The 57671-nt window shown below is 43.5% G+C and carries 50 protein-coding genes and 2 riboswitches (1 of these 52 running past the window's edge); of the genes, 13 read left to right on the top strand and 37 right to left on the bottom strand.

From position 1 onward, the window contains the following. Positions 1-63: 63 nt before the first annotated feature. From MHB56_RS13515 to MHB56_RS13525, 3 genes are all read right to left on the bottom strand, one after another. Positions 64-1383, bottom strand: a complete 1320-nt coding sequence (locus MHB56_RS13515; RefSeq protein WP_076105084.1) for a nucleobase:cation symporter-2 family protein — start codon at positions 1381-1383, stop codon at positions 64-66. After that, the gene (locus MHB56_RS13520; RefSeq protein ID WP_036682464.1) at positions 1377-1991 is read right to left on the bottom strand and encodes a xanthine phosphoribosyltransferase; all 615 of its coding nucleotides are present in this window, start codon (positions 1989-1991) and stop codon (positions 1377-1379) included. The genes MHB56_RS13515 and MHB56_RS13520 overlap by 7 nt, the downstream gene beginning before the upstream one ends. A 168-nt stretch (positions 1992-2159) precedes the next feature. Then, positions 2160-2263: riboswitch (purine riboswitch) on the bottom strand. Between the two features lie 160 nt (positions 2264-2423). Further along, on the bottom strand, positions 2424-3371 hold the full coding sequence (locus MHB56_RS13525; RefSeq protein WP_341143664.1) for a sugar-binding transcriptional regulator: 948 nt from the start codon (positions 3369-3371) through the stop codon (positions 2424-2426). Positions 3372-3567: 196 nt separating this feature from the next. Between MHB56_RS13525 and MHB56_RS13530 the strand changes: the two genes are divergently transcribed. The 4 genes from MHB56_RS13530 to MHB56_RS13545 all read left to right on the top strand — a co-directional run bounded on the left by MHB56_RS13530 (position 3568) and on the right by MHB56_RS13545 (position 7527). Next, on the top strand, positions 3568-4536 hold the full coding sequence (locus MHB56_RS13530) for a Gfo/Idh/MocA family protein (protein WP_339170452.1): 969 nt from the start codon (positions 3568-3570) through the stop codon (positions 4534-4536). Between the two features lie 129 nt (positions 4537-4665). After that, complete coding sequence (locus tag MHB56_RS13535; protein ID WP_081383190.1) at positions 4666-5208, top strand: hypothetical protein; 543 nt, start codon at positions 4666-4668, stop codon at positions 5206-5208. A 209-nt stretch (positions 5209-5417) separates the two neighbouring features. Then, positions 5418-6626 (top strand): MFS transporter, encoded by a 1209-nt coding sequence (locus tag MHB56_RS13540; RefSeq protein ID WP_076105088.1) that lies wholly within the window; start codon positions 5418-5420, stop codon positions 6624-6626. A 58-nt stretch (positions 6627-6684) separates the two neighbouring features. Beyond that, complete coding sequence (locus MHB56_RS13545) at positions 6685-7527, top strand: aldo/keto reductase (RefSeq protein WP_076222381.1); 843 nt, start codon at positions 6685-6687, stop codon at positions 7525-7527. Positions 7528-7531: 4 nt separating this feature from the next. On the opposite strand, the gene MHB56_RS13550 is transcribed toward MHB56_RS13545, so the two are convergent. From MHB56_RS13550 to rlmN, 4 genes are all read right to left on the bottom strand, one after another. Next, the gene (locus MHB56_RS13550) at positions 7532-8461 is read right to left on the bottom strand and encodes an AEC family transporter (RefSeq protein ID WP_076301500.1); all 930 of its coding nucleotides are present in this window, start codon (positions 8459-8461) and stop codon (positions 7532-7534) included. Between the two features lie 156 nt (positions 8462-8617). Further along, complete coding sequence (gene greA, locus MHB56_RS13555; protein ID WP_036682220.1) at positions 8618-9097, bottom strand: transcription elongation factor GreA; 480 nt, start codon at positions 9095-9097, stop codon at positions 8618-8620. A 222-nt stretch (positions 9098-9319) separates the two neighbouring features. Continuing rightward, entirely contained in the window at positions 9320-9607 is a 288-nt protein-coding gene (locus MHB56_RS13560) for a DUF6509 family protein (RefSeq protein WP_036682221.1), read from the bottom strand. A 79-nt stretch (positions 9608-9686) separates the two neighbouring features. Continuing rightward, positions 9687-10757: a 23S rRNA (adenine(2503)-C(2))-methyltransferase RlmN gene (gene rlmN, locus MHB56_RS13565; protein WP_076181880.1), complete on the bottom strand. Its 1071-nt coding sequence runs from the start codon at positions 10755-10757 to the stop codon at positions 9687-9689. 155 nt (positions 10758-10912) lie between these two features. Between rlmN and MHB56_RS13570 the strand changes: the two genes are divergently transcribed. Next, the gene (locus tag MHB56_RS13570; protein WP_076181878.1) at positions 10913-11971 is read left to right on the top strand and encodes an endonuclease/exonuclease/phosphatase family protein; all 1059 of its coding nucleotides are present in this window, start codon (positions 10913-10915) and stop codon (positions 11969-11971) included. A 16-nt stretch (positions 11972-11987) separates the two neighbouring features. Here the strand turns inward: MHB56_RS13570 and MHB56_RS13575 are convergent, their stop codons facing one another. The 4 genes from MHB56_RS13575 to MHB56_RS13590 form a co-directional block, all read right to left on the bottom strand. After that, on the bottom strand, positions 11988-13241 hold the full coding sequence (locus tag MHB56_RS13575) for a polysaccharide deacetylase family protein (RefSeq protein ID WP_076181876.1): 1254 nt from the start codon (positions 13239-13241) through the stop codon (positions 11988-11990). Between the two features lie 5 nt (positions 13242-13246). Next, positions 13247-13969 (bottom strand): hypothetical protein, encoded by a 723-nt coding sequence (locus tag MHB56_RS13580; protein ID WP_076181874.1) that lies wholly within the window; start codon positions 13967-13969, stop codon positions 13247-13249. Positions 13970-14144: 175 nt separating this feature from the next. Further along, entirely contained in the window at positions 14145-14810 is a 666-nt protein-coding gene (locus MHB56_RS13585; RefSeq protein WP_341143665.1) for a glycosyltransferase, read from the bottom strand. 134 nt (positions 14811-14944) lie between these two features. After that, entirely contained in the window at positions 14945-15301 is a 357-nt protein-coding gene (locus tag MHB56_RS13590) for a nucleotide excision repair endonuclease (protein WP_036682230.1), read from the bottom strand. A gap of 255 nt (positions 15302-15556) precedes the next feature. Here MHB56_RS13590 and MHB56_RS13595 point away from each other — a divergent pair, with 255 nt between their 5' ends. Beyond that, entirely contained in the window at positions 15557-17047 is a 1491-nt protein-coding gene (locus tag MHB56_RS13595; RefSeq protein WP_341143666.1) for a peptide MFS transporter, read from the top strand. A 67-nt stretch (positions 17048-17114) separates the two neighbouring features. Here MHB56_RS13595 and MHB56_RS13600 read toward each other — a convergent pair whose 3' ends face one another. Both MHB56_RS13600 and MHB56_RS13605 read right to left on the bottom strand, forming a co-directional pair. After that, positions 17115-18530, bottom strand: a complete 1416-nt coding sequence (locus tag MHB56_RS13600; protein WP_341143667.1) for a hypothetical protein — start codon at positions 18528-18530, stop codon at positions 17115-17117. Between the two features lie 163 nt (positions 18531-18693). Continuing rightward, a complete protein-coding gene (locus MHB56_RS13605; protein WP_038573803.1) occupies positions 18694-19446 on the bottom strand; it encodes an SDR family NAD(P)-dependent oxidoreductase in 753 nt (250 codons plus the stop codon). Positions 19447-19633: 187 nt separating this feature from the next. Between MHB56_RS13605 and MHB56_RS13610 the strand changes: the two genes are divergently transcribed. Then, a complete protein-coding gene (locus tag MHB56_RS13610) occupies positions 19634-20275 on the top strand; it encodes a TetR/AcrR family transcriptional regulator (RefSeq protein ID WP_076124124.1) in 642 nt (213 codons plus the stop codon). 124 nt (positions 20276-20399) lie between these two features. Here the strand turns inward: MHB56_RS13610 and MHB56_RS13615 are convergent, their stop codons facing one another. The 3 genes from MHB56_RS13615 to MHB56_RS13625 form a co-directional block, all read right to left on the bottom strand. Continuing rightward, positions 20400-21521 (bottom strand): nitric oxide synthase oxygenase, encoded by a 1122-nt coding sequence (locus MHB56_RS13615; RefSeq protein WP_076307563.1) that lies wholly within the window; start codon positions 21519-21521, stop codon positions 20400-20402. 139 nt (positions 21522-21660) lie between these two features. Then, positions 21661-21939: a hypothetical protein gene (locus MHB56_RS13620; protein WP_038573810.1), complete on the bottom strand. Its 279-nt coding sequence runs from the start codon at positions 21937-21939 to the stop codon at positions 21661-21663. An 80-nt stretch (positions 21940-22019) separates the two neighbouring features. Next, the gene (locus MHB56_RS13625) at positions 22020-22841 is read right to left on the bottom strand and encodes a methyl-accepting chemotaxis protein (protein WP_036682244.1); all 822 of its coding nucleotides are present in this window, start codon (positions 22839-22841) and stop codon (positions 22020-22022) included. Positions 22842-22949: 108 nt separating this feature from the next. Between MHB56_RS13625 and MHB56_RS13630 the strand changes: the two genes are divergently transcribed. Together MHB56_RS13630 and MHB56_RS13635 are read left to right on the top strand one after the other, a co-directional pair. Beyond that, on the top strand, positions 22950-23798 hold the full coding sequence (locus tag MHB56_RS13630) for a metallophosphoesterase (protein ID WP_340033803.1): 849 nt from the start codon (positions 22950-22952) through the stop codon (positions 23796-23798). A gap of 185 nt (positions 23799-23983) precedes the next feature. Beyond that, positions 23984-25090, top strand: coding sequence for a PdaC/SigV domain-containing protein (locus MHB56_RS13635; protein WP_076301504.1), 1107 nt, complete (start codon positions 23984-23986; stop codon positions 25088-25090). A gap of 63 nt (positions 25091-25153) precedes the next feature. Here MHB56_RS13635 and hmpA read toward each other — a convergent pair whose 3' ends face one another. From hmpA to MHB56_RS13680, 9 genes are all read right to left on the bottom strand, one after another. Further along, positions 25154-26359, bottom strand: a complete 1206-nt coding sequence (hmpA, locus tag MHB56_RS13640) for an NO-inducible flavohemoprotein (RefSeq protein ID WP_076181862.1) — start codon at positions 26357-26359, stop codon at positions 25154-25156. A gap of 208 nt (positions 26360-26567) precedes the next feature. Continuing rightward, complete coding sequence (locus tag MHB56_RS13645) at positions 26568-27404, bottom strand: YitT family protein (protein ID WP_248548919.1); 837 nt, start codon at positions 27402-27404, stop codon at positions 26568-26570. 38 nt (positions 27405-27442) lie between these two features. Next, positions 27443-27964, bottom strand: a complete 522-nt coding sequence (locus MHB56_RS13650) for a VanZ family protein (RefSeq protein WP_076181860.1) — start codon at positions 27962-27964, stop codon at positions 27443-27445. Next, positions 27964-28815: a M15 family metallopeptidase gene (locus tag MHB56_RS13655; protein WP_076124134.1), complete on the bottom strand. Its 852-nt coding sequence runs from the start codon at positions 28813-28815 to the stop codon at positions 27964-27966. Before MHB56_RS13655 ends, MHB56_RS13650 begins: the two co-directional genes overlap by 1 nt. A 108-nt stretch (positions 28816-28923) precedes the next feature. Continuing rightward, positions 28924-29619 (bottom strand): response regulator transcription factor, encoded by a 696-nt coding sequence (locus tag MHB56_RS13660; RefSeq protein ID WP_076124136.1) that lies wholly within the window; start codon positions 29617-29619, stop codon positions 28924-28926. Positions 29620-29731: 112 nt separating this feature from the next. Beyond that, positions 29732-30739, bottom strand: a complete 1008-nt coding sequence (locus tag MHB56_RS13665) for a sigma-70 family RNA polymerase sigma factor (protein ID WP_076124138.1) — start codon at positions 30737-30739, stop codon at positions 29732-29734. A 141-nt stretch (positions 30740-30880) separates the two neighbouring features. Further along, positions 30881-31915, bottom strand: coding sequence for a C40 family peptidase (locus MHB56_RS13670; protein ID WP_339188926.1), 1035 nt, complete (start codon positions 31913-31915; stop codon positions 30881-30883). A 176-nt stretch (positions 31916-32091) separates the two neighbouring features. Further along, positions 32092-32556 carry a RidA family protein gene (locus MHB56_RS13675; protein WP_341143668.1) on the bottom strand — a complete coding sequence of 155 codons (465 nt, stop codon included), beginning with the start codon at positions 32554-32556 and terminating at the stop codon, positions 32092-32094. Between the two features lie 55 nt (positions 32557-32611). After that, positions 32612-33670 carry an LLM class flavin-dependent oxidoreductase gene (locus tag MHB56_RS13680; protein ID WP_076124143.1) on the bottom strand — a complete coding sequence of 353 codons (1059 nt, stop codon included), beginning with the start codon at positions 33668-33670 and terminating at the stop codon, positions 32612-32614. 283 nt (positions 33671-33953) lie between these two features. On the opposite strand from MHB56_RS13680, the gene MHB56_RS13685 reads away from it, so the two are divergent. Next, positions 33954-35618, top strand: coding sequence for a histidine kinase N-terminal 7TM domain-containing diguanylate cyclase (locus tag MHB56_RS13685; RefSeq protein WP_076191593.1), 1665 nt, complete (start codon positions 33954-33956; stop codon positions 35616-35618). Between the two features lie 55 nt (positions 35619-35673). Here MHB56_RS13685 and MHB56_RS13690 read toward each other — a convergent pair whose 3' ends face one another. Next, complete coding sequence (locus MHB56_RS13690; RefSeq protein ID WP_036682263.1) at positions 35674-36015, bottom strand: zinc ribbon domain-containing protein YjdM; 342 nt, start codon at positions 36013-36015, stop codon at positions 35674-35676. A 221-nt stretch (positions 36016-36236) separates the two neighbouring features. On the opposite strand from MHB56_RS13690, the gene MHB56_RS13695 reads away from it, so the two are divergent. After that, the gene (locus MHB56_RS13695) at positions 36237-36575 is read left to right on the top strand and encodes a DUF4234 domain-containing protein (RefSeq protein ID WP_051491231.1); all 339 of its coding nucleotides are present in this window, start codon (positions 36237-36239) and stop codon (positions 36573-36575) included. Then, the gene (locus MHB56_RS13700; protein WP_076124149.1) at positions 36556-36966 is read left to right on the top strand and encodes a DUF2752 domain-containing protein; all 411 of its coding nucleotides are present in this window, start codon (positions 36556-36558) and stop codon (positions 36964-36966) included. The genes MHB56_RS13695 and MHB56_RS13700 overlap by 20 nt, the downstream gene beginning before the upstream one ends. 12 nt (positions 36967-36978) lie before the next feature. Here the strand turns inward: MHB56_RS13700 and MHB56_RS13705 are convergent, their stop codons facing one another. From MHB56_RS13705 to MHB56_RS13750, 10 genes are all read right to left on the bottom strand, one after another. After that, a complete protein-coding gene (locus MHB56_RS13705; RefSeq protein WP_036682266.1) occupies positions 36979-37632 on the bottom strand; it encodes a response regulator transcription factor in 654 nt (217 codons plus the stop codon). Then, a complete protein-coding gene (locus tag MHB56_RS13710) occupies positions 37629-42710 on the bottom strand; it encodes an AAA family ATPase (protein WP_341143669.1) in 5082 nt (1693 codons plus the stop codon). The genes MHB56_RS13705 and MHB56_RS13710 overlap by 4 nt, the downstream gene beginning before the upstream one ends. An 84-nt stretch (positions 42711-42794) precedes the next feature. Further along, positions 42795-43430: a response regulator gene (locus MHB56_RS13715; RefSeq protein ID WP_076124152.1), complete on the bottom strand. Its 636-nt coding sequence runs from the start codon at positions 43428-43430 to the stop codon at positions 42795-42797. 244 nt (positions 43431-43674) lie between these two features. Further along, positions 43675-49488 (bottom strand): NPCBM/NEW2 domain-containing protein, encoded by a 5814-nt coding sequence (locus MHB56_RS13720; protein WP_341143670.1) that lies wholly within the window; start codon positions 49486-49488, stop codon positions 43675-43677. A gap of 258 nt (positions 49489-49746) precedes the next feature. Beyond that, positions 49747-49833, bottom strand: a riboswitch (cyclic di-GMP riboswitch). 157 nt (positions 49834-49990) lie between these two features. Next, positions 49991-50557, bottom strand: a complete 567-nt coding sequence (locus MHB56_RS13725; RefSeq protein WP_076124374.1) for a hypothetical protein — start codon at positions 50555-50557, stop codon at positions 49991-49993. A gap of 116 nt (positions 50558-50673) precedes the next feature. Beyond that, positions 50674-51657, bottom strand: a complete 984-nt coding sequence (locus MHB56_RS13730; RefSeq protein WP_076220768.1) for an EAL domain-containing protein — start codon at positions 51655-51657, stop codon at positions 50674-50676. A 50-nt stretch (positions 51658-51707) separates the two neighbouring features. Beyond that, on the bottom strand, positions 51708-52121 hold the full coding sequence (locus tag MHB56_RS13735) for a Crp/Fnr family transcriptional regulator (protein WP_076301509.1): 414 nt from the start codon (positions 52119-52121) through the stop codon (positions 51708-51710). Between the two features lie 192 nt (positions 52122-52313). Further along, entirely contained in the window at positions 52314-53303 is a 990-nt protein-coding gene (locus MHB56_RS13740) for a sensor domain-containing diguanylate cyclase (RefSeq protein ID WP_341143671.1), read from the bottom strand. Between the two features lie 38 nt (positions 53304-53341). Then, on the bottom strand, positions 53342-54136 hold the full coding sequence (locus MHB56_RS13745) for an alpha/beta fold hydrolase (RefSeq protein WP_076181841.1): 795 nt from the start codon (positions 54134-54136) through the stop codon (positions 53342-53344). 426 nt (positions 54137-54562) lie between these two features. Beyond that, positions 54563-55324 (bottom strand): SDR family oxidoreductase, encoded by a 762-nt coding sequence (locus MHB56_RS13750; protein ID WP_076124164.1) that lies wholly within the window; start codon positions 55322-55324, stop codon positions 54563-54565. A gap of 203 nt (positions 55325-55527) precedes the next feature. Here MHB56_RS13750 and MHB56_RS13755 point away from each other — a divergent pair, with 203 nt between their 5' ends. After that, the gene (locus MHB56_RS13755) at positions 55528-56160 is read left to right on the top strand and encodes a TetR/AcrR family transcriptional regulator (protein ID WP_254847725.1); all 633 of its coding nucleotides are present in this window, start codon (positions 55528-55530) and stop codon (positions 56158-56160) included. A gap of 64 nt (positions 56161-56224) precedes the next feature. Here MHB56_RS13755 and MHB56_RS13760 read toward each other — a convergent pair whose 3' ends face one another. Further along, positions 56225-57671, bottom strand: partial view of a carbohydrate-binding domain-containing protein gene (locus MHB56_RS13760; protein ID WP_341143672.1) — the 3' portion only. It continues 638 nt past the right edge of the window; only the last 1447 of its 2085 coding nucleotides appear in the window; its start codon lies off the right edge, out of view; it ends in the stop codon at positions 56225-56227.

Consider the following 57671-nt stretch of genomic DNA (forward strand, 5'->3'; position numbering starts at 1 on the left):
GAAAAAGACCAAGCTTAGGTTTCAGCACACCAGAGCTTGGTCTTTTAACATGAATTAGACGTATTAAGAAACTTGAGTTTCTTTCGTTAGAATAGGGGCAGCAGGATCTTCTGCCAGAACATTATCCTTTGTCTTGGAGAGGAAGATATTCAGCACAATCGCTGTAAGGGAACCGGATACGATACCGTTTTGCAGCAGCATCCGAGCGAATTCAGGTAATTGATCGAACATCGCAGGTACTGTTGCCGAACCCAATCCAACAGCGATACTACAAGCGGCAATCAGCAGATTACCATCCTTGCGCAGATCTACCTCTGACAGAATCGACATCCCGGAAACAGCAACCGATCCGAACATCACGATCATCGCTCCGCCCAGTACGGCATTGGGAATAACTGTTGTCAGAGCCGCCAATTTAGGCAGTAGTCCAAGCACAACCATAATCCCACCGGCTGCAAAAATAACATTCCGAGTTTTGACCCGAGTCAGCGAGACCAGACCTACATTTTGCGAAAATGCTGTGTACGGAAATGCATTAAAGATCCCGCCCAGCATAATCGCCAAACCTTCCGAACGCAGCCCGTTTACGATCTGCTTTTGTTCCACTTTCTGATCCGTCACTTTACCAATCGCAAAGTAAACACCTGTGGACTCCACCATACTAACAATATTAACAATGATCATAGTGAAAATAGCCGTAAGATTGAACTGAGGCCATCCGAAGTAGAAAGGCTGTGCAACACTTACCCAAGAGGCTTCACCTACTGTAGAGAAACTAACAATGCCCATTCCATAAGCAATAATTGTACCCACTAAAAGACCTATCAAGACAGAGACCGAGCGAAGAAATCCTGTAGTAAAACGGTTAACCGCTAAAATGACCAGCAGCGTGATCAGTGCAAGCAACAAATTTCGGGGATTCCCAAAATCAGCGCTGCCTTCTCCGCCAGCTACGCTATTCATAGCTACAGGAATAAGAGATAACCCAATAATGGTCACGACTGAGCCCGTTACTATCGTTGGGAAAAACCTCAGTAGCTTCCCATAAAGGGGGGCCGCCAGTACCACGAATAAACCAGATAAAATAATTGCTCCGTACACCGTCGCCAAATTGTTGGCACTGCCGATAGCGATAATCGGCCCTACTGCCGTAAAGGTACATCCAAGAATAACCGGCAGCCTGCTGCCAAAATACTTAGTGCCCATAATCTGCAGCAAAGTAGCTAACCCGCAAGTAAACAAATCAGCTGCGATAAGATAGGCCATTTGGGTGGCATTCAGGTTCAGCGCGTTCCCTACGATCAGCGGAACAACAACTGCTCCGGCATACATCGCCAGTACATGCTGAAATCCTAACGCAAATACTTTTTTCTTGCTTAACATCTCGCACTCTCCTTGATTGGCTCTTTTGAACTTTCATTATCAATGAAGTGAATTTCACCTGGTGACATAGATGTAATCCGGGCTAAAGCATGGACTTCTATCCCTCTATCCTCGAGTAGACTCCGGCCTTCTTGGAAGCATTTTTCAATCACACAACCAACGCCAAGGAGCTCAGCGCCAGCCTCTTGCACGATATCAACCAGTCCAACAAGAGCAGCACCAGTAGCCAAAAAGTCATCTACAATAAGCACCTTATCACTTGGTCCGATATATTTTTGCGAGACACTAACCATATAATCCTCTTTGCGTGTAAAAGAATGTACCGGCGCGGAATAGACCGCTTCAGATAAGGTCACTGCTTTCTTTTTCTTCGCATATACAAACGGTACGCCTAAGGCGATGGCCGTAGCCATGGCAAATTGAATGCCACTCGCTTCAATAGTGATGATTTTAGTGATAGGCAAATGTCCGAACAACCGCTTGAACTCCTGTCCAATTTGTAAGGCAAGCTCCGTATCCACCTGATGATTCAGAAATGAATCTACCTTTAGTACCGTATCTGATAAAATAAGACCCTCTTGTCTGATGCGCTCTTGAAGTACCTTCATAGTAAACTTGATCTCTCCTTCTGAATTAAAAACAAAAAAAGGACAAATCCCTTGAGTCGTTTCTCTCAAGTGAATTTGTCCTTCTGGGTTTTTGTCCCTTAGTGGTGTAACACTGCATAGTGTCCGCATCGCTCGGTCCAGTCCTTCCATAGTCAGGAAGCGGAACCCTAGATGCGCTATTTCACTCATAGTCGGATAATTACAGTGGTTATCCGGTAGAAACTTATGGGCCATATTCCCAAGATTATATGAGTTGACAAGCAAATATAAGGATAATGTATAATGTGAAACTTATATTTTTATAAATGTTCAATATGAATACCTTGTATATCTTACACGCTCTGTCTGGTGCTTACAAGCAAAATTTTAAGCAATTTGCATGCCATTTTCAGGTTATTTTCACGAAATTCAATTGTTTACATTTAGTAGTTGCTACTCCAATATCTTCTGCGCTGTTTCTTGGGTCGTTACAAGTACATTCATATAACCCCCATTTAGTGCCCCAAGGATCCCCGTTACCTTCTCAAGTGACTCCGCTACACCAATCGAATACCGTGCTTGCTTAATTTTCTCCAGCTCAATGGTCAGTGTTCGATCCGATATTCCGGTATGCACGGGAATCCCGTTGCCATCATAGAATCGTGAACAGATATCACCAGCGACCTTTCCATTCTCCAGCTCAGCAATCACTGCATCACCATAAAAACCGCGCCACGCCTCTTCCCCTTTCGTTGCCGGCGATCCGATGCCGAACACAGCGATATCCAGATGGTCCCACGCCTTGGCAATGGTCTGATAATACTGCGAATTCATCAGTTGATCTCTAGTTTCCTTTTGCTCCGTGATCGCTGGAACATCAATCATTAACGAGCGCGCACCCCATTTTAGAGCAGCTTGATAACAGATGTTATTTACATGGTACCCGCTCTCCATCTTTCCTGATGGGCCGCCGACCGTAGGTACACAGGTTACAAATGGTCTCTGGGCTTGTGTTAGGCTTTCTACAACGCTAGCTAAGCTGCTTCCCCAAGAAAACCCAATCGTATCTTTCGGGAGAAGCACTTGCTCGAGCCATCTCGCACAGGCTTGTCCTATAGCTTTGCGTTTAATCGTGCTGGACTGTGCAGGATCTACCTCCACAACAATGGCTTCCCGTAGCCCGAACCGCTCCTTCAACTCCTGCTCCAATGTAAAATGATCGCCAGTATCGTAATTAATAGTTATTGTAACGATCCCTTCTTCACGTACCCTCTTTAGCATCCTGCTGATAGTGGTACGATATATACCAAGTTGGCTGGAGATTTCACTCTGCGTTAAATTCTGTTCATAATACATTTGTGCTATTTTAATAAGCAGCTTCTTATCTTCTTTTCGATCCATGTTACAACGCCCCCGCGTATTCAACAGTTTGACGGATTTAGACCCCCCCGCTATACTGTAGACGATTGTTTTGCACATTTATTATTATATTGCACAAATGTGCTTAATATCAAAACTTTTATGAAGATGAATGGTTCAGATGGAATCAAGGTATCTCTAAATAAAAACAAAAAATCAAACAAGTGAGGTGCTGGAAATGAACCCTTTAAAGTGGGCAATTGTCGGTCCAGGAAGTATAGCTGCCGAATTTGCGGCTGCGCTGAATGAAACGGGAGGAACGTTGTATGCGGTTGGGTCGCGAAGCTTGGAGAAAGCACAACAATTCGCTAATCAATATGGAGCCACGAAAGCTTATGGCAATTACAGTGAAATGCTGCAAGATCCTGCAATTGATGTAGTGTACATCTCTACGCCACATAGCAATCATTATGAATACATCATTGAAAGCTTACAGAATAACAAACATGTTCTCTGCGAAAAAGCAATCACGGTGAACAGCAAACAACTTCAAGAAGTCACCCGACTTGCCGCTGAAAAGGATCTGGTTGTGGCCGAAGCTATGACCATCTACCATATGCCACTGTATAAGAAACTGCGGCAGCTCATTGATGACGGCATCATCGGGCGCCTCAAAATGGTGCAGGTCTCCTTTGGCAGCCATAAAGAATATGATGTGAACAACCGTTTCTTCAGCAAAGATCTGGCGGGCGGAGCGCTGCTGGATATTGGGACATATGCGCTGTCCTTCACAAGATTCTTCCTGTCCAAACAGCCCCATGAGATTCTTACTACGGTAAAACAATTCGAGACAGGAGTGGACGAGCAATCCGGTATTATTCTTAACAATGCGGCAGATGAAATGGCGGTAATCTCCCTTACAATGCGCTCCAAAATGCCTAAACGGGGGGTGGTTGCAGGAGAGCTCGGATTTATTACCGTAGACAATTTCCCGCGGGCCAGCAAAGCCACCATTCAATATTTGGATGGCACAGTAGAGACGATTGAAGCTGGAGATACAGCCAAAGCTTTGCAATACGAGATTGAAGATATGCAGCGGTATATTGCAGATAAAAGCCATAAAGAGACCCTCAACCTCTCCTTGGATGTCATGGACATTATGAGCAATGTCCGGGAGCAATGGGGGATCAAATATAGCTTTGAATAAATAAACCGTTTAGTAGGCAGCTAACTTAGGCAAATGATTGTTTTTCGAGGTAGATCGCCCGTATTCATCACTTATTCCCCCCATCTGCATTAATGTTAATGAAGTCAAAGTATGGGAGAGTGAATATGGGTGGCCTATAAAAGAGACCGGATCGTTGTCATTATTCAAAAAGGAAAACGGCGCATAATTACAAGGACCCCACTCCACGGAGTGGACAGATTAGTCTTTGTCATCAATAATCAATATACGAACGCCCCCAACACTACACAAATTGCAAGCGGTGCAGGGCGCAGCAGCGCAAGCGGCAATAATGCCGCCATTGCTTCTCCCTATACACGCCAACAACAAAGTGTCGGCGCAGGCGGTGATGCGACTAACCTAGGCAGCGGGGGCTACAAACGCGGCAAAGCTAAGCCCCTCTTATTATATCCGTATCGCAAAGAAGTTGTGGTCGTTATCAATACCCAGACGGTTAAACTGCCTAAACGGAGCCAGAATGCCTCCGCAACTCAGGTAGCAAGCGGAGGCGGAACGTTCAGCACCGGTGGAACAAACTCCGCTATTGAAAGCCCAGGAACAAGACAGCAGCAGGCGGTTGGTGGAGGATCGGGTGGGCACGCCACTAACAAAGGCACAACTAAACGGCGCCACCTCAAACAACGGTCTCGTTAACCCTATTGGGACTATATAACAAGCATAGCAAAAAGCATGGGCAAACCTGACGAGATCAGGGTGCCCATGCTTTTTGCGGTTTGGCGAGTTGCGCTATAGGTACTTTTTAGTACCTATAGCACTTTAAAGTACGTACTATACTTAATGGACAGATCTCTTCATAATAGCACTTACCGGCCGGTGATTAACACAGCGTAGGAGTGAAAGAAATGTCCTTAGATAAAAAAAGAAGCACCTTGGCGCTCTTAGCTCTAGCCATTAGTGCCTTTGCGATTGGTACCACTGAGTTTATCAGTGTGGGGCTGCTGCCTCTAATCGCCACGGATCTGCATATACCGGTAACCACAGCCGGGTTGACCGTTACTTTATACGCTTTAGGAGTAACTTTTGGCGCACCCATCTTAACGTCGCTAACCACGTCGATATCGCGCAAAACCTTACTGCTAAGCATTATGATCGTCTTTATTATCGGCAATAGTCTTGCGGCGGCTGCGGACGGAATTACATTGCTGTTAATCGCGAGAGTAATTTCCGCTCTGGCCCATGGCTTGTTCATGTCGATTGCTTCGACTATTGCCGCCGATCTCGTGCCTGAGGATCGTAAGGCCAGTGCCATTGCCATCATGTTCACTGGACTTACAGTAGCTACTGTTACGGGCGTTCCACTAGGTACGTTCCTTGGCCAACAACTCGGCTGGCGTGCTGCATTTGTTGCTATTATTGCTATCGGGCTTATAGCACTCATCGGCAATCTGATCCTTGTTCCTTCATCCGGGCTGCGCAAAGGCACCCATACACCCCTTCGTGAGCAAGTTAAGCTGGTCACCAATGGGCGTTTACTGCTTGCCTTCGCAATTACGGCTTTGGGCTATGGGGGCACATTTGTAGTCTTTACTTATTTATCACCCCTTCTGCATGAGATCAGCGGCTTCAAAGAGAATACAGTCGCCGTAATCTTGCTTGTATACGGCATTGCGATTGCCATCGGGAACGTGATTGGAGGTAAAGCCGCCAACCGCAAACCGATGAATGCTCTATTCTATATGTTTGCAGTCCAAGCTGTCGTCTTATTTGTCTTAGCTTTTACCGCACCTTACAAGGTTGCCGCACTGATTACGATCTTCTTTATGGGACTGTTAGCTTTCATGAACGTGCCCGGCTTGCAAGTACATGTCGTTACGCTTGCAGATCGATATGCGCCAAGTGCACGAGATGTAGCTTCTGCATTAAATATTGCTGCTTTTAACGCTGGTATTGCCATTGGTGCGTACCTTGGCGGCATCGTCACAGATCATATGGGACTGATTCATACCACTTGGGTAGGTGCCATCATGGTTCTGTCCGCTGTATTACTAACGGCATGGAGCCGTGCTCTGGAGAAGAAAGATGAGGCTCCTCTCCAGACTAAAGCTGCTTAAAGAGCAGTCCATTAACAACCCAAACAAACTTTTAAATATCTTAGGAGGTTACTTTATTATGGCTCAACATCTACAGGATACAACTACATTACACAACGGTGTAAATATGCCTTGGCTAGGGCTTGGCGTATTTAAAGTGGAAGAAGGCGCAGAACTGATACAAGCGATCAAATCCGCTATTAGACACGGTTACCGCAGCATTGACACTGCCGCAATTTATGAGAATGAAACAGGCGTGGGACAAGCCATCCAAGAGGCTCTGCAAGAGAACAGCTTGTCCAGAGAAGAGCTTTTCGTAACCTCAAAGGTCTGGACCGCAGATATGGGCTACGAAGAAACCATTGCCGCCTACGAGACTAGCTTAGCTAAACTCGGACTTGAATACCTGGATCTGTACCTTATTCACTGGCCTGTAAAAGGAAAATATAAAGAGTCTTGGAGAGCGCTTGAAACGTTGTATAAAGAGGGCCGGGTAAAAGCCATTGGGGTCAGCAACTTCCAGATTCACCATCTTGAAGATGTACTGAAGGATGCTGAGATTAAGCCGATGGTCAATCAAGTTGAATTACATCCTTATTTGAATCAGCAAGAGCTGCTCGACTTCTGCAAAGAGCAAGGAATCCAATTAGAAGCTTGGTCTCCGTTAATGCAAGGTCAATTGTTCGATCAGCCTGTACTGAAACAAATTGCCGTCAAACATGACAAATCCGTCGCTCAGGTTATTGTCCGTTGGGACCTGCAACGGGGGATTATCACCATTCCTAAGTCTACTAAAGAACACCGGATCATCGAAAATGTAGACGTGTTTGATTTCAAATTATCTGACGAGGATATGACTCTAATTAACTCTCTCAACCAAGATCAGCGGGTAGGTCCAGACCCAGATCATTTTGATTTCTAAGGGATTACGCACCTTGCACTAACACTATAAGCACCGGCAACACGAGAAACGAAGCAAGCGTCGTCCACAAAATACATTTGGATACCAGCTCCGGTGAGGCATTAAAACGCTCGGCTAGCACGACGGCGTTGACGGCAACTGGCATAGAAGCCAAAATCAGCAGCACAGAGAACAAGGTTCCGGTAATTTGCAGGATCGATAATCCGAGGTAAGCCACTAGCGGCGCTAAGATTAATCGAATCGACAGCCCAGTCCAAAAAGTAGACTGACCCTTGCGTGCGGATGGCATGTTTCTCACTTTAACCATCTGTGCGCCAAGGATCGCCAGTACCACCGGTGAATATCCTCCAGCTACCAAGGCAACCCCTGTAGCCACCTCTGCCGGCAAATGCAGGCCAAAGATACGGAGAAAAAGGGCCAACAGAGCTGCGTAAATGGCAGGAAGTGAAAAGACCGATTTTACTGCATTTTTTACCGAGAACTGAGATCTTGCTGCAAAATAAACACCTATCGTATTCACGATAATCATCTGTCCGATCACATATACAGAGGCCTTATCGAGACCAAGCTGTCCGAAAGCTAGCAACACCAGCGGAAGTCCATAATTCACGCTATTCGTAAACGTTGAAATCAAGGTCAGACCGGATACTTCGGATGGATCTAGCTTCAATAATTTGCCGACTATATTCGCAATCGCCCATAAGAAGATTAGATTTAGAAGCGAAAAGGTGAGCGTCTTATAAATATCATTCATGGATATCTCGGCAGTAGCCAATGTATTTAAAATAATTGCCGGCGTTAAAAAGTATAGATAAAGCGTCAATAACGGCTTCGTATCCAGATTCTTAAACCGCCCAAGTAGCGCACCCACGATCACAGGAATGGACAAAGGCACGATGACTTGGTATAACGTCGATAACACACTTTGGATCATGAATAGAACTCCTCTGCTGTAGGTTACTTCAAACTATAAGCGCAACAGCACAGAACGTCTAAGATATGAAATCAATATACCTCATAGCCAAAACCTATCAAACCAGCAAAAAAGCTCCCAACCCTTACAAAGGGTTGGGAGCTTTTCGGTATATTGTTACATCATTTTGATCTCAAGCAACTCATATTTAATGATGCCCATCGGTGCATTTACACTAACAATATCGCCGACCTTTTTACCCAGCAATTCCTTGCCTAGCGGGCTTTCATAGGAAATCTTGTTATTAAGAACATCTGCCTCAGCAGCTCCAACAATTCTATATTCGATCTTCTCCGAATATTCGATGTCATTCAGAATAACAATACAACCCATACTAACCTTTGACAGATCCATTTGGCTCTCATCCACGATCTTGGCTTTGGTCAACATTTTCTCCAGAATCATAATACGAGTCTCCATGAACGATTGATCGTCCTTGGCCGAATGGTACTCACTATTTTCCTTCAAGTCTCCATAGCTGATCGCCAATTTAAGCCGTGCGGCCAATTCCTTACGCCCTGCGCCTTTCAATTCCTTCAGCTCTTCCTCTAATTGAGCCAACCCTTCTTTGGTCAAGAACACTTCTTCATTAGACATGTATACAACTCCTATTTTGGATGCTTTATAATATTTTAACCGATATATCCCAAACTTGCGAAAGATCTTACAAGAAGAAACAACATTGTCGTCCTTAAAGGACGACAACCGTTTCTCATAGAAATATAAAAATACTTTAAAGTACAAAACATATAAATGCTTATATTTTAAAAAAATCCCTGCCACAATTGAACATTGGGCAAGGAGGTCAATGCTGCTTAATTATTCTGGCAAATGCTCTTTACAAAAAAGGAGTAACGCTTCTTCCTCGTCCTCTTCCATATCGAAATCGAGCAGTTGACCTGAAGTTGTCTCCTGTAGATCATAACTTACGATGCTGACTTGATCTTCATCCACCTTAATAATCGCTCTAGCGGATACTCCGTTCTCTACATACAGCTCATCATCCTCTGGAACGTCCAGTTGAACGACAAATTCATACCGTTTACCGGTTAGTATACCGAAAGGATCTTTTACATTCTCCACATTGTAGCCCGTAAATGTCAACATAACTCAATCAACCTCTTTTCCTAATACCTGCCACGTCATTGTATCACAAAAAGTAACATATTGTTGTCGAGGTAGTCCGTCAAGCCATGGCTTTGGATTTCTTGATTTGTTTGCTTCGCAGCTGTCCGCAGGCAGCATCAATATCCACACCATGCTCCAGACGAGTGCTTACGCTGACACCCTGCTTCTTCAAGGTATCAAAAAAGGCCCGCACCGTCTCCCGCTCGCTTCTTTGATATTGGCTGTGTTCATCCACCGGGTTATAAGGAATCAAATTCACATTGACGAGCGGGCGTCGATCGCCAATCAGCTCGGCCAGTTCAAGCGCATGCTCTCTGCCGTCGTTTACATCCTTCATCAGAATGTATTCCAGCGTAATTCTCCGCTTGGTTTTCTCCAAATAATAATCTATAGACTCCATTAGCTTCTCTATTGGAATGGCCTTGTTAATCTTCATGATCTGCGTCCGCAATTCATTATTAGGGGCATGCAAAGAAACCGCCAGGTTCACTTGCGTATTCGCATCCGCAAATTCAACGATTTTGTTAGCCAATCCGCTCGTTGATACGGTAATCCCTCTACCCGCAATTGCTAGTCCCTTGTGATCTTTGACAATCGCCAGGAAATCGAGCAGGTTCTTGAAGTTATCGAATGGCTCGCCAATGCCCATCACTACGACGTGACTGACCTTTTGATCCAGGTTCGCCGTATCCAGATGCTGCTGGACCTTCATAATCTGCTCCACAATCTCTCCGCTGGAGAGATCCCGGCTCTTCGCCAATAGCCCACTTGCACAGAAGCTGCAGCCGATATTGCAGCCCACTTGCGTGGTTACACATACAGACAAGCCGTATTTCTGTCTCATAAGCACGGTCTCGATCAGGTTGCCATCCTTTAGACGGAACAGGAACTTAATCGTTCCATCCGCAGATTCCTGCTTCACATGTTCTTCCAAGGTATGAATGACAAAATTCTGCTCTAATAATTCTACACAATCTTTATTTACATCGAGCATTTCCGAAAAGTCTGTAATCCGCTTCCGATAAAGCCAATCCCAGACCTGCGTAGCCCGAAACTTTTTATGTCCACGTTCTAACAGCCATGCCGCCAGTTGATCAAAAGTTAATCCATAAATGGATTCTATATTCATTCGTTATCCTCTTTTCAAAACGTTAAAGTTCAGAACATCACTACTCATTGTCTCAAATTTTTTTTATTAAAACAAGGGGAGTTATTGGGTTGTGTCGAAGTTTACACCATTAAAGTCTGTTCTATGAACATGTATCTAAGGAGCGATGGAATCACATGGGTTCAACAAGAATAAAAGCAATCAGCCTCACCCTTCTAGCTGCCGTTCTAATCCTTGGCGGTTTTTTAGTGTATATTACTCTCACTGACTATAAACCACAGGAGATTACTACACTTACTGTAAACAATAATCCGCAGCAAGTAATGAAGCAGGGAGAGTCCTTTTCTGTAACTACCTTTAATATTGGCTACGCCGGGTTGGATAAAGGCCAAGATTTCTTTATGGATGGCGGAACAAAGTCACGCTCAAGCAGTAGGGAACAAACGAAGATAAACCTTGAGGCCGTAGCGTCCCTTATGACAGTTACAGACTCGGACCTGTTCATGCTGCAGGAGGTCGACATCGATTCTTCCCGTAGCAACGGTATAGATGAAGTCTCTTACTTGTCGAATAAGTTCGCTGATTACAGCAATGTTTTCGCGACCAACTACAAGGTACCTTGGGTACCGCTTCCTGTTCTTGATCCGATGGGCTCGGTGAACAGCGGTTTATTAACTTTATCCCGTTTTAACAGCACAAGTAATATTAGATATGATCTCCCGGGCAAAGAAACCTGGCCTCGCCAACAGTTTGATCTCGACCGTGCTTTTGTGGAGAGCAGATTCCCCGTTGATAATGGAAAAGAACTGATTCTAGTCAATCTTCATTTATCAGCCTTTGACCAAGGCGGAACGATTCGCAAACAGCAATTGGAGTATTTATCGGCTTATATCAAGAAGGAGAATGACAAAGGGAACTACCTCATCTTAGGGGGAGATTGGAACCATTCCCTTCCGGGTACAGCTCCTGATGCTTTCGAGACAACGCAGGATTGGCCGCAATGGCTGCAAGAATTCCCTGAACATTTTCAACAGGGCTTTCAGTGGGCTGTAGATGCCAAGGTACCCTCCGTCCGGACGCTCGATGTTGCCTATACAGAAGGTGTGAATTTCCGCGCAGTGATTGATGGCTTTCTAGTCTCACCAAACGTCAGCATAAGCGGCGTACAGGGTCATGAGTTATCCTTCGAACACAGTGATCACAACCCTGTAACAGCCACTTTTATTCTGCAATAACATGGATTCTCTGATTCTATTTAAAAACAACAAATTTCAGGTTTTTCTCTTGGAAATACTTAATGATAGCGGGCAAAGCTTCTACAGTAATCTTCTTTTCGTGAAATAGATAGACTCCGCCGGACGGATCGGCATGATGGACATATTGAAGAATATCCTCTGGGTTCTTGACGTTCCAATCCTCGGGATCACGATTCCACAATAATACCTTCATCTGCTGTTCCGTCACCTTGGCGGTTAACTTGTCATTAATCGCCCCATATGGCGGCCGAAAAATAGTAATCGGTGATTGTGTAATTTGCTCCAGCGCCTGATTAGTCTTCGCCAAGTTAATCCGGTTCTCCTCAACGCCATTAGCAGTCATTTTGCTATGATCCCACGAATGACTCCCAACCGACATCTTATGCTCATTAGCATACCTAACGGCTTCCGCATTATGAGCTACCTTATTCCCAATGAATAAAAAGGTGGCAGCCACCTTATGTTCTACTAGAATATCTACGATCTCTTTCGTATACTTTGACGGTCCATCATCAAATGACAAGGCAACATAACCCTTTGGCAAACTATACAAAAATTCATTCTCGGGTAATTCATACTTTTCGTACGGTAATGTCTGTTCTTGAGGAGGGACTGAAGGTTCTGGTGTAGGCTCGGCTTGCTGGTTATGAACCGATATCGTCTGCGCAAGGGTAACGAACGGTACCGAAAGTAATGGCTCAGAGTCGGCCCCTAATACGGGTTCCTCCAGCGCTTCAGCACTATCTACGAGTTGTCCATCCATTCGCAGAGGTAACACAAATATCAAACAAGCGAACATGAGACACAGCAGTGCAACCAGTCCAATTCGTTTGGTCTTCTTTCTGCTTATCCTATGCCCTGGTTCTGTAGAGGGAAGCATGGTCTGAACTACCCTCTCCTCTTCTGCTTGAGGATAGTCCTGCTGCTTTAATTGAAGAAGTTGGGTTACATAATTTTCAGAACAGGCAAAATACAATGTTTCGCTGTAAGCTCTGTTCATTATAATCAGCGTGCTGTAGTAACTATTCCGAAACGGATCCCACTTCGGATACAGCGACAATCTCATTCTCCCTCCGGAAAAGGGACCTAGCGCCTTCAATTGTTCGTATGTAAATTCATCTATGGTGAGCTTGCTTCTTGCGTACCCAACATTACGGGTTAGACCTACCTCAATCTGATAACCGGCCTGTTCATGCTCAAGCGACAGTAACTCAATCATTAGAATGGTGTCCGGTTCCTTAGATGCCATGAATCCTATGTATCTCCGTTTCCATCGTTTCGATCCGTCAGACTACTGCCACTCCCAAAAGGAACCGTCATCCGATTGGTGAAATCGCTGATCATACCCGAGAGATACGCCTTTTCTTGGCGAATCGTATCGTACTTTTGTTTTAGATGTGCATTCTCAATCTCAACCCGTCCGATTTTCTCTTCCAGATCATTCATCTTTTTGAGTTTCTCTGCATGGGCTTCGTTATGTTTTTGAATCAGATTTACATATTTTTGCTGCTCCAGCTCAATGGTACTCTTCAATTCCTCAATCTCAGCTGTGAGCGTAGTTTGAAGCTCCCGGTAATCCTCCAGCACTTGATCGACCTTCAAATTTCTCTCAATCAACTTATGCTCAAGCTCGCGGACATTCTTTTCTCTTTCCTCAATAACCTTATTGAGGTTCTTCATATCCCGGTTTAAGCGCTCCACATGACTGCTGGAATGGGTTAACCGATCCTGAAGCTCATTAATATTGGTCTCCGCATGTTGTCTGGCCTGAATAATCTGCTCCACGGAGAAGATCAAATCGAGTGATTTTTTATCAAGCTGAGCTTTGCCTGTAGTAACCAATCCAGCTATAGTCTCGTCTGAGGTCTTTTCTTCTATTTCTTCGACCTGTTCATCTAATAATTGTACCTTTTGAACCATATCCGACTTGGATTGCTTATCTACTGAATCTTTCTTTTTAAAAAAGGGGGAAATCATCGATTTTATCACCTCAATTATAAAAAAATGTCAAAAAATGTCGAGTGCCCACGAGTCTATTATAGTTTACTTATCTTGTATGTAAGTGAGCCTTTATATCTAACTTTCTGAAATGCACCTAAAGACCTATTCTCTTCTGCAAAATAAAAAAAGCACCCCTTCGGGTGCTTTGATTTCAATTGAATTTATCGGGAAATTGTTTGATCAATCCCTCGGTTAAGATATCTGCGAACATGATCATATGCTCCAGCCCTTTATCAAATGCGGCAATTTCGGCATCCCAATCCTTTTTAACTCTAGCTGTCACGTCATCAGTAATCAATTCCAGATGTTCATGAAGCATTTCCTTTAATTGTTCATAAGAATATTTGGGGTTCTGGCTACTAAGAAACTTGGCAATGTCATCAGCGTTGGCATACCACTCTTTATTGTATTTTTCCACATCGGCCTGATTTCCAGCCTTTACAGCACCTAGAACTTTTCCGGCAATAAGAATATGCTCCCGCAATAATTGAGCCAGCTTATCTCCAACTGCCTCACCGTAATACGGTTTAAAGACATCCCCTATGTCCTGCTGATTCTGTAACAGCCTTGCCAGTACCTCATCCTTGTCCTCAGAATCTGCAAAGGCGCTAACAATGTAGTTCTTTGTCCATACCACATGATCGATCCATAACTTCCTAAGATTATCCTTAAGCTCAATTACGGAGGGGGTTAAGCATTGCTTGTGGGAGCTCTTTTTCTCTTTAGCTGCTGCAGCATCGGCAATTGTAGGTGTAACACTTACAACCAGAAACATACACAATAAGGTTAGCTTCAACATCAAATACTTATTTTTCAATATGACCTATCTCCTTGTGAACAGTGATGGATTTGAATATCTTGTATATTGTGCACCTTTACTTCCATTTCATTCGCAACTATTCTCAGAACACAAAAAAGCACCATCACGTGGACGGTGCCTGGGTCTTACTTTTATCTAAACATCACTTTATCTACGTTGTATTTAGATTTCAGTTCATTAATGATATAGGTTTCATAGATCTCTCTATGAACTGGACTTTCGATTAAACACACATCAATTCTGGTGACCTCGTCCCGATGTTGCTTGATGTCAGATACGGTGTCTTCAAAATGTTTTTTAATTCTTGGTCTTAGCTTTCTCGCTTTACCTACAAACAACAACTCATCCTGATCATTGTAGAACATAAAGATACCGCCGTAATCTCTCGGAATCAGGTGAAAGTCCGTAAATCCGTAAATATTGCTTAACTGCGGGTTAATTTGTTTAGTAATACTAACATCCGCTTTTGGAATCGTTATGTTGATCATTAGCTCACGTCCTCTTTCTATATAGGAGTAAATAGTATCATAAATCGCTAAGTAAGACCATTCAATCTGGCGCAGTCAAATAAATACAATAAAAGCAAGTTTGATTGATCTAATGGAAATATCACTAAAAAATATGGCATTATTCAAAACCTTCCTGCCCAAGGGTTGCGGTCTTAGACAGGAGAGGATTATAAATAAAATAGAGGCGTTTGCATCATGATATATAGATATTTGTCATCTAGGAGGATTTGATTCATGGCAGTAACAGACCGGCAAAAAATAGTAGATAGCGTCCCGCAAAAGGGTTTCTTCGGACATCCTAAGGGACTTTTCACCCTTTTCTTCACAGAATTTTGGGAGCGTTTCTCTTATTATGGCATGCGAGCTATCCTTGTCTACTACATGTATTATGAAGTGAGCCAAGGCGGTCTCGGATTACCTGAAGATATGGCACTTTCTATTATGTCTATCTATGGATCGCTTGTATATATGTCAGGGATCATCGGAGGCTGGCTTGCGGATCGGCTCCTCGGGACTTCGAGGGCTGTTTTCTACGGCGGCGTTTTAATCATGTTCGGGCATATACTACTGGCTATTCCAGGCAATACCACATTGTTTTTTGCTTCGATGGTTTTAATCGTACTCGGAACGGGTCTACTGAAACCCAATGTTTCAAGTATTGTCGGCGAAATTTATAGCGAGCAGGATAACCGCCGTGACGCTGCCTTCAGCATTTTTTATATGGGCATCAACCTGGGAGGATTTCTCTCCCCACTAATTGTTGGCGCAGTAGGCATGAATAATTTCCATCTAGGTTTCTCGATTGCCGCAGTCGGAATGTTTATTGGACTAGTCGTTTATATTATGACTCGCACAAAAAGTCTGGGTTTGGCCGGTACGATTGTACACAACCCTATTCCTGCAGATCAGAAGAAAAAAATCTTTACTTGGATTGGTGTAGGATTAGTTGTACTTGCGATTTTGATTACGATCGGCATTCTTACCGGAGTGCTTACCTTTGAAACATTAATAAAAATAGTAGGGGTGTTAGGCTTACTTATTCCAACGATGTACTTCATTATGATGTACCGCAGTCCCAAAACAACAGCCGTTGAACGGTCAAGAATTCTCGCATACATTCCTTTATTTATCGCATCGATTATGTTCTGGGCGATTCAAGAGCAGACTTCCACAGTTCTAGCTAGTTTTGCTGATAAACGGACCCAATTGGATTTTGCAGGTTTACACATTTCTCCTGCTTGGTTCCAATCGCTTAACCCGCTGTTTATTATCACTCTTGCACCTATATTTGCCTGGTTGTGGTTAAAGCTCGGTAACCGTCAACCCTCGATTCCGCAAAAGTTCTCGCTTGGTTTATTGTTTGCCGGTTTATCCTTCCTGGTGATTCTAGTACCTGCTTATTTCGGTGGAGCTAATTCACTTGTGAATCCATTATGGCTGGTACTCAGCTATTTTATCATTGTAATCGGGGAGTTATGCTTGTCCCCTGTGGGCTTATCAGCAACGACCAAACTGGCACCGGCGGCTTTTACCGCTCAAATGATGAGTATGTGGTTCTTATCGAATGCCGCTGCCCAAGCAATTAATGCTCAGATTGTGAAGTTCTATACCCCGGATACCGAAATGATGTACTTTGGAGTAATTGGTGGAGTGGCCCTTATCCTTGCGCTTATCCTCTTCCTATTCTCTTCCAAAATTCAGAATTTCATGAAAGGGATACATTAAAGACATCCAAAGGCTGCCCGAGATCTTCTCGGCAGCCTTTTTTTGGTTTCCTATAGTTATCCAGCCTCTACACCAGAAACATGGCGACAATCGTCGTGACTACCAGCCCAATGAGTACAGGCTTAACATTCCGTCTCGCCAGCTCAAAGGGGCTTACTCCGCAAATAGCGGCGGCCGGAATCAATGCCCACGGAATCAGCGTGCCTCCACCTACCCAAATTGCAGCTACCTGACCCAGCGCAGTTAAAGTCGCCGCATCGGAATGTGTGGCCACCGCAAACAATTTCCCAATAGACCCGGCAAGTGAAATGCCCGAGAACCCTGAACCATCTAGGCCTGTAATGGCTCCGGTTATAGTTGCGGTCACAGCACCCACTGCGCCGTTCAGAGGAACGTTATGCGCTAGAGCGACCCCTAGATCATTTACAATCCCCTGAGATGCGGCGGGCAGCACCTTGCCGAATAATTCAGCAAACGCCGAATCCCCCAGATAGAAAAAAGCGGCAATCGGTATCACAGGACCAAATACTTTGAAGCCAAACGTAAGTCCATCAATCAGATAAGAAGTTACTTGCTCCAATCCTTTATTACGATGTGCCAACAAGGTTACTACAACCAGAATGAACACCGCAGTACCACCAACTAAGGCAGTTGCGTCTCCACCCTGCAAATCGAGCAGGAACATGCCTGCTACATCGGCTAAAAACAGGATGGGAATGGCGATGGCCAGCCATTGTTTCAATGCTGGATGAATCACCGCTGAATCTTCTGCCGTATCATTCTCTACAGATAACGCACTCACGGCACTTTTCCCGGCTATAAGCCCGTCTCGCCAAGTTCCCTTCTTCTGATCTCTGCGCATCATCCAATACGCCGTTATCGTAGTCACCACGCCCATAACAATTACAAGCGGAACACTCGCCTCCATGACACTGGTCACAGGAAGTCCGGCCGCATCTGCTGTTAGTTTAGGTGCACCTTGAATAATGTAATCACCTGAGAGCGCAATCCCGTGGCCAAATAAATTCATTGCCATCGCCGCTCCAAGAGCCGGCAGTCCCACTCGAATGGCAACCGGCAGCAGCACAACCCCGATCAAGGCCACTGCGGGTGAAGGCCAGAAGAACCATGAGGTGACCATCATAATCAGACCGATCCCCCAAAAAGCTATGAACGGTGTGCGCAAAAAGCGGGTAAGTGGAGCAACCATGATCTCGTTAATCCCCGTGCGTGTTAATACCCGGCTCATGGCTACTATGATCGAAATAATCATGATCGTACCCATTAGCTCCTTGGTTGCATATACAAAAGAGTTGAATACACCTGTGACCGAACCACTGACAGTTTCTGTGGCTAACCACCCAAGTACAAAGATGCCCGCAATACAGATCATCGTTGTGTCCCGTCTCTTGATCAGAAGTGCCATTATAAATACGATAAATGCCAGATATACATAATGGAGCGCTGTTAACTGGATGCCCATCTCTGCACCACACCCTTCTCCTACTATCCGAGTGCTATATGGTATGCAGGGGTGTAGGCTAATGTTCAGTAGAAATGGGCCTAAAACAGCAAAAGAAGCCGTCCCGCGCGTAGAGAAAATCTACGTATGGGACGGCTTCTTAATGTTTCTTAATTAGAGATTATTATTTAGCTACAACTCCGCCATCAACCGGCAGCTCAACACCAGTAATGTAAGAAGCTTCATCAGAAGCCAAGAACAATACAGCTTCAGCTACTTCAGAAGCACGTCCAACACGTGGCAGCGCAGTCTGAGACATAAAGAAGCTATGCATTTTTTCGTTATTTACAAATTCAGCACTCATTGGTGTTTCGATAAATCCTGGGTGAACAGAGTTCACACGAATGTTATCTTTACCAAAGTCTACAGCTGCTGCTTTACTTAGCATACGAACTGCACCTTTAGAAGCTGTATAAGCACCAGCACCGCTGCTGCCAGTCAAACCTGCGATGGATGAAATATTAACGATGGAACCACCTTTATTGTTCTTCATTTGAGGAACAACATGCTTCATGCCAAGGAATACGCTGCTCACGTTGATGTTCATTACTTTGTTCCATTGATCAACAGTGGATTCGAGCAATTGAACCGGGAATGAGATCCCTGCATTGTTTACCAAAATGTCGATTTTCCCGAACTTGCTAATCACATCTTCTACAACCTTGATCCAGTCTTCTTCGGAAGCCACATTATGTGCATAAGCTGCTGCTTGACCACCATTTGCTTCAATTTCCTTCACAACTGCTTGTACGGCAGCCTCGTTAATATCAGTGGCTACAACTGTAGCACCTTCTTTGGACAATAAAAGGGCTTCTTCACGGCCCATGCCGCTGCCTGCACCTGTAATAATTGCTACTTTATTAGTTAGACGATTCATAATTAGGTCTCCTCTATAATCGTATTGTGATATAATATTTGAGTGATGATAGTCACACTATCATTGTGATATACATCATATCATTTTTACAAAAGAACTACAACCACTCCTTGCTTAATCCAATAAACGGTGGATATAATACTAATAATTAAAAATCCCAATCAAAAAATGGAAGGGTCTAGCCCTCATGAATCCTAAAACACGATACGAAAAAGAAAGATCCGATGGTAAGCAGCAACGATTAATTACGATCCTCGAATCCGCAGAACGAGTATTATCACAAAAAGGAATCGAAAAGTCGACGATGCAAGATGTCGCAAGCGAAGCCAATATCGGGATTGCGACGTTATTTCGCTATTTTCCCAGAAAAGAAAAACTCGTAGTGGCTGTAGCCACCCGAATGCTGGAGCCTATGCTCGATCATTTTAAATACGTAGCTGACTTGCCCCTTACTTGTCTTGAACAAATCGAGAAATTATTTGATTTCTTTATTCAGGATCAAAATCATCTAAGTATTATTTTTATGGTCAATTTCGAAAGCTACGCCTCACACTCAAATGAACCTGTTGAGGATGTTCTGAGCTTCAATGCACTCAACCGCAAAATTTGGCATGAATACTCCAGGATCATTCAAAATGGGGTAGAAGACGGCTCTATTCGTGCGGGTCTCCCCGTAAAAGAGACCTTAATTACGCTCATGAATAGCTTTGCCCTCTTTTCCAGAAAACTAACGATGAAAAAAAACATTCTCCTGCTGGAATCGGATCTAGACTCCGACGATCAGCTTGAGCTGCTTAAACAAATTTTTCTGGATCATTTAAAAGCCTAAAAAGCGCCAGTTTCCTTAGGAGGGGAACTTGGCGCTTTTTCTATAGTCAAAACAAAAAGAGACATTTCCAAGGAAATTGCCTCTATCCAGATTCAAGTTGCGACCTATATACTGCCTTCGTTAGCTAGTGAAATGGGCAGGTTGCGACGGGTGATTGTTGATAAAGAAAACGAGGGCTGAAATCATATTCTTTTAACGTACGATCATGCCAAATCGGTGTAGACGAGGGTGACATAGGCGGAATCAACCAGGACCAGCGCCCTGAGACTTGGCGCCCCTGCTCGTTCTCCTGTTGCTGGAATCGAACAAATTGATCTGCTGCTGTATGGTGATCCACAATGCTGACACCTGCTTGCTTGAAGGAATGCAGCACTGCGCGATTCAGCTCAAGAAGCGCCCGATCCTTCCAAAGCGTTGTGTTGCTGGAGCGATCCAGTCCCATCACATCAGCTATAGCTGGCAAAGTGTTGTATCGTCCGGTATCCCCCAAGTTACGCGAGCCGATTTCAGTCTCCATGTACCAACCGTTAAAAGGAGCAGCCGTGTACAGAATACCGCCAATTTCCAACTGCATGTCCGCGATGATGGGTACAGAATACCAACGAAGCTGAAGCTCAGCAAAACGTTCAATTTCAGGATGTGTTAACGGTACCTCCTGAATGAAGTGATCAGGAATAGGGAAAACGTAGGGATGCCCGTTGCCAATACTTATCACTAACGGCAACACATCATAATCGCCACCCGTTCCTTGCCAACCTAGTTGCTGGCACATTTTTGTGAATTCATCCGATGCCGGATCGCCTGCACGTCCGTGTTCTTCATCGCCAGGATAACCGGCATAACGAATCAATTGGTGGTTCCAGATCCGAATCCGCTGATTCGGATCTTCTCCGCTGCGGAAGACCGTGATGAGTGAACGAATACGTCCTCCGTTGTTCGCCTTTTCCAGATGTCGCAGCAACGCTTCAGCAACTTGTTCCTCAGTCTCTGCTTGGCGTTCATCGATTAGCTCAATGGATTGCCAAAAAAGACGCCCAATGCAGCGGCTATTATGGCGCCAGGCCATTCTTGCACCATGCGCTAATTCTTCCGTTGTATGTGTGTAACTGCCTGATTGGTTAATTTCCTCATGTACGGCTAGGATGCGATGATCCGTCTCGGCTTCAGACTTGTCTAGTTCAGCGTAACATTGTCGAATGAAAGCTTCCGCCTGCCGGGTTAATTCTTCGATGTGCTTGCCATTCATATCCCTTATCCCCCATCTAAACCCTTGCTTAAACTCTCAATCCAGTATAACATCCCTCTTCCTATGCCACATCTTTCAGGGAAAAGCGCATAAGAACAACCCGTGAAGCTTGGAGCTTCACAGGTTGTGGCAGGAACATTTAGCGCTCTGAACGTTTCCCTTGCTTATTCAATGAGGCAAGTCTGCTCTTATCCTCGGTCAACAGTTCTTCAGCCAACTCCACACCTTGAGGACCTAGCCAGTCCTGAGCTTGCTGAATCGCCTGCTCAGTATGTGCCAGGCGGTTCTCAGCCTGTGCCAAAGTCTGTTCTGTTGGATGACTAAGTGCCTGAGAGACAGAGAAATGAAGCTTGCCCAAAGAATTTTTGGCTTGAGTTACATTGTCATTCGCTTGCAGACTGGAATCGGGTTGTTTCATAAATGAAATACGCTCCCTTCTGAAATGCGCCTGTTCTCTTCTAGCATGGTTTGGGTGAAGTCATCTTATGCATTCACTATCTACTGGATAATGGATTGCATAAAGGACGTCATTTCATTACTCGCTTTATTCAGGCGCTCAATGACACCGCTGAATTCAGTGACCAATTCTGCTTGTGAGTGTGAAGAAGCAGAGATCGCTTCAATTTCTTGCTCCATTTGCTTAATGGACTTTTGAACATCACTCAGTGATTTTTCAATATTATGGGTTGCTTCTTTAGTGTTAACGGACAGTTTGCGTACTTCCGTAGCAACCACCCCAAAACCTGCCCCTTGCTCTCCTACACGCGCGGCTTCGATTGCCGCATTCAGCCCAAGCAGGTTCGTCTGCTCAGAAATCTCACGAATGAAGCCGGCAACCTTATTCACTTCTTGTGATTCTGTTACGGCTCTACGCGTATTATCTAATATTTGCTGCGAGGTTGCTGATAATTCCTGAGATTGGGCAGCTACGCTCTGCACCATCTCCATTAGATGACTGCTTATCTCATTAATCTCATCTGTGAATCCTTCAAGCTTATTCTCGTTCTCTAGTGTATAGGCAATGGCAAAAACCCCGATTACATCATCATCCGTTCCGTAGATAGGTACACATGTTGAGATTACAGGAGCTCCATAAATTTCTGCTGGGATTCGGTTAGAGCTTGCTATACCTTTCAGTCCATTTGAAAGCGACAGATCTTCAGGAGGGATAGGGTTACCCTTAACCAATCCGAGATCAATAACTTTACTTGGTGCGTAATAATGGAAGATCTCCCTGTCCGTGATTCCAATCATAATATCCTGCGAGTGAATCTTTTTGAAATAAGGTGCTGCGAGGACTAAGGCATCGATAATACTCATCTCTTCATCTCCCATATAAAAAAAATGTATATGTAGTTTTATCGTCACAATGGGTTATTAAATGAATATTGTCATAGTAGAGTAACAATCCCCGCGTATGATTTGTTTATGAATACTATTAGCAGACGACAATTTCTACAGAAAAGCGCTCAAGTAACTCTAGGCCTTCTTGGAACAGCTGGTGCATCCGGTATCTATTCACATTGGATCGAACCCTACTGGCTGGAAATCAAATACGTAGATATTACACTCCCTAGACTTTCTCCAGCCTTCGATAAATTTCGTATCGTTCATTTTAGCGATTTACATCAGGGGGTATATTCCAAGCCGCAAGCTTTAACGGAGCTAGCGCAGCAAATTCAACAGGTAAAGCCAGATCTGATCTGCTTCACCGGCGATTTATTAGATCATTCAGCCGATTATATTTCAGAAGCCGTAGCCTTGTGCTCTCAGTTGCGGGCTCCTTTTGGACAATTTGCCGTATTAGGCAATCATGATGCTTTTGGGACCAGAAAGGTTGTAACGAAAGGGCTAACACAATCGGGCTTCCACGTGCTCCATAATGAACATATCGTCCTAACCCAAGGTACGGACAAGCTCTATATTGCCGGAATAGATGATCCTTGGGTCGGAAAAGCAGACATCGCCCAAGCGCTGCTTCATATCCCGGAAGAGGCTTGCACAATTCTCCTTGCCCATGAACCTGATTTCGCCGATGACTTTTGCAAGCTGCCTATAGATCTGCAATTGTCTGGCCATAGCCACGGAGGCCAAGTGCGGCTTCCATTTGTCGGAGCTTTATATACCCCGCCTCACGGAAGTAAATATTCAAGTGGATTATATCAACTGCCCAACAGCCAACTTCAGGTCTATACCACTCGCGGGATAGGAGTAACTCGTATGCCTGTTCGTTTTAATTGTCGCCCCGAGCTCACCGTAATTACCTTACATTCTTAATGCTAGTGTCTTAATCGTACAAAATGGTTAAAAAGTATATACCTTTTGCATATCTATGCAACAACACTGTAACCGCCTTTGTAATCAAATCTATTTGGGACCTAGGTATAATTGTAGGAGTGATAGAGGAAAAAATATCATATTGCAACTACATAAGCCCATCCTTGGGAAGGAGAGATTAAGTTATGAATAAAAGTATGAAATGGACCTCAGCCATCTTGGCTGCTGGAGTATTGCTTGGAGGGTCGGGACTAGTAGGAGGAACTTCAGTTCAAGCCGCAACTACCGGAGGAAATACGGTAAAACAAGCCGCACAGCAACCCTCTGTAGTGCTTAAATATAAAGGCCAGACCTTATCGCAGCAAGCGAAAATAGTAAACGGCAATACCATGATCCCTTTAACTGTACTACGGGATGCTTTTGGCCTCTCCATTAACTATAATGCAAGCACCAAAACTTATAGTGTAGGCAGCGATTCCATGAAGCTGGACATGGAGGTCTCAGATTACGGTGTTATTACAACCCTGAATGGCTATTACATTTATAGCATGACCGGCAGTCATGATGTGAAGGTCATCAACGACCGGATTTATGTTCCGTTCAAACTGTTGTCTGACTATTTAGGAGTGCAAGGCGTTTATAATCCTTCATTGAAATCACTTGATCTAAGTAAAAAAGTAATGAATGACATCAAAATCACCTCTGAAACCTTAGATAAGAGCAATAAAAATGCCAGTATCAAAGTACAGTATCCAAAAATCAGTGGCTTAACGGATGAAGTGCAGACTAAGATTAATGCGATCTTCAAAAAGCAAGCTGAACAATTCGTCGCAGAGAGTGAAGAACAGGCTAGCCGTAGAGATGGTACTATAGAGAATAAATATGACTTCTCTCAAACTTTTGTTGTCTCCTTTAACCGTGAAGGGGTTCTGAGCATCGTGACTGATCAATATGGCTATACTGGTGGAGCTCATGGTGGAGCCCTTCGTGAAGGATTTACCTTCTCGCTGAAAGACGGCAAACCAATTGAACTTAAGGACCTGCTGAAGGCAGAGCCAAACTACAAACAAAAATTAGATAAAATGTTGAAGGAAAGCACCAAGGAGCTAGCTTTTCCAGATACACCTGGCGGACTAACAGAAAAACCAAACTTCTACGTTTCCGAGAGTGGCCTTGCAATCTTCTACCAACAGTATGAAATTGCCCCTTATGCGGCTGGAATTCCTACGTACACCTTTAATTTCAGTTCAATATTACCAAAGGGAACTAACCCATTCGCTGCCTTCAAATAAACTTCTATTGTAAAAAAGAGCGTCACAGTCATTAGGACTGGGACGCTCTTTTGGTTTTACAGCTTAGGCTTCCAAACTTCCAGCCGGGCCGAAGAATTCATAATGAATTCTGTCTTCAGCCACCTTCCATTCCTTAAGAGCCTTATATATCGCCTTCATAAAAGGAGTCGGTCCGCAGAAATAGAATTCAGAGTTTACGTCTGTTACTTCTTGCAACCAAGCTAGATCAATATAACCTGTTTTATGGAACGTATCTCCTTCACTTGGAGTTTCATAACATACATAGGATCGTAGGGTAGGATGGGACTGCTCCAAATCCGCCACCATTTCTTTCATAGCATGCAAGCTTCCATTGATGGCTGCATGAATGTACGTTACCTCTCGTTCTGGCTGCGTAGCAATTAATGTCTCCAGCATACTTACCATAGGGGTTAGTCCAACCCCACCACTGATAAGAACCACTGGACGATCACTATCTTTATTTAGTACGAAATCACCTGCTGGCGAGCTTACTTCCAATATAGCTCCCACTTGTACGACATCATGAAGGAAAGTAGATACGACTCCAGCTGGTTTATCCGGCCCTTCACCTTCCCGTTTAACTGTGATGCGGTAATACGACTGTCCCGGCGCACTGGACAAACTATAGTGGCGAACATGGGTGTATTCCTCGCCCTCAGGCTGAACACGAACCGTGATGTATTGACCCGGCAAGTAAGAAGCTATAGCCCCTCCATCCTCAGGAGAAAGGTAGAAGGAAGTAATAAGTTCACTTTCTTTAACCTTCTTAGTAACCACAAAGTTTCTAAATCCACTCCAACCCCCGGGAATTTCGGCAGCTTCACGATACTTCTCTGCTTCGACACCAATAAAGGCATCTGCGATCACGCCATACGCCTTTGCCCAAGCATCAATAATTTCCGGCGTCGCCGCATCGCCAAGTACTTGCCCAATAGCAGCTAACAAAGTCTCACCTACGATGGGATAATGTTCAGGTAATACTCCCAATGCCCGATGTTTCTCCGCAATCTGTTTTACCACAGGCAAAATATTTCCCAGCTGATCAATATTCATTGCCGCCGCGAGTACGGCGTTAGCAAGTGCAGTCTGCTGTTTACCTTCCCGTTGGTTGGCATGATTAAATATATTTAGTAACTCCGGATGATTTTCAAATAACATGCCATAGAAAGTAGTTGTGATGGTCTTCCCATGAACCTGCAATACGGGCACCGTTGATTTTATGATTTCAATGGTTTGTTGATCTAACATCTAAATACCCTCTTTCCTGCAATAAATTAATTCCTCTATAAAAAGCATATAGAAGCTGAACATCCCATAGTGTGCGTTCAATCACACGGGAAATTGAAAAAATGTGAACGATTCAATAATTGCAATGATATCCATCACAATAACGTACCCGAAATCAAAAAAACTATCCAAGCAGCCATTATAGCTTCCGGGATAGCTTTTTATCTTATTATTTTGACAGCTCCACAAAACCTTCTCCGAATACATCTCGTACATCGTGGATGGTAATAAACGCCTCTTTATCAATGGATTTGACGATTTTCTTAAGCATAGTCACTTCCTGCTTGCTAATCACAATATACAGCAGCTCTTTAGGTGTCTTGGTATAGTACCCACGGCCATATATTACTGTGACGCCTCTATCCATAATTCCATTAACCTGTTCAGCAATTTTGTCCTGCTCTTGGGATACAATCGTAACAGCCTTCTTAGGGTTCACTCCCTCAATAATGAAGTCCATTATCTTAGTGGCTACATAGAGCATCACGATCGTAAACATCAGACTTTGTACTCCAATGATGAAATACGAAGCGAACACCACAATTAAATCAACGAGCAGTAGCGCGTAACTAACATTCCAGTCCAAATATTTATGTAGGATTCTGGCGATGATGGTTGACCCTGCAGTCGTTCCACCCACTCGTATAATTAGCCCGATACCCACACCTGAGAAGATACCCCCGAATATTGCATTAATTATCAACTCATCGCTGCCAATATTCCAATTTTTCGTAAGAATCAGGAATAACGAATTGAAAAACACCGCAATAATCGTGTATACCGTCGTAGTTTTGTCTAGAAATTTGTACCCCACAATTAATAATAAAGCGTTAAGAATCAAGCTAATAATACCGGGTGACCACTGATACAAATAGTAAGTAATCATAGTCAGTCCCGTGACCCCGCCTTCACCGAACTCGTTCGGAATCACAAACAAATTAACGGCCAAGGAGAATAACAAAGCTCCTACAATGATGGAAACAATATCCGAAATACGCTTTTTCATACCATGCCCCTTCTACCCTAGATCTATATCCACAAATACTAACACCGCTTTGATATAGATGCAATCCATCCGAAAGAAGTCAACAGTCTATAGATACAGTAACCAGCCACCCCGCCGCCAGTGTTCAAAATAAGATCATCCACATCAAAGGTGCCGATATACAATACTAATTGTGTGAATTCAAAACAGAAGCTCAGCGCCAGCGAGAGGAAGAAAACTCTTCGAAACAGCCTTACTTTTTGCGATAACAGCATGGGCACCAAGATCCCAAACGGAATAAAGGCTAACAAATTCCCTACTAAATTAATCGATGAAAAAGGATCTGAAAGCGACAGCTCGTCCATCCCCCGGGATATCTCCTTAAAAGGGATATAGTTGCCTCGCCGATTAAAAATCCGGTCTGGATGTTCAAACATACGTCCCGCTTGCTCCCAAAGCGATAATAAGTTCACCGGTGCACCTTTAAATAAAATAATTCGGATTAAAAAATACATATAGACGATAAATATCGCTGCCAGCAAAAGGTTTATAGCAGACTTTTTTTTCGGCTCTTTAGTCATTAATATGTAGTAACAATTATGCCATCCATGTTATCGCCTGACGTCATATATTGCCCTTCCTGTGGAATTTTGATCGTAGTGTATTTGGATACCGGAAAATAACTTACTGTATAAGCTTTGCCGTCTACTGTTGTTGAAATCTCTTTGTTCTCTTTCAAGAAATCCAAATATTGTTCTAGCACAAGCCCCTTCTCATGAATAATGGCGCTGTGCGGCAACCCTACATAACGGAAATGCCAGGGTTCATATTTTATCCCCGTAATCTCGGTTTTGTCTTTCGGATAGCGGAGAATAAAGCCGTATTTCCAGGCATTTTTTTGCAGCCATTTTCCTTCAGGCGCTTTACTCATTTCTGATTGGGACGACCCGATATCCAGAGATAATCCTAAATTATGTTCACTATATTGCGCCGGTAAAGCATAGTCCGAACCTTTTTCCTGATATAATTTCTCTTGCTCTTCAAAGTCCCTGTACCCGCTGCTAATTAAAAAATGATTCACACCCTCTTTTTCGGCAGCTTTGACCATCTTATTGAATTTATGCGCTACACTTTCAGACAAACGAATCGAGGTATCCAGCAGCCCATAACCCTGCACCAGATCCGCCTGCTCATATAAGGTCACGATATCAGACTTCACACTATCCTCATGTACCGGGTATTGTTTGTTCACCAGCAACAAATCCCCTTGATACACTTGATCTTGTGTTACTACCTCTAAACTATTGTTATTTCTAATAGATTCTTTGCGAATCTTATCATCGTATCCTAAATTACCCGTATTCGGTAAATAACGAGCCGCTGCATACCCAAGCAACAACACAACCAACGCCAAAAAGCCCCACTTCTTCATCAGCAATGTCCTCCCATTTCCTTGATAGGAATAGAATAACGAAGACACTTTAAAGAAAAGGCGGGACAAATATAAAGTTTTTCTTAAAATAAATAAATTTCACGGGCTTTACCCATTAAAAGTATATCCAACGCCCCAGATCGTCTTAATGAATTTATTCTTATTGATGTCTTCACCGAGCTTTTTGCGCAAGGTACGGATATGCACCATGACCGTGTTCCCACTCTCATAATAAGCATCGCCCCACACCTGTTGAAAAATGTTCTCCGCACTAAACACCTGCTTAGGATGGCTGACCAATAAGTGCAAAATATCAAACTCTTTTGGAGTTAGCTCAATAACCTCACCATAAAGAGTAACCGTATGCTCATCCGGTGAAATCATCAATCCCCGAACCTCTAGCACCGATTTAGGTATGGCTGCGGGCTGACTGAATTGTATGGAGCGCCGCAACTGGGAATTGACCCGGGCGACCAGCTCCATTGGATTAAATGGTTTGGTCATATAATCATCTGCGCCCATAACCAGTCCGGTGATTTTATCAAGATCGGAAGTTTTAGCACTCAGAAAAATAATCGGCAGATGATGATGCTCCCGAATATGGCGGGTGACCTCGTAACCATCCAGCCCCGGCATCATGATATCCAGAATCGCCAAATCTATCGTTTGCGACTCAATGGCTTGTACCGCTGCCCTTCCATCGGACACTTTGAGGATATGATACCCCTCTTTTTGCAAATGCAAGGCCACCAAGTCGGCAATTTCCGCCTCATCATCCGCAATTAAAATGGTGATGCGCTTCATCTATTTTTCACTCCTATAGGTTGTGCTGTACACTCTTCATCCATTATACCCTAAACTCAAAAACCACTCCTAGAAAGAAGTGGTTTCGGATTAAATCTATGATTTATATAGTCTATTTCCTTTTATTATAGCTGTCTAACAATAGCTCTAATGAAATCCCATTTACTGTGACGCCTGAAAGATTGCAGTCTCTTATATCCACATTCGAAAGATCACAATCTACAAAGGATGTCCCGTTCAGCTGGCATCGCTCAAACTTATTGCCTTTACCGTACAAATGAATATCGTGGAAATAAGCCTCCCCTAGTTCACTATTACTAACCTCTATTTCCCACAGCCCCACTTCATTAAACTTAACAGAATGCATATTGATGTCATTAAAGGTAGTACTGCTCATATTAATATTATCGAATCCGGTCCCCTCCATATTTACATTGGAGAAGTTTGTTTTATGCATATCAATATCATCAAATTCACTTTGGCCCATAGCCACACGACGAAAATTCGTTTCAGTCATTCTTTCATCCTGAAAGACTCTCTTCTTAAATTCGTCCTGTAATTTGTTTTCACTAAGATTATTATTCACTGTACTCAACATCTCCCTTTTTAAGATCGCTCTTGATCTGCGGAGTCTACTCTCAACAGCTTCGCTCGATAAATCAAGGAAATCGGCGATTTCCCTAACCTTGTAATTGTCGATATAGTAGAGAATTGTGACTATACGGTTAGCTTCTGATAGGGTGTTTAAGGCTTTCCACACATCTTGCTGGAGTTCTTTTCTGAGCAGCTGATCTTCGGTAGATTCTGGCTGCGGAACCTCCATTTTTTGCATGAATTCGTAAGCAGTTTTCTTTTTATTTGACCTAAACCAATCCATGCATTCCCGTGCAGTAACCGCATATAACCAACTGGCGAGTTTCTCAGGCTCCTTTAAGTTAGGTAATTTGCGATAGGTTTTAACAAAAACCTCTTGGGCAATGTCTTGTGCGGTATGAAAATCACCCAATTTACCATAAGCAACCCCGTATACTGCATTGGAATATTTGCCGATAAGTACACTGAATGCATCCATGTCACCTTTACACACCTTATCTACCAGTTCTGCGTCCGTACAAGTCACTATTTTCCTCCTTAACATCAAGCTCATAACATAGACGGAAAAGAGACTCAAAAACCGTCTTTATGCCTGCAAATAATTTTTAATGGAGAGGGGATTTCAACTTTTCTTCACCGTGATAATTATAGCCTAATTATTACCTAGCTAAAACAATCTGCGAGCCGTGACCAAACGTTTCTTCCACTTGTCACTTAAGGCTTCATAATGAACGCCAAGCTCCTTGGAGTACGTATGTAGGATCTGATTATTTCCCGCGTAAATCGCCACATGCCCAATATCGAGTCCTCGTGCACTGAAGAATAACAGGTCCCCTTTGCGCAGCTCGTTAATTCCAACCTCTTTGCCCTCTTTGGCCTGATTGTAAGAGACACGTGGCAGGTCAATTGCCAACACATCCTTAAATACATGTCCTACAAAAGAAGAACAGTCAAAGGTAGATGTCTGGTCAGTAGCAGCACCAAATTCATAAGGTGTTCCCAGATATTTTTCTCCGTAAGCAAGCAGCTCGCTTCCCTGCCGCTCTACAAGAGCCGTACTAGTATAATTGCTATATTTGGGTTTAGCAGATATATAGCCACTCTTGTTATCTTGTGTTCGCACTTCTAACCATAAAGCATCTACTTCTCTAACCACATGTACCTTATCTCCTGCTGACAACATTTGCTGCACCGTTGATTGGGCTGACGAGTCTGGCAAACTTCGCAGGTTAACCCCATATAGAATTGTCGTATCGTAATCCACTGCCGAGTAGATACGAACGGCACGAGTAGTGGTATCCCACTTCACAGTGCTGCCCAAAGCTTCGCTGACAAAACGCAGTGGCATCATCGTATAACCGCCAGCAATCTGGCCGGGAACCGTTACACTTAAGGACTGGCCATTTTTATTCGCTGCCTGATCACCAATATGATAGGTCAGCACCAGGTCTCCCTTGGTTGCCTTAACGGTCTTGGTATCATTATTCCAAGTAATCTTTGCCCCCTGAGCTTCAAATAACTTGCGCATAGGGACTAGTACTGTATCGTTTACTAACAAGGGCTGAGCCCCCAATTGTAGCTGTTGATCATCCAGATAGACGGCTGTAACCGGAGTCTGAGGCGTTGTCGCCGCATAGGCCGGAGCAGTATAGAGCATAGATGTAAGTAGTAAAAGTAACATAGCTTTCTTTTGAAATTTCATGATGTCATCACCTCGTTGATTGATATGTACACCTATTGTTACTAAAAAAAGGGTGATTAGTTTTGTTACAAATTTTGGGGTAAGCATCTACCTACGGCATAAGCACCTAAAAAAAGAGGACTACGATCACCTTTCGGTATCATAGTCCTCTTTTTAAATATGCCTCATGGAGCCGGCTAGACAGGTTCCTCAACTTCAAAAATGGAATCAATAATGATCGGAAGATTATCCCTTACAGAAACAGCACCCAATACAGAACGAGCATGAACACCCTTGTCTCCGAACACCTCAAGCATTAAATCTGAACAACCATTAAGCACTTTATGATGTTCTTCAAAAAGGGGATCTGCATTAACGAAGCCTTGAATTTTGACTACTCTTTTCACTTTGTCCAAAGAACCTAAAGCTGTCTTCAGGACGGCAAGGATTTCTATACCCGTTAAACGTGCAAAATGGTAGCCTTCCTTGGTAGTGTAATCTTGTCCCAGCTTCCCTTTGGGATGGCACGCTGGTCCTTTTCCCGACACAAAACATAAACCATTAACAATTACGTAGTTAGCGTATTTTGCCGCCGGTTCACTAGCCTCAGGCAGAACAACTCCTAATGCTTCGAGTCTGCTCGCTATAGTGTGCTCTGTCATATCCATCTCCCCCTCCATTATCAACAGCTTCAATAATTAAGTAAGATCATAGTTACTACTTAGCTTCAACCTCTGCTTCCCATCTCGATATCTCAGCGCGAACAATGGGTGCTACTTGGGTACCCAATAGCTCAATGGCTCTCATTACATCCTTATGAGGCATTGTGCCAAGCGGCACATGCAGCATAAATCGTGTGATGCCTACTTGCTTGCGCAGGTGAATGATTTTCTCAGCAACGGTCTCTGGGTCACCTACATACAAGGCACCTTCAAATCTACGTGCCGCATCATAGCTTGCACGGGTGTATTGACCCCATCCGCGTTCCCGGCCAATAACATTCATACTAGCTTGTGTAGAAGGGAAGAACATATCGGCAGCCTGCTGATTGTCCTCTGCAATGAAGCCGTGCGAGTGCGAAGCAACGGGCAGCTTCGATACATCATGTCCCGCTTGCGCTGCAGCCTTCTTATAGAGCTTCACGAGCGGAGCAAACTGTAGCGGACTGCCGCCAATGATAGCCAGCACAAGCGGTAATCCTAGTAGACCTGCACGAATTACGGATTCTGTATTTCCTCCGCTACCAATCCATACTGGCAATGGATTCTGCACGGGACGCGGATAAATCCCCAGATTATTAATGGCAGGACGGTGCACGCCGCTCCAGGTTATTTTTTCGGATTCCCGTATTTTGAGCAGCAAGTCCAGCTTCTCATCGAACAGCTCATCATAATGATTCAAATCATACCCAAACAGCGGGAACGATTCAATAAAAGAACCCCGGCCTGCCATGATCTCTGCGCGTCCATTCGAGATTCCATCCAGGGTAGCGAAATCCTGAAACACACGTACGGGGTCATCAGAGGAAAGTACTGTAACCGCACTGGTTAGCCGAATCCGTGTCGTCTGTGAGGCCGCCGCAGCCAGTAAAACTGCTGGAGAAGACGCCGCATAATCTTTGCGATGATGTTCGCCCACGCCAAATATATCTAAACCCACCTGATCTGCAAGCACAATCTCCTCTACAACCTCGCGCAATCGCTGCGCATGACTTATCACTTCACCCGTCTGAACATCCGGTGTTGTTTCTACGAACGTGCTTATTCCTATTTCCACTTACAAATCCCCCTTAACTATAATTTCCTCTTTAAATTGTTTGTTTGATTATAACACAAGTTAAGGTTAAAAAAGCTAGTCATTCTGTCCAACCCTAGTTTCCCGGGAAACTCATCCTTAAAATTTGCAAAACCACGCTTACAAATAGAGGATTTTGAAGGAATATGTTGAAAGACTCTTAAACAAATAGCGGTTGTCGTAGAACAAATAATCATATGGCAACGAATAAAATTCAAGGTAACATGAAAGAACTGTTAACCGGGTGGGAGAAGGTGTCACTGAAATGAATATCATGACATGGATTGATTTGTTATTATTTTTTGTTTTGTTCGCTTTGTTCATCTACATATTTGCGTCTGTAACTATCACTAACCTACATAAAGCATACTTAGTTTTTCATTTTACTATGATGTTATGGCCCTTCTGCCAATTCGCTATCAAAACGACCGACGATCCCAAGTTTCAATTGTTTTATGTAAAGATCGCTTTTATCGACTCGGTTCTGTTAACGATTGGCTGGCTTCTGTTCACGGTACTACTCACCGGGAATTCACATCTTCTTCGAAAAAAGAACACATTGATCCTATACATTCTCGCAGCTTTGATCTTAGTAGGGGTGATCGCCAATCCAAACGGAAGTTTTGTTCTCCCTATGAACGGCGGATATATCGAAAGATATTATGGTCCGATTTTTTGGCTGCTTATTATCTTCTTAACCACCAGCGTAATGATTTCTCTGTATATCATCTATTCAGCGCTAGTCTCAAACACTACACAGCGGATCAAAAAACAGGTTGCTCATGTGCTCAAAGGGGTGCTGGTGCTAACGGTATTTATTTTATTGGATGTTTTTCTTAATGTGGTATTGCTTAAATCTGATCCAGTTATTCCAGGGCTGACCTCTCTGGGGATCTTAATCTCGGCAATCTTTTTCGTAATTGCTATCCATCGGGATAAAATATTTGATCTCGTAACCATCGCCCATCAGGATATCATTGACACAATTACAGAAGGAATTCTTGTACTGGATGATAGTGAGACTGTAGTAGAAATCAATCGCTCGCTTTTTCCAAAAATCCATCTGCAAATCGGTGCTCACTTTGACGTGTCGACCATCGCACCCATAGAGCAAACTTCCGGAGCTTTCGATTTATTCCTTCATACATACTTGAACCAGCCCATGGAGAGGACTGAGGTTGAACTATTCTACACCTCACTCGATGCATACATTAACATTACTGCGGCGCCGATTGTGGTAGGTGGAATCAGGGTTGGACGCATTCTCACTTTTCAGGACAGAAGCGAGCTGCATCGCCTCATAGCCGAGACCAATCACCAGAACGAGACCCTGCAAGAGCGTAATGCTACATTAACTGAAATCCAGGATGAATTATCGCAGACTAACCAAAAACTTAAGCAGATGGCCATAACGGACAGCCTAACCGGTTGTTATAATCGTCATTACTTAACGTTGCACTTAGAGCATGAGATCATAGAAAATATGAAACTCAAGCAGCCTTTTGCTATCATCCTTCTGGATATCGACTTTTTCAAAACAGTGAATGATAATTACGGCCATTTAATCGGTGATGTCGTCATTTGCAGCACGGTAGAGGTAATTAAGAAAACGTTGAGGGAGACGGATGTTCTGGCGCGTTATGGCGGAGAAGAATTTATCATTTACTTACCAAATACAGATCAAACACAAGCAAACCACTTAGCAAAACATATCAAATCTATAATAGAAGCTAATAAAGTACATGTAGAGGATGTTGCTCATTCCCTCTCGATTACTGTTAGTATGGGACTGCTGTCCATTAGTAATTTTGCAGCACAATATACAGAAAGCCTGACCAATCAACTAAATGATTTATTCGAATCAGTGGACAAAGCCTTATATCAAGCAAAAAATGCCGGACGAAATCAGATTGTTGAGATTAATAGATAACGTTTAAAATAAAGAATCAGCCTACTTCTGTTGAAGTTAAGCTGATTTTTATTTTTTAGATCTTTTTAACAAACTCGGACTTTAATTTCATAGCTCCAAAACCATCGATTTTGCAATCAATATCATGATCTCCGTCCACTAAACGGATGTTTTTCACCTTTGTTCCTATCTTCAGAACGGATGAGCTTCCTTTTACTTTAAGGTCTTTAATAATAGTTATAGCATCTCCATCATTTAAAATATTTCCGTTGGCATCTCTGACAACCTTGTTCTCTTCACTGCTTTCAGCCTCTGTGTCGAGGCTCCACTCATGCGCACATTCCGGGCAGACGAGCAAACTACCATCTTCATAAGTGTATTCTGAATTACATTTCGGGCAATTTGGCAAAGTTGACATCAAAGTGTCCTCCATTCGTTAATGTAAATCTAGTTGTGGTTCCAGTGCATAGCCTCAAAAGTATATTTCATATTTGGTAAGGTTTCCACTAGATATCAGCAGTAAGTTTGTCTAGATTTCGACAGCGGACAGTAATTCTCAAATATTGTCTTGTATATTTTTTCCTAATTCAATAAGATGGAAATGTCGAATTTTTATGTAAATACATAGGAGAGTGAGTAATGATTAGTCGCAGAAGTGTTGCATTCGCCATTATTTTGTCATTAATTACATGTGGGCTCTATACAATCTATTGGTTTATTGTTCTAACCAATGAGGTAGGCGAACTGAGTGGAGACTATACATTTACAGGAGGAAAACATTTCCTTCTAACGTTGGTTACGTGCGGGATCTGGAGCTTCATTTGGGCCTATCAGGTAGGTAAACATATTGCTGAAGCTCAAAGACAGCGCGGCCAATACCCGTCAGATAATTCAGTGCTTTATGTGATCCTGACACTCTTTGGCCTGGGTATTGTCACGTATGCCTTGGTACAATCCGATGTTAATAAACTGGTATAAGTTTACGATTTATAAAAGGACACATCCTAAACTATTTTGGGGTGTGTCCTTAAGTCTCGTCGGCGTAGTTTATCTCAAAGCATGGATACCCTTAACCAATATTAGTATCCCTTGTCCATTTCATGAATGGACTGGATTGTATTGTCCCGGATGTGGAGTCACAAGAGTTATTCTTTCCTTGCTGAAGTTCGACGTTATTCAAGCGTTTAGATTTAACCCGTTGCTGTTTATTTTAGCACCTCTGTATATGTTGTATTGGATTACTAATAAGAAGCAAATCCGACCTCTTAGCCAGGCAATTATGGCTATAATGTTGATTCTGACCGTTACATTTGGAATACTGAGGAATCTCCCGCTGTTTGAATATTTGGCCCCGACAGTAATTCGTTAACAGCAACAATTATTACAAAATAGCCTGCAGTCGCACAATTGCTTGGGCCCGATCAACCACTTCTAATTTGCTGTAAAGATTGCTAATATAATTGCGCGCCGTACCTTCCGCAATATGTAATGTATCGGCGATTTCACGGTTGTTCAGTCCCCGGATAATGAGCTGTGCCAGCTCCTCTTCCCGTTCTGTCAGACTGATACGATCCAGACCCGATCTTTGCCAGTGTTCATAGTCCTCTGTTAACCTGTTCATCCTCGATGCCAGTTTGGCTGCTACCGGAGCTGGCAGAATAAATTGCCCGGATAACGTATCATGAATCGAAGCGATCATTTTATCTGCATCCATGTCCTTCAGCATATAACCGCTTGCTCCGTAGGCCATTCCCTCTACAATATAATCAGTCTCTATAAAAGTAGTCAGAATCAGAATGAAGATGTTCGGGCGAATCTGCTTTATTCGTTTCAAGGCGCTAAGGCCATCCATAACTGGCATTTGAATATCGAGCAGCACCAGATCAGGCTGGAGTGCCTCAACCATCTCGCAAGCTTCTTCTCCATTCTTGGCAGCACCAACCACTTCCATATCATCTTCCAGATCCAAAATGGTGCGAAGTCCTTCCCGCGTCAACAATTGATCATCGGCAATTACAATTTTTATTTTACTCATGTTCTATCCACAACCCTTCGCATGGGCAGATCAATCTCCAGTAAACAGCCTTCATCCATTTCTGAATCGATGGATAAGCTGCCTCCCAGCTGCTCAACCCGTTCCTTCATCGTCCTAAGTCCAAATCCCATCACGATTGGACTCATCCCTAGCCCACAATCCTTGAGTCTAAACTGCAAGTTCGCTCCAACAGACTCCAGACTAAAATGGAACTCCACACTCTTCCCATGTCTGATCCCATTAGTTAAGCCCTCCTGCAAAGCATGATAGATTGCCTTTTTATAGGCTGTTGACATGGCTTCCGGCAGATCATAAATAACTGCATGAACAACAACGCCTGCATTGCGTTCTGTATCTCGAATCAACTGCTTCAGCATCACGGTTAGATCAGAATACCTGTCCTCTTTCAGCATATGGACAGAGCCGCGGATTTCATTCAAGCTATGCCGCACAAGATCCTGGGCCTCAGCCAGACGCTGAAAGCCGCTGTCTATCTCCTTCTTCTGAAGCAGCCGCTTGCCAGCTTCAATCTGCAGAATCGTCGATGTCAGGGTATGCCCGACAATATCATGAATCTCTTGGGCAATACGATTGCGTTCCTCAAAAACAGTAGCTTCGGCCAAAGCCGCAGATGTTTCACGCATCGAACGCTCCAGGCTACGAGTTCTTTCTACCACCTGATCCTCCAGATTTTTTTTGAGATATTGGATTCCCGAATACAGCTTGGCATTAGCGATTGAGATTGCGCATTGTGAACCAAGCAGCTTGAGCACATCGAGTCTGCTTGGAGTAAATACACCCGGCGATAGATTATTCTCCAAATAGAGCAGGCAAACCAATTTATTCTGATTCATGATGGGGAGACATAGAACCGATTTCAGTCTATTATTCCTAACGTAAGTATTACGTGTAAATATTCCTTCACTGAGTGCATCATGTAATACAACCTGTTCTTGTGTTCTTGCCGCGTAAGCTATAATCGCTGCCGGGACCAACCCCGATTCTTCCCCAAGTGGAACAGATTCGATATGCTGGGCTTCTGAGGTCCCATAAGCTTCCACCATCCATTTGCCGTCATGATCAAAAATAACAGCCCCATATTCTGCCCCAGCATTGTGGAGCATGATTCGCATCAGCGTGGCCAATAATCGGCTCATCTCCATTTCGCCGGATAATGCTTGGGCAGACATTACCACAGAAAGGGAATCCACACGATCGAGCCCGGGCTCTCGTTTAATATGCAGCAAATGGCGATGCTGCTGCTCCAGGTCAGCCGCTTTAGCCTTTGCGCCCCATTGCAGATAAGCCTCATAGGCCTCAGTCATATAGATTCTTGCCAGATGCATTTTGCCATGACGAAGCCCGTATTTACCATAACATTCCGCTGCCATCGCTAAATCGTGAATATGACCGTGGATCCGAGCGTTCTCAATGGATTGCTCATACAATGCTTCAGCTTGGCGGGGATCTCGCGATAGACGAGTTAACTCAGCCTTCATTAAGAGATATTTATGCTGATAATTCCCCGGACAACGCCTGGCAAGCTTTTTCATTTTCTTCAAGCATTTACGCATTTTTGCCCGATATGTACGTTGCTCTTCAGCGTTATATTCCTCATACAACTGAGCCCAGACTAAACATTCATACATGATCTGCATGGGACTGTCTAGGCCATCTTCGCGTGATTTTATAATGGCCGCTGATTTGGCTAATGCCTCACTGGCTTCTCGGTATTCCCCAAATACATAGCCCGTCAAATATTGATAGATCCAGACCATTTCTTGTATAAAATCAAAGGTGTCCCCATGAACCGACTGTGCAAAAGCAGGCTCGCTAATCTCCGCGATGGGAAAGGGATCATCTATAGAGCGATAACCTGTCAAGCGAAAAAGAATGGCCGCTGCTACAATAGCCTGCTTACAATGAAGACTGTTGTTATGGCGCAGCAAATCACCGGAATGAGTAATTAATCGCTCATAGATATCGCCGAGAGGATGACCAAATTGCAAAAGGGAGGCACAGTTGATCAACACATTCTGGTTTCCCTTCCATAAGTCACCTGATTCCAGTCCTACTTTACCAGCTTTCTCGGTAAACGTATGGAGCATAGCAGGATCATAATGCCGCCAGCTATCGTAGCACATGGCGAACGCGGCTAAGGTTGTCATGTGCTGTTTCGGATAGGGTTCGGATAAGCTGAACGCCAGCATGGCCCATTTGAATGTCTCTTCATCATTACGGAAGTAATAATATTGAAACATTGCATAACCTATGAATCCAATGGAAGCCTCCGGAGTCATCCCATAATCAAGCGTTAATTCAATCATGGTGAAGGAAGAAGCAAGCCACCCTTCTCGATTGACGTAAAAGCAAGCATTGCTTGAATGATCTAAAGTAGACATTGCGATTCTACGTGCTTCATCAGTCATTGGAGGTAAAAGAGTAAGCGATTCGAGTGAGACCTTCTTGAGTCTATGCCGCAATCGTAACCATTGAAGCGTCAATTGAGCATAACCAGGATCAAATTGATGCTTCACTTTCAGTAACGATAAGGTATGCTGGCCTAAGGAGATCACCTCTTCATGGTTATCATTACTTGCTTCCAACTGCACCTTCATTACGTAGACGTAAGCCTTATCCATATTTGTCGTAGCTTTATCAATCAACAGATGGAATAATTCATTAGCCGTATCAAAATGGGAACATAAATATTCGAGCTCCGCCCTCTCACGGAATACCCGGAAGGTCAGCCCATAATGCGCCTCCCAGCTCTGCTCCTCTAATAATGACGTTGCCTGAAGCATATATTGCAAGGCTGTCTCATGTGCGGTTGTTTGCTTCGCTTTTATCCCTGCCTGTAAGTTCAGCTCTACTAGTTGAAGCCTCTCTTCAGGGCGGTCTAACCATGTAAGTGCCTGATTCAAATGATGGACAGCTTCGAATAGAGTCGTTCCTTCACTAAGCGGGCCTCGGCCTAGCAATAACAGACCAATCCTCCAATGCAGCTCGGAACGCTCCTCTTCGGAAATAAAAGTATATGCTGCCTGATGAATGCGGTTGTGCTGGAACTTATAATGCGGATATTCCTCCCCGTTAACGGGCTGCAACAAGCGCCCATGTACAGCAACCGCCAACGCATCGTTCAATGTCTCTATCGGTGTCTCCGTAATATCAGCAAGTGTACGTAAATCAAATAGGCTGCCTATAAATGCGGCTCTGCTAAGTGCATATACCGTCTGTTCAGGAAATTGCTGCAATTTACTTGAAAGGTATGAAGCTACGTTATCGGGTACATTCAATTCAGTAATACGCTGGAGATCCCATTTCCAGCTTCGAATATTCTCATCAAATTCCACTCGCTGATCATCTATCAAATCTTGAAGGAATTGCTTAATAAATAACGGGTTTCCATCTGTCTTATGAAGCAGCACGCGCGACAGCTCGTCCAAGTCAGCTGCCTCGTAACGCATAACATCAAGTAGCAGTTGTTTTAAATCGGTGAGTTCAAGCGCTTGTAAAGAAATTCTGCTCATCGCTACGTTGCGGTCAATCAGATGTTTTTCCAGCCTACTGAGCGGGTGCAGCCTTGTAATCTCCCGATTGCGATAGGAAAGCACGATTAGCAGATGAGTCGTTGCTGTATTCTCTATAAGCGAAGTGAGATATTGCAGCGACGTATCATCAGCCCATTGCAAATTATCCAATACCAAGATCAAAGGATGATCCTCATGAGGAAAGAGTTGAATAAATCGGCTCATGATTAATTGAAAGCGATGCTGAGCTTCCAGCGGTGGCAGTGGAGGCACGGAGGGTTGAGGGCCAATCAAGAGTTCAAGCTTAGGAACAAAATCGATCAGCAACTGACCGTAATTGTCCACTGCTTGTAGAATACGCAGCCTCCAAACCTCCACCTGCAGCTTTGTTTCCATCAGCAGCTGACTAACCAACTCTTCTATGACTTGATGCCAGATGCCATAAGGGAGTGAGGTATGTCGGGATTCGAATTTGCCTCTGGCGAAGAAACCATCCAAAGAGACTGTATTTGTAAGGGTCTCCTTCAGAAAGGTTGTTTTGCCGATACCACTCTCCCCGCTAATCCAAACCGTCTCTACGGCACCTTGTGATGCTCGTTGCAGTGCTTCTCTTAAGCTTTGTTGCTCAAGATGTCTTCCATAGAAGCGTCCTGATACCATCCAGCGCTCTGGGATATCCCAGCTTCCTAGTGGAAAAGGCTCAATATGTCCGGATTCTTCTAGACGGGATAGACATTCCTCAAGATCCGATTTAATGCCAAACGCGCTGGCATACCTCGCTTCAGGCATTTTCTCCATGCATTTACCAACAATATCAGAGACCGATAGAGGGATAGTGGGGAACCTGCGGTGCAGAGGCTCAGGTGTATCTGCAAGATGACGATATACAATATCAACAACATCATGCAGCTCAAAGGGGCGGCTGCCCGAGAGACATTCATACAGGATGATCCCCAGCGAATAAAAGTCAGAACGGTAATCCGGTTTAACTCCGGTTCGTCCCGTTTGTTCTGGAGCGATATAAGGAAGCAGAACATCGGGCCGGCCGCCTAACGGTGACAAAGGACTCGTGGTGTTTTCGGTAGAACACATTCTTATATCAATAAATTTCACTTCAAAAGTAATGGGATTGACGATTAGATGAGCGGGGGTTAGTTCATTTAGTGTTATTTTTTCACGATGAATTTGCATAAGACAATCAGCAATAGCTGTAGCGATTCGAATTAGCGCTGGAAGACCCAGTGAATTAACAGGCATACGCAGGATCTGCCCAAGGGTACTCCCCTCTATATCTTTTAAGAGAAGGACTGGTCGGTCCGCCATAATTTCCAAACTGTACGGCTCTATTGCACCACGACCGCAAAGTCGCTTAAGCATGTCATACTCATGACGAAAAGCATCGACCATGGCAGCTCCCGGGTATTCTCCTATTGTTGTCTTAGCGATAACCCTCAGGCCGTCCTCTTGACGTAGGAGTCTGTATAACCTGATATCTGCGGTATTATCTATCAGATCTAAGGTTTGGTATCCTGGCAATTCAAACATCAACAGCACTCCCTAATTACAATTAGACAGAATACTCAATCTCGCAAAGTAGTTAAAGCCATTATAACATCTGATCTTGCCGTTCTACTCATAAGACATTTCATATTTCGTTAATCCTATCGCGTTTGCGCACAATGCCGCCTGTGTCCGGTCAGTAACCTGCAGCTTCGCTAAAATCTGACTGACATGCTTCTTCACCGTAAATTCACTGATAAAAAGACGTGTGGCAATCACTCTATTGCAAGCACCTTGTCCAAGCTGAATCAGGACTTCCTTCTCTTTTGGTGTCAATTCATCTGTTGGACTGCTGGCGCTCATTCGCATCTTTTCTTCCATTAGACCAGGATCATAGTATTTTCTCCCTTTGTACACCAACTGGATAGCAAACAGTAATTCCTCCGGCAGTGCCTCTTTCAGAACATATCCGTCTACCAGCACTTCTTCAGCCCTCAAAAAATCCTCTCTGCTCGCAGAGGAAGTCAACAGTATGAATTTACTAACAATGCCGCGGGTACGTGCTATCTTAATGACATCCAGTCCTGATTCATCAGCAAGTTTAAGATCAATGAGGACAATGTCTGGCTTTGTCTCTTCAATCACATCAAGTGCTTCCGGACCATTCGTAGCTTCACCGGCAAATTGCATATCCGATTGCATTGCAATGACAGATGCCAGCCCTCTTCTAACTAAAGGATGATCATCTACAATGATGATTTTCACAGAAACAGCTCCCTCTAAACCGCATACATTATTTACTTCTTTGTATAAAAAGCTTCAATTGGAGTATTCATTTAAATTTGGCGCATTTCTGATTAAGTATAGTTAAAAGACTACACCGCTTATAGTGAGCGTTGTCATTTCTTTTGTCATATGACAAAATGGATATTTTTACATAAAACGCCTTCATTTAAAAACTGGCGAACCATGGTTATAGAGACCACAATCCGCCTGCTTTCTTGGGAATTTAATTATTATCAATAAAAGAAATGATTTGCACGAGATTACCTGCGACTTGGTAAGTTAACCCCAGCATGTAAGTTCCTTTCTCCTCGTTTGATAGGTCAATAGTGAACACATCCGGATTAGCAGCCCATTCCTTCATATCAAACACAATTTCTTTAGATGTTCTAGTGTTTCTTACCCCAGCCGAATTAGGGATCACTTTGCTGCCATCGAGCCCTTTCACCAGATTAGCCACTTCAACTACAGGTCCCTTAAATTCTCCTACCTCTACCATTTGTGGGTCGGCCAATAAGCTCGTTAGTTTAGTTAATCCTTGTAATGGGGAGAAATCTGTAATTTCATTTCCAGTAATATCAAGTGTCTCTAGGTTCTTCGCGTACTGCAAACCTTCCAAGGATCTGGCTCTTCTGGTTTCGCTAGTTAACGTTGTAAGGTTATACATATCACCTAATGTTAATTCTCCAGTTACGCCCAATGTAGTCTTGATCGAAGCACTTAAATACGGGTCCGCCACAGTAATCAGTTGCGTAAGATCTATTTGGACCAAACCTTCGGTTGCTTGTTGCAACGCTGCTACAGCTTCGTCTACTTCACTTTGCGTAACAGAAGAGTTAGCCAACACTGTCTCTGCTATCGAGAGGCTGGACGTAAATGCCGCGATGCTCTCAGGTGTGAAGCCTTCTAGAGAAATTGCTTTAGCCGCTGCAATCGCCTGTTCGAGATCTCTAGTGAATAAGTGATCTCCATTCGCGAAATGTAGTTTGGCTCCACCCCATGTAGCATGGTCAGATCCGTTGCCATTTCCCCCGTCTGTGACGACTAATTTCAGTTCTTTTGCTTCATTAATATCCAATTCGATGAATTTCTGCGGATCTCTCGAACCCATGACCCCACTATCGAATTTCTTCTCTCCATCGACAAACACCTCAAAGCTCACCGAACCAACAGAACCGTACATTTGTCTATCTACACCTACATAGGAAGTGAAATAGTCCGCGTTTTTGTCGCTTAGATTGTATACAATCGTCGAGTTAGAGTGCGCTCCAATTCCTCTTTCATAGGACACTACCTGATTGTTCTCATCTGTTAATCTCAGCGTATTTGCACTAATAGATTTATCCTTCAAAGGTGCAGTATAGCTGTTCTGAGTAGAATTCCAGTCGTAATCCGTCAGATACGTAAAGTCCGTCATGTCTACTACGGCTATAGTTCTAATCTTCGTGGTCGTCTTTCCATCACTATCTGTTACTGTGTAAGTGATTGGATACTTTCCGGCCCGGTTGAATTTAACTTGCTCTTGGCCTGTGACCTTCACTTGAGCCGTCAAGTCACCGTCTTCCGAATCCATTGCCGTATAGCTTTCACTGATATCAATCGCTTGGCCCACTTTGGTTGAGACAGATTTAGGTATGGTAAGCTCTGGTGTATTGTTCAAGATCATAAACTTCGCATCAGCAAAATCGCCGTGATCTGAAGCATTTCCGTTACCTGCATTATCTAACACCAGCTTCAATTCACTTACATCCTTAACAGGTAACCGCGCAAGCTTGGCCTCTGTACCAAATTTCATCAGTCCGCTGTTATAAACCTCTGCCCCATCGGCAAAGATTTTGAAAATTACACTGGAGTTGCTTTGCTCAGGGATATTTCTATCAACCCCTACATACGTTTCAAAATATTCATAGTTTGCACCCGCCAGATTATACACGATTTCAGAGCTGGCATGGGTTCCTAAGCCCTTAGCGAACTCTTTGACCTCGCCATTTACCAGCAGCTTAATCGGATTGTTAGAGCTAGCCTTATCTTTTCGAACCACATTATAATCCGTTTTTGCCGATTGCCAATCTATATCACTCAGGTATTTACTAGCGCTGTATACAACAATCTTTCTGGCCTGCACAGCGGAGTTCCCATCTGAGTCTGTAACTGAAAACTCGACGTTGTAAGTCCCTGTTTTGCTTGATGTGAATCCATTTGAATGCACTTCAACGGCTCCAATTAAGTTACCATCTTCCGTATCAAAAGCTGTTACATCGCTCAACACATCAAATTCGCTGTTCAGCTTAACGAAGGTTGTCTCTTCCGGTACTGTAATGGTAGGTTTGCTTGAATTATTTGAGAACTTCGCATCCGCCCATACCGTATGGTCTGAAGCATTGCCATCCTTAGCATCTGTTGTAACCAGCTTCACCTCTCTTGCACCAGTCACAGGGATTTTCACAAATTGATGCTCTGTTCCTGCCCGGAAAACATCACTCTCAAATTTCTGTTCTCCATCCACATACACTGCAAAAGTAGCCGAGGAAGGTTTCCCTTTCATGGCTTGATCGATCCCAATGTAGCTTTCAAAGAAGTCGTAACCCTTACCTTCAATATCGTAAACTACCTCAGAGTTGGCATGAACACCAATCCCTTTCGCGTACGTCGCAGCCAATCCTTGGCGAACAAGGGTTATGATTCCCCCGGAAACGGCTTTATCTTTCTTTAATTCACCCCAGCCTACAACGACTGACTTGGCATTGAGATCGGAAATATAGGCGTAGTCGCTCGTTACCGTAACCTGTGTGGTTTTCGTTTCCGTAACCCCTTCGCTTTTCACTTCATATACAATTTCGTAGTTGCCTTTTTGCGTTACATCAACGTTATTGGCTTTCAGAGAGACATCTGCAGTAATATCGTTTCCTAGATAGTTAGCCGCTTTTACATAGCTCATCGGATCAAAGGTTTGATTAAGCTTTAAAGTGAGCTGATCTTCAACAGACAAGGCTGGCTTAAAGGCTTTAACCTGTACGGGCTTCAGTGGGTTCAGCTTTTTATCATAACCGACGATCTTGTACGTATAGTTGATACTCGCATCTACATTCTGATCCACAAATTGCTCAGTTCCTGTAAAACCAACTAACACATCATTTCTATACACTTCATATCCTAAAAAGTCTTGCTTAAGCTCTTTATCTATACTGAAACTTAACGTGTTCGTTCTAGCCGTGGTGTTAGGTGTGATATTAACCTTAATGGCCAGATTTTTATCCGCTATTCCAGTTCCCTCATAATTAATCACCGAGTTATTTAAATACCATAACTTTTGCGGTGCCGGATACTTGGCTACTTTCGCTTTTGTCTCAGGATTCACAGTGAAGCCATGTCTGGCAAAATAGCTGCTTAAATCTAATCCCAGTACTTCGGAGGAGAACTCCACCAAATACTGCTGCTTAGAATTGTCACCGTTGGTAAGGATGACCTTCCGCTCCCGATATAGCTTGGTCAGCTCTGTCCAGTATCCCGGATGTGCCAGCTCCAGCTGCCAATAGGCTCCGAGTTGTGCAAATAAGCCCTGCTGATTCATAACCACTTTGTTTTCTTCGAGGACATATTTATAGATATCTGATTCATACGGTATACGATTATCTATCGAATTCGCCGCGACAGACATAAACATAGACACCATATTATTAGTTACTTCGCCATATTCCCGTTCACCCATAGCCAAGCGATGCCCGATTTCGTGATTCAGTCCCCAGCCCGGATAAGCTTTGTTAAAATCACCTAACATGGTTCCTACTGTTCCAAGTTGGATCCCTGTATGATCTCCCGCTGCATACATCGCACCATAAGGCTGCATCAAGCGAATATTCTCACGAATTAGCTTGGCATCATGAATCTCGCTACTGCCATCCAGGCCATAGAAGGCAAAAATACTCTTCATCCAGGTGTCATACCCAGTTACGGTGTCCAGCGGGTTATTTCCTTGCGTAATATATTTGTTGTACGCCTCCGTCGCCGTTCCTGTGAAAATAACATGATCGCTGGCCAGTTCTACCACATCTATGAGTTTACGATCTTGAACATTTGGATGAGCCGCTTTATCTTCGTCTAGTCTTTGTTTGTATGTGATTAAGAAGGTTTTGAATTGTTCTGGATCCGTGGTCTTGGTCATAAAAGGAATCTTTTCTAAACCTTCGAAGCGGATCAATGGCGCTTTCCCTTGTTCCTCTGCTGTATAGGGATTTACGATATAAACGGTGCCGCCCTTAGTCACTTCATGTGCATAATAACTATTCATAGCAAATTCAGGAACGGTTATAATGTTCTTACCTGGACGCAATTGCACACCTCTAGCCCAAACATTCCAAGCGGCCTCTTGTTGAGAAAAGACTAAAGAAGGTAGCTTATCGTTAGAAGCTGCATCCACATAAACGTTGATCGTATCTCCAGGCATTGCAACGAGACCTGTAGGCTGGTTGTTCGTACCAAAACCAATTCTCAGGTTTTCCTGCGCATGCTTTTTCATATCTCCACGTTGTTCCGCCTCAATGATGGTGCCTTCGGTTTGAACTTCACCATTCACTAGCTTCTTAGCTAAATCCAAAGAATCTTTCAGGATTGGATAGAGCGGATGTACTTTTGCCGCTTCCTCTAGTGCATTGATTTTTGCAACGTTATTATAAGCAGGCACAACCGCACTCATCGTTCCATCTGTGAAAATACCATTTACAGCTTCGCTTACTTTATCTTCTGTATAAAATCTAAATTCAGCCGCAAAAGGTCTGTTGATATTAGCTTTTGTGAACTTAAATTTTAATCTTTTAAACTTCGTCGGTTCGAATTTAAATTCCAGAAAGTCATTGGTACTAATCGCGGTTCCGCTAGATACAAGTTGGAAGGTCTCTCCTTTACTCGTCTCTGATGCATAGATTTCAAAAGCCTCTGGGAATCCTTTGCGGTTATCTCTAGCCAAAAAAGCTACTCTGTCCAGCACTTCCGCTTGCGCTAGTTCAAACACAACTTCATTCGTGAAGCTTGCATCATTGTTTTTGTTCGTTTCCCAATGCGTAGTGGGCTGGTCATCCAGCATATATTCAGGCTTCGTACCTGAGTAGCTTCCACCGTTCACCGTTACTTTTGATACGTTTGCATTCGGCATTCTATAAGCTTGGCTATAGGCATTTTCATAGGCTGTTCCATACCCTTTTAGCTTCGAAACCTTGGCTGCCGTTGCCTCTACCTGATGGTTCTCCAAAAGGATCTTTGCATTCTCTATCTCTTCTTTAAACTGCGCATACAGTGGATGTGCCTGCACTTCATTCTCTAAAGCTGTTAATTTCTCTGCCGTATCAAAGGCAGCACTAACTTGGCTCAAGGTATCATCTGTAAATAAATTTTTCATTTTAGCAGAAACACTATCCTCTTTATAAAAAGAAAACTCAGCAGCACTCGCCCAATCTTGGTTCGCTTTTTTGAAGACAAATTTAAGTCTCTTAAAAGCCGTAGGTGCGAACTGAATCTCCACTACATCACCGGTTGAGCCTGTATATTCTCCAGAAGACACGAGCGTAAAATCACCCGCATCGGTAGTGGAGCCGTAGATATCAAATTCTTGAGCAAAACCTTTACCTTTAGCACCGGATTGCCTAGCCGCGTATACCATTCTATTTAATTCAGTGGACTCATTGAAAACAAACACAACCTCATTCGTAAACGTTGAACTATTCGGTTTGCCAGTCTCCCAATGCGTGCTCATATCCCCATCCATAGCCTTAGCTATAGGCGAGCCTGAGTAGTTGCCACCGTTATTTGTGATGGATTTAATATTTGCTGGATTCATTCTAAAAACCTCATTATAGGCATTTAGAGCATCCTTGCCGTACAGCTCAAACGGAATAACCGAGGCGTTGCTTAATAAGTTAACCTTACTTTGCGCCACTGTTTTTGTTACATTTACCTTGCTTGCCTCACTTGCTAAAGCATAACCTGCCTCACTCGAAAAACTGGCCAACATGGCCGCCGATGTAGCGATCGCAATCATTTTCTTCATCTCTTCTTACCCCCAGATGTCATATGAATCTCTCCAGTGCCCAAAAATGGGCACAAAAAAAACTACCCCAAAAGAGTAGCTTGATTGCGTATAAAGTCGCCTAAAAATTAAGACTTAATTTTTATTAAACCTTAACAAGCATAAACGCCTTCGGCGTCCTTATAAGGACGGTAAGCGTTTAAGCGAGAAATATAAGATATTAAGTATAGTTTTATAACTTATACTTTCTTATATTTTAACAAAAAGCGTTACACACTCTTTGGCAGCTGGCTGACAATAGTTATGATAACCTTAGTCCCTATAGCTTTGCGTCCCTACATTTCCATAGGTTTGCCTATGAAGTTTCGAATACATTCAAAGAGTAACATAAGCCTAGATCTGATCGCATGATTAATTGGTATGAAATGAGTATAGGTAATTGCAATTAGTTTTTCTTATGTGATAGATATTATTTATCGACTATCCCGGAAGAGAAGGGCATCCTTTAGGACTGTAGGTCTACTTAACTCCCCGATCCAAACAAACGCCGGAACCAATTCCACACATCGCCCGTGATGGGAATTAATCCGAAACCATGTTCGCCAACTGCGATTACACCATATGCCCATTGTCCGATAGCTATGGCACCCCCAGCGATCCTGCCTATCGCTATCGCACCAAACGCCGTATCCCCTATGGCGATGGCCCCCAACGCTTTTTCCGCGATTGCGATCGCTCCTACAGCCACGCCTGCAATCGCAATCGCTCCCACTGCGAAGCCAAGCCAGCTAAGTGCTATTGCTCCGATCGCTAACCACATTCCCAGTGATATTGCTCCTAAGGATAATACGCCCACGCTTATCGCACCTATGGAAATCAAGCCAACAGCTACATCTCCAATAGCGATTAATCCAACGGCTGTCTTCACACGGGGTTTACCTCCACGGCCATACGCTTGACCTGAGTATCGCCCTAGATTACTGCGAATACTGATGACCGGAAATGAGGGAGAAGGCCATTGATAATCAATCTCTCGTCCATCAAAGCCCCTAGAATCCGCCCAGCGCGTTACAAATTGATGCCATTTCATATCCATCCCGTCCCCCTTTTCAAATTACCTAAATTATACAACCCCGGGGGTTGGCTGTACTCAGACTCTGACCTGAAATTCATCTCATCCTCTGGACGGATATATACTCATTAGGATTACTGTTTGGGAATAGGATCAGGCTTTCCAAATAAATAGCCCTGAAACAACTGATAACCACTCTGCTTAAGCCATTCAAAGTCCTCTCTAAACTCCACACCTTCTGCTAAAGGAACGGATTGGATTTCTAAAGCTTTTTCTAAAAATTGCTTTGCTATTTTCTGTTTGTTCAGATCGCTGGACACACCCTGAACATATTTCATATCCAGCTTCATGTAATGGGGTTTAAGCTCCAATAACATCTCGATCGTGCTGAAGCCCTCACCAACATCATCTAAAGCGTATTCAAATCCCCGGTCCTTGTAATATGTCAAAATAGCTTTCAAATGAGCGAGATCATCCACTTTCTCCGTCTCAACAACTTCAAAGACAAAAAGAGAAGGATCGACGCCTAATTGATTGGCCAGTTCAACGGTTGATCTTAAGCAGAACTCTGGAGCGTAGATCGACGTTGGGATAAAATTAATAAACGTTTTTTTATTTAAGGGTGCAGCATATTTTACAGCCGTCATTCTACATAACCGGTCTAAAGCATATAAACGCCCACGATTCCGTGCCGCCGCAAAAATCTCATTAGGATAGATAAGAGATCCGTCTTCTTTTTTAAATCTGGATAGGAGCTCGTATGCAAAAATCTCTTCCCTTACGTTCACAATTGGTTGGAAGTAGCAAGTAACAAGACCCTTAGTGATAACCTCATCAATCCACTCCATATCAAGTACAGTGGGTAATTCGGATAGAGGTCTCCATGTTTGGTCATCTATACGGAATTCAACCTGCTCCGACTCCATATGGTCATTACAGAAATCCAGAAAATCCCGCACCCCAGCCTCCTTAACTGTAATCACATTTTCTTCCACCTTATGTATCGTATTACTTCTACTCAAGTGATGAATAACCTCAGGTAAAACCCTAAGATTAAGCTCACCATGAGCCTTGATTTCAAAATTCAGATCTCTTACTACACAATGATTACAAGCCATATTCATAACCCCTTTAATAATCGATTCTCTGAATCCCGGAACGGCTCTTCTCAATCGAAATCCGTATACTCCAGTAAATACGCCGGGTCTAACACGGTGATCTGCTGATGTTGAATCTCAATAATCTTTTGTTCTTGCAGATCTTTAAGCACAAGGGTAGCCGTCTCCCTTAACGTTCCGATCATATCACGCGCTCTCGCATCATGAAATTTCATTTCATATAATAACCGATTCGATAAAAATAAACGCTCCATTTGCAGCAGCATCAATTGATCCTTAATCAACGGGTAATCGGCAACCATCTGCTTAAAAGGCTCATGTTTAATCTCAAATAATACAGTATCATTCATAGCCACCGCAGACAGCACTCTTATATTGGAGGGATGGATCACTTCCAGATCGCCATAATCCCCGAATAGATAATGTAGGTATGATCCACATTCCATAGTTTTGTATGCCAACATACTGATAATAAATCATCATCCTGTTATATTCTATCGTAACGTTGTCACATAGGCTTGATGCCAATACGAATTACAAAGGAGATCCATTCATGAAATTCCGAATTCCCTTTTACAGCTTGAAGGGAACAGACATTTTAGAGCAATTAGAGCAAAGAGGATGTATCGTTTATAAATAACAAAAAAAGCCTCCAATTAAAGAAGCTTTTCACTCAAATCCATAATATGCGTAACGCGATTTCTCCCCTGTTCTTTAGAAACGTAAAGCGCTTGATCAGCTTTTTCCAGAAGAGTGATGTCTGTATCGGTTGCTTCAAAGGTAGCTATGCCAATGCTTACCGTAATGCTGCCAATCTCCCAAGTGGAGCTGGCTATGAATTGTCGTAAACTCTCAGCTATAGCCGTGGCATCCGATGAATCTGTATTAGGCAGCAGAAGGATAAACTCCTCACCACCATACCTAGCTACGATATCTTCTTTACGAGATTGGGACTTCAGGATACTCGCCAATTTCTCCAGGACATAATCACCCATCTGATGACCGTAGGTATCATTCACATTTTTAAAGTGATCAATATCTAGAATACATAATGAAAAAGAAGCCTGATCACGGTGATACGCTGCAATCTGCTCTTCCAGCTTTTCTTGCAGGAATCTTCTATTCTTTAATCCAGTAAGCTTGTCTGTAGTAGATAGCTCTACTAAAACGGCATTCATCTCCAGCAACTCAGCTTGCTTTTGCTCGATTTCCAGGTGGATTTGTTTGAGCTTTGCCAGCGCCTGATCTTTTTCCCAATACGCCTCTTCTATTTGCTTCTTCGCAGATCGTAACTCTAGCTCATAATCAATACGTTTGCCCATCTGTACGAGAATACAATCAATGACCTCTACACCTTCACATTCAAGGCGTCTACCATTTAACAAGTAAGGCACGGCTTGCCCCTTGCTGTCCTTCAAATTGATAAATAGCTCTTCTACATGTCCATTCAGATTGATAAAAGGATAGAAGTATGAATGAAAAATAAGCTTGTTGGCCGTAGACATGATAGATTCAAAATGTTTATTTACCAAATCAACCTGCTGATATCCCATCCCATCCAAAAAGGTTTGATTCACATCGAGGATCATTCCTTCATGGGTAATGGAAACATATCCGCATGGCGCATATTTTAAACGGTCATCCATTGTCTAAATATCCTTTCAACACCATAATCTTCTCCATCTCACCCAAGGTACTCATTAATCAAAGTAATAGTCTCCTGGGGATGGCTAATATGTGGATAATGGCCCTTGGCCTCCATTAACCGGAACGTACTATTATTCATGTGTCTATGTAAATATTCTCCTACTTCTATAGGAACGATACTATCATCCGAGCATTGCAATATGAGTGTAGGCACTGTCGCTTTAGGCAGATCTTCTCGATGATCCGAAAAAAATGTAACTTCCGCAAATTCTCTAGCGATAATAGGGTCGGCCGAAATAAAGCTTCGTTCCAGCTGTTTAGTCAACATTGGGTCAGGATTATTCATCGCAAGTGGAGCCATAAAGCTAGCCCAGCCCGCGAAATTCATCTCCATCATATCCAGAAGCTCAGTAATATCACTTTTTTCGAAGCCCCCGAAATAAGCATCTCCCTCATTTAAATAACGTGGGGAAGGTCCGATCATAATCATTTTATTAAAATAATCCGGCCGCTCGATTGAAGCAAGCAAACCGATCATAGAGCTAATAGAATGGCCTATAAAAATAAGATCCTTGAGTTCAAATGTTTCGATAACATCTAGTACATCCTGTACATAACCATGGAGAGTATGATATTTATCCGATGTATATGCGCTTAAATCTGAATGGCCTGAGCCTACATAATCAAATAGAACGATTCGATACTTTTTCTCAAATGACGGCGTGATAAACTGCCACATGCTTTGATCACACCCAAATCCATGCGCAAAAAGGATAGTTTTTTCTCCTGCTCCAATGACTTTTACATGATTCCGCACCATAACATCGTTCATTTCATATAACTCCTCTATAGTTAGCATTCTCTCTATTTTGCAGGGTTCCCCTGGAAATATCAAGCGTAGAAAAAACTCCGCTAGATTAATCTCTAGCGGAGTTTTATGTAGCCTCCCGTTTGGTCATCATTTGGCAAAATGGTAGCGTGCTGGGGTACCTCTGCGTTTAATCCGATCACATTTTGCCCCAAAAGATTGGTTAGCGGACCCAGAAGACCTTAAATGCGCCATTATTCCACATTTGAATTGCTATCGGACTCCACTGCAGCTATTGGCGCGAAAACACAAAATATGGGCCGATTTATATGAAATAGCGTCTCTGGAGTCCGAATCCCTTCTCAAAAGGCTGAAAATTTGCGAATAACGTTATCTGTGTCCCTAAGACTCCGTGGATAAATTGTTGAGGCAGAGGTAGACAACCAACATTTAGAATGCAGAAGTCCAACCCGCATCAGCAGCGATGATAGCTCCGTTTACAAAACTGGAATCATCCGAAGCCAGGAATAACGCAACTTGTGCGATTTCTTCAGGTGTACCTACACGAGGGATCACAGCCTGTGTTAATTGCGTACGGCTCACGCCGAATTCATTTATATTTTTCATTGAAGCACTGATGTTTGTGGCAGTAGCTCCTGGTGCGATAGCATTACAACGAATCCCTTTGTTGGCATACATAAAAGCTGTGTTTTTCGTCAAGCCTACTACAGCATGTTTAGAGGCAGTATAAGTTGCTCCCGCATGGGCACCACTTACCCCACCTGTAGAAGCGGTATTAACGATAACCCCTTTTCCTTTTTCCAGAAAAATAGGCAGTGCTTTACGAGTGGACCGCATTACACTTTTGGTATTGATATCAAAGATAAGATCCCATCGTTCATCTGTAATATCACCAACTGGCTCAAAGCCATCCATAATCCCTGCGTTATTCACTAAAATATCTAGCGTGCCATATTCTTTTACAGCGGTATCAATCATGCTATCAATATCTCCAACCAGGGCAACATTTACTTTCAGTGCCTTAGCTACTCCACCGTTACTATTGATCCCTGCGGCTACTTGTTCAGCACCTTCTAGGTTCAGATCGGCTACAATCACTTTTGCCCCTTCTTTAGCGTACAACTCTGCGATAGATTTCCCCATACCCGATGCCGCCCCAGTAACCACTGCAACTCTGTCTTGAAGTTTCATGTTGGAAGTCTCCTTTACGTTTATCTATAATGTAAATATCAATATATAAAATCTCTTTAACGCTTAAAATTTATACTACTCAAGTTTAATCCTCTAAAATTTAACTATCAATATACAAATGGGACACCAAATGTTCATAAATATATATAACGTGGGATTCTGTTCAAATAGGATTAGAAAATAGACAGTTAGGTGGTCTTCTGTTGCTTAAAAATAATCGGAGAACTAGCAAATCGCGTAAAGAGCTTAAAAACGCATTGATATTACTCATGGAAAAAAAGAATTTCCGCACCATTACGATAACCGATATCGTTACTCTTGCCGATTTAAACCGCGGAACCTTCTATAAACATTATCAAACCAAAGAAGAACTTCTAAATGAGCTAATTGATGATGTGTTGGAGGATTTAATTAAGGCTTATAAAGAACCCTATCTTCATACCGATAAATTTATAGTTAGTGAGCTGACCACCTCGAGCATCAAGATTTTTGAACATGTGGTCTCTTACTCTAATTTTTATACCATCATTATAAATTCCAATGTTCTGCCAGGGTTCCAAAATAGGATTTGCGACCTCTTAAAGGAGCTCACCAAGCGGGACTTAGTCGCAGTTAATAACACTAATACCAATGTAAATATCGAATTGTTTTCCAGTTATACCGCCTATGCTCTATTTGGATTAATCATAGAGTGGGTAAAAGGCGGATTTAAATATACAGCTAACCATATGGCAGAGCAGCTGATTGAAATTCTGTCTTTTAATTCACATAATGTGATCATCAACACTTCAAATCAACCGATTAAACAGAATTCCATCCCTGTTAACGGCGACTAACTTATCTCAAACTAAAAAAAGCCACTCCAAAATGCTGGAGTGGCTTTTGAATGCAATTTATAACCTAAGGTCTTCTGTTTCCACCACCACCGCCACCTGGACCTTGATTAGTGTTTGCGGTTGTTACTCCGGATTCATTTAGCCAAGTTACGCTGCTTGTAATTTCGAACGCTACTACTTTTGTTCCTCCTGTATATTCACCATCCGTATACAGTCCGTTCGCTTCACTACCAGTCGAGGTACCTCCCGAGTAGAGGGTGTAAGAACCGCCGTCCTTCAGATCCGGTGAACTAATCACCACCGTTTGATAGCTCTTCGAAGGAGCAAAGGTCAGGATCGAGTTACCTTCGCTGTCCTCTAGATGAACCAATGTTCCAGCCTCCTGGGTCTGAGGGAAAGTCATGCTGACTGCATGTTGGCTAGAGGTGTCAGACGGTGCTTGTGCCATGCCCGAACTTCCCGCAGCCACCAAAGTTCCTCCACTCTGTTCAAAGCTACCGTCGAAATCAAGTGCACCGTTACCGCTATTGGTAGGTCCATTAACAATAACCGTGCCACCCGACATTGTGATGGAGCCGTTCGAATCCAGCCCGTCACCTGAAGCATCGACCGTTAGTGTTCCTCCACTAATCGTTAGCATATTGCTAGCAGAATCGCTGAATTGATCCTGCTCCTGAGGCCCGCCGCCTACAGTCGCCTCATCGTTACCTCCTGCTACATTCACTCCATCATCAGAAGCAACCACATGAGCTTCGCCACCGGAAATCTCGATGTTTGCTCCTTCAATCCCTTCGTAGCTCTTCGTAATATCAATTTTACCACCAGATATCGCCACCAAAGCATCCGCATGGATTCCATCGTCGCCAGTTTTGATGTTGAATTCTCCATCAGCTATAGCAATGTTACTGTTGCTGTGCACTGCATCATCAGCAGAATCGATGGTAAAGGTTCCGTTGTTTACGCTAATATCTCCTCCAGCCTTCAAACCTTTAGTACTTGGTATTTCCGATTCTGTAGTTGTTGCCGTTGTTGTCGTTGTTGATGCTTCCGTTGTTGGTATCTCCGGTTTTGTTTCTGGCATCGTCTCTGGTTTGGTTTCAGATGTTGAGGTTCCTGTTGTTCCTGTTGTTCCTGGTGCTTGATCCCCTGTTCCCTGACCTCGGCCACCTCTCATGCCCATACCTTGCCCTTGATCACCTGTTTTCACTTCACCCTTCTCGTTGCCCCCACCCGTAACTAAGGTGTATGTTCCGCCATCTATTACAAGTGAAGTCTCAGCTTGAATTCCATCATTACCAGCCGTAATATCAAATGTTCCTGCTGCTATTGCTATGAAGCCTTTGTCCGTCTCAGTATCGTTGGTTGATTTCATTCCATCGCCTTCTGCCGTTATGCTGATATTTCCGTCTTGTACAGCGACAAGATCTTTACCTACAATCCCGTCATCGGCAGCCTTAATTTCAATAGTGCCACCCATAATTTTCAGATCGTCCTTGCTCGTAATTCCGTCA

It is taken from the genome of Paenibacillus sp. FSL H8-0315 (assembly GCF_038005365.1).
In the GTDB taxonomy this organism is placed as follows: Bacteria; Bacillota; Bacilli; order Paenibacillales; family Paenibacillaceae; genus Paenibacillus_AQ; species Paenibacillus_AQ odorifer.

Coding starts and splice junctions, on each gene's coding strand:
- MHB56_RS13515 (WP_076105084.1), bottom strand. CDS start 1,383: ATGTTAAGCAAGAAAAAAGTATTTGCGTTAGGATTTCAGCATGTACTG.
- MHB56_RS13520 (WP_036682464.1), bottom strand. CDS start 1,991: ATGAAGGTACTTCAAGAGCGCATCAGACAAGAGGGTCTTATTTTATCA.
- MHB56_RS13525 (WP_341143664.1), bottom strand. CDS start 3,371: ATGGATCGAAAAGAAGATAAGAAGCTGCTTATTAAAATAGCACAAATG.
- MHB56_RS13530 (WP_339170452.1), top strand. CDS start 3,568: ATGAACCCTTTAAAGTGGGCAATTGTCGGTCCAGGAAGTATAGCTGCC.
- MHB56_RS13540 (WP_076105088.1), top strand. CDS start 5,418: ATGTCCTTAGATAAAAAAAGAAGCACCTTGGCGCTCTTAGCTCTAGCC.
- MHB56_RS13545 (WP_076222381.1), top strand. CDS start 6,685: ATGGCTCAACATCTACAGGATACAACTACATTACACAACGGTGTAAAT.
- MHB56_RS13550 (WP_076301500.1), bottom strand. CDS start 8,461: ATGATCCAAAGTGTGTTATCGACGTTATACCAAGTCATCGTGCCTTTG.
- greA (WP_036682220.1), bottom strand. CDS start 9,097: ATGTCTAATGAAGAAGTGTTCTTGACCAAAGAAGGGTTGGCTCAATTA.
- MHB56_RS13560 (WP_036682221.1), bottom strand. CDS start 9,607: ATGTTGACATTTACGGGCTACAATGTGGAGAATGTAAAAGATCCTTTC.
- rlmN (WP_076181880.1), bottom strand. CDS start 10,757: ATGAATATAGAATCCATTTATGGATTAACTTTTGATCAACTGGCGGCA.
- MHB56_RS13570 (WP_076181878.1), top strand. CDS start 10,913: ATGGGTTCAACAAGAATAAAAGCAATCAGCCTCACCCTTCTAGCTGCC.
- MHB56_RS13575 (WP_076181876.1), bottom strand. CDS start 13,241: ATGGCATCTAAGGAACCGGACACCATTCTAATGATTGAGTTACTGTCG.
- MHB56_RS13580 (WP_076181874.1), bottom strand. CDS start 13,969: ATGATTTCCCCCTTTTTTAAAAAGAAAGATTCAGTAGATAAGCAATCC.
- MHB56_RS13590 (WP_036682230.1), bottom strand. CDS start 15,301: ATGATCAACATAACGATTCCAAAAGCGGATGTTAGTATTACTAAACAA.
- MHB56_RS13595 (WP_341143666.1), top strand. CDS start 15,557: ATGGCAGTAACAGACCGGCAAAAAATAGTAGATAGCGTCCCGCAAAAG.
- MHB56_RS13600 (WP_341143667.1), bottom strand. CDS start 18,530: ATGGGCATCCAGTTAACAGCGCTCCATTATGTATATCTGGCATTTATC.
- MHB56_RS13605 (WP_038573803.1), bottom strand. CDS start 19,446: ATGAATCGTCTAACTAATAAAGTAGCAATTATTACAGGTGCAGGCAGC.
- MHB56_RS13610 (WP_076124124.1), top strand. CDS start 19,634: ATGAATCCTAAAACACGATACGAAAAAGAAAGATCCGATGGTAAGCAG.
- MHB56_RS13615 (WP_076307563.1), bottom strand. CDS start 21,521: ATGAATGGCAAGCACATCGAAGAATTAACCCGGCAGGCGGAAGCTTTC.
- MHB56_RS13620 (WP_038573810.1), bottom strand. CDS start 21,939: ATGAAACAACCCGATTCCAGTCTGCAAGCGAATGACAATGTAACTCAA.
- MHB56_RS13625 (WP_036682244.1), bottom strand. CDS start 22,841: ATGAGTATTATCGATGCCTTAGTCCTCGCAGCACCTTATTTCAAAAAG.
- MHB56_RS13630 (WP_340033803.1), top strand. CDS start 22,950: ATGAATACTATTAGCAGACGACAATTTCTACAGAAAAGCGCTCAAGTA.
- MHB56_RS13635 (WP_076301504.1), top strand. CDS start 23,984: ATGAATAAAAGTATGAAATGGACCTCAGCCATCTTGGCTGCTGGAGTA.
- hmpA (WP_076181862.1), bottom strand. CDS start 26,359: ATGTTAGATCAACAAACCATTGAAATCATAAAATCAACGGTGCCCGTA.
- MHB56_RS13645 (WP_248548919.1), bottom strand. CDS start 27,404: ATGAAAAAGCGTATTTCGGATATTGTTTCCATCATTGTAGGAGCTTTG.
- MHB56_RS13650 (WP_076181860.1), bottom strand. CDS start 27,964: ATGACTAAAGAGCCGAAAAAAAAGTCTGCTATAAACCTTTTGCTGGCA.
- MHB56_RS13655 (WP_076124134.1), bottom strand. CDS start 28,815: ATGAAGAAGTGGGGCTTTTTGGCGTTGGTTGTGTTGTTGCTTGGGTAT.
- MHB56_RS13660 (WP_076124136.1), bottom strand. CDS start 29,619: ATGAAGCGCATCACCATTTTAATTGCGGATGATGAGGCGGAAATTGCC.
- MHB56_RS13670 (WP_339188926.1), bottom strand. CDS start 31,915: ATGAAATTTCAAAAGAAAGCTATGTTACTTTTACTACTTACATCTATG.
- MHB56_RS13675 (WP_341143668.1), bottom strand. CDS start 32,556: ATGACAGAGCACACTATAGCGAGCAGACTCGAAGCATTAGGAGTTGTT.
- MHB56_RS13685 (WP_076191593.1), top strand. CDS start 33,954: ATGAATATCATGACATGGATTGATTTGTTATTATTTTTTGTTTTGTTC.
- MHB56_RS13690 (WP_036682263.1), bottom strand. CDS start 36,015: ATGTCAACTTTGCCAAATTGCCCGAAATGTAATTCAGAATACACTTAT.
- MHB56_RS13695 (WP_051491231.1), top strand. CDS start 36,237: ATGATTAGTCGCAGAAGTGTTGCATTCGCCATTATTTTGTCATTAATT.
- MHB56_RS13700 (WP_076124149.1), top strand. CDS start 36,556: ATGTTAATAAACTGGTATAAGTTTACGATTTATAAAAGGACACATCCT.
- MHB56_RS13705 (WP_036682266.1), bottom strand. CDS start 37,632: ATGAGTAAAATAAAAATTGTAATTGCCGATGATCAATTGTTGACGCGG.
- MHB56_RS13710 (WP_341143669.1), bottom strand. CDS start 42,710: ATGTTTGAATTGCCAGGATACCAAACCTTAGATCTGATAGATAATACC.
- MHB56_RS13720 (WP_341143670.1), bottom strand. CDS start 49,488: ATGAAGAAAATGATTGCGATCGCTACATCGGCGGCCATGTTGGCCAGT.
- MHB56_RS13725 (WP_076124374.1), bottom strand. CDS start 50,557: ATGAAATGGCATCAATTTGTAACGCGCTGGGCGGATTCTAGGGGCTTT.
- MHB56_RS13730 (WP_076220768.1), bottom strand. CDS start 51,657: ATGGCTTGTAATCATTGTGTAGTAAGAGATCTGAATTTTGAAATCAAG.
- MHB56_RS13735 (WP_076301509.1), bottom strand. CDS start 52,121: ATGTTGGCATACAAAACTATGGAATGTGGATCATACCTACATTATCTA.
- MHB56_RS13740 (WP_341143671.1), bottom strand. CDS start 53,303: ATGGATGACCGTTTAAAATATGCGCCATGCGGATATGTTTCCATTACC.
- MHB56_RS13745 (WP_076181841.1), bottom strand. CDS start 54,136: ATGAACGATGTTATGGTGCGGAATCATGTAAAAGTCATTGGAGCAGGA.
- MHB56_RS13750 (WP_076124164.1), bottom strand. CDS start 55,324: ATGAAACTTCAAGACAGAGTTGCAGTGGTTACTGGGGCGGCATCGGGT.